This is a genomic window from Klebsiella sp. BDA134-6, assembly GCF_015601345.1.
GTDB lineage: Bacteria > Pseudomonadota > Gammaproteobacteria > Enterobacterales > Enterobacteriaceae > Klebsiella > Klebsiella grimontii.
Map to the genome: position 1 here is coordinate 3,790,482 of NZ_CP064784.1, position 57,671 is coordinate 3,848,152.

General features: G+C 53.9%; 53 protein-coding genes and 1 tRNA gene (1 of these 54 only partly in view). 25 read left to right on the top strand and 29 right to left on the bottom strand.

What is annotated here, in order from left to right; genetic code table 11:
- Positions 1-165: 165 nt before the first annotated feature.
- The 6 genes from IYV58_RS17515 to IYV58_RS17540 form a co-directional block, all read right to left on the bottom strand.
- Positions 166-1,050, bottom strand: coding sequence for an integrase domain-containing protein (locus tag IYV58_RS17515; RefSeq protein WP_195729161.1), 885 nt, complete (start codon positions 1,048-1,050; stop codon positions 166-168).
- A gap of 852 nt (positions 1,051-1,902) precedes the next feature.
- Positions 1,903-2,235 carry a type II toxin-antitoxin system PemK/MazF family toxin gene (locus IYV58_RS17520; RefSeq protein ID WP_071583017.1) on the bottom strand — a complete coding sequence of 111 codons (333 nt, stop codon included), beginning with the start codon at positions 2,233-2,235 and terminating at the stop codon, positions 1,903-1,905.
- A complete protein-coding gene (locus IYV58_RS17525) occupies positions 2,236-2,493 on the bottom strand; it encodes an AbrB/MazE/SpoVT family DNA-binding domain-containing protein (RefSeq protein WP_195729162.1) in 258 nt (85 codons plus the stop codon).
- Between the two features lie 347 nt (positions 2,494-2,840).
- Complete coding sequence (locus IYV58_RS17530) at positions 2,841-3,047, bottom strand: helix-turn-helix domain-containing protein (protein WP_171996115.1); 207 nt, start codon at positions 3,045-3,047, stop codon at positions 2,841-2,843.
- The gene (locus IYV58_RS17535) at positions 3,044-3,517 is read right to left on the bottom strand and encodes a hypothetical protein (protein WP_195729163.1); all 474 of its coding nucleotides are present in this window, start codon (positions 3,515-3,517) and stop codon (positions 3,044-3,046) included. Before IYV58_RS17535 ends, IYV58_RS17530 begins: the two co-directional genes overlap by 4 nt.
- Positions 3,518-3,794: 277 nt before the next feature.
- Positions 3,795-4,805, bottom strand: coding sequence for a DUF4917 family protein (locus tag IYV58_RS17540; protein WP_195729164.1), 1,011 nt, complete (start codon positions 4,803-4,805; stop codon positions 3,795-3,797).
- A gap of 286 nt (positions 4,806-5,091) precedes the next feature.
- On the opposite strand from IYV58_RS17540, the gene IYV58_RS17545 reads away from it, so the two are divergent.
- From IYV58_RS17545 to IYV58_RS17565, 5 genes are all read left to right on the top strand, one after another.
- On the top strand, positions 5,092-6,327 hold the full coding sequence (locus IYV58_RS17545; protein ID WP_195729165.1) for a DNA cytosine methyltransferase: 1,236 nt from the start codon (positions 5,092-5,094) through the stop codon (positions 6,325-6,327).
- Between the two features lie 2 nt (positions 6,328-6,329).
- Positions 6,330-8,888, top strand: coding sequence for a hypothetical protein (locus tag IYV58_RS17550; RefSeq protein ID WP_195729166.1), 2,559 nt, complete (start codon positions 6,330-6,332; stop codon positions 8,886-8,888).
- Positions 8,889-8,911: 23 nt separating this feature from the next.
- Positions 8,912-11,008: a coiled-coil domain-containing protein gene (locus tag IYV58_RS17555; protein WP_195729167.1), complete on the top strand. Its 2,097-nt coding sequence runs from the start codon at positions 8,912-8,914 to the stop codon at positions 11,006-11,008.
- Positions 11,009-11,027: 19 nt separating this feature from the next.
- The gene (locus tag IYV58_RS17560; protein ID WP_195729168.1) at positions 11,028-16,868 is read left to right on the top strand and encodes a DEAD/DEAH box helicase; all 5,841 of its coding nucleotides are present in this window, start codon (positions 11,028-11,030) and stop codon (positions 16,866-16,868) included.
- Between the two features lie 94 nt (positions 16,869-16,962).
- A complete protein-coding gene (locus IYV58_RS17565) occupies positions 16,963-17,376 on the top strand; it encodes a very short patch repair endonuclease (protein ID WP_195729169.1) in 414 nt (137 codons plus the stop codon).
- 273 nt (positions 17,377-17,649) lie between these two features.
- Here the strand turns inward: IYV58_RS17565 and IYV58_RS17570 are convergent, their stop codons facing one another.
- The 4 genes from IYV58_RS17570 to IYV58_RS17585 all read right to left on the bottom strand — a co-directional run bounded on the left by IYV58_RS17570 (position 17,650) and on the right by IYV58_RS17585 (position 20,781).
- The gene (locus IYV58_RS17570; protein WP_087829043.1) at positions 17,650-17,952 is read right to left on the bottom strand and encodes a helix-turn-helix domain-containing protein; all 303 of its coding nucleotides are present in this window, start codon (positions 17,950-17,952) and stop codon (positions 17,650-17,652) included.
- Between the two features lie 4 nt (positions 17,953-17,956).
- Complete coding sequence (locus IYV58_RS17575; RefSeq protein WP_112166274.1) at positions 17,957-18,310, bottom strand: type II toxin-antitoxin system RelE/ParE family toxin; 354 nt, start codon at positions 18,308-18,310, stop codon at positions 17,957-17,959.
- A gap of 384 nt (positions 18,311-18,694) precedes the next feature.
- On the bottom strand, positions 18,695-20,113 hold the full coding sequence (locus tag IYV58_RS17580; RefSeq protein ID WP_004122238.1) for a heavy metal sensor histidine kinase: 1,419 nt from the start codon (positions 20,111-20,113) through the stop codon (positions 18,695-18,697).
- Entirely contained in the window at positions 20,110-20,781 is a 672-nt protein-coding gene (locus tag IYV58_RS17585) for a heavy metal response regulator transcription factor (protein WP_004122240.1), read from the bottom strand. The genes IYV58_RS17580 and IYV58_RS17585 overlap by 4 nt, the downstream gene beginning before the upstream one ends.
- A 139-nt stretch (positions 20,782-20,920) precedes the next feature.
- On the opposite strand from IYV58_RS17585, the gene IYV58_RS17590 reads away from it, so the two are divergent.
- Genes IYV58_RS17590 through IYV58_RS17600 form a run of 3 tightly spaced genes read left to right on the top strand, consistent with a single transcriptional unit; the run spans position 20,921 to position 22,927 of the window.
- Positions 20,921-21,547: a hypothetical protein gene (locus IYV58_RS17590; RefSeq protein WP_112166276.1), complete on the top strand. Its 627-nt coding sequence runs from the start codon at positions 20,921-20,923 to the stop codon at positions 21,545-21,547.
- A gap of 14 nt (positions 21,548-21,561) precedes the next feature.
- A complete protein-coding gene (locus tag IYV58_RS17595; protein WP_004122247.1) occupies positions 21,562-22,170 on the top strand; it encodes a cytochrome b/b6 domain-containing protein in 609 nt (202 codons plus the stop codon).
- On the top strand, positions 22,160-22,927 hold the full coding sequence (locus tag IYV58_RS17600) for a molybdopterin-dependent oxidoreductase (RefSeq protein ID WP_004122251.1): 768 nt from the start codon (positions 22,160-22,162) through the stop codon (positions 22,925-22,927). The genes IYV58_RS17595 and IYV58_RS17600 overlap by 11 nt, the downstream gene beginning before the upstream one ends.
- Before the next feature lie 156 nt (positions 22,928-23,083).
- Here the strand turns inward: IYV58_RS17600 and IYV58_RS17605 are convergent, their stop codons facing one another.
- Positions 23,084-23,998 (bottom strand): LysR family transcriptional regulator, encoded by a 915-nt coding sequence (locus IYV58_RS17605; RefSeq protein ID WP_142469082.1) that lies wholly within the window; start codon positions 23,996-23,998, stop codon positions 23,084-23,086.
- A gap of 100 nt (positions 23,999-24,098) precedes the next feature.
- On the opposite strand from IYV58_RS17605, the gene IYV58_RS17610 reads away from it, so the two are divergent.
- Entirely contained in the window at positions 24,099-25,097 is a 999-nt protein-coding gene (locus IYV58_RS17610) for an aldo/keto reductase (protein WP_195729170.1), read from the top strand.
- 14 nt (positions 25,098-25,111) lie between these two features.
- On the opposite strand, the gene IYV58_RS17615 is transcribed toward IYV58_RS17610, so the two are convergent.
- Entirely contained in the window at positions 25,112-26,059 is a 948-nt protein-coding gene (locus tag IYV58_RS17615; protein WP_195729171.1) for a LysR substrate-binding domain-containing protein, read from the bottom strand.
- Positions 26,060-26,275: 216 nt separating this feature from the next.
- Here IYV58_RS17615 and IYV58_RS17620 point away from each other — a divergent pair, with 216 nt between their 5' ends.
- On the top strand, positions 26,276-26,881 hold the full coding sequence (locus IYV58_RS17620) for a glutathione S-transferase family protein (protein WP_224325809.1): 606 nt from the start codon (positions 26,276-26,278) through the stop codon (positions 26,879-26,881).
- A 120-nt stretch (positions 26,882-27,001) separates the two neighbouring features.
- Here the strand turns inward: IYV58_RS17620 and ldtA are convergent, their stop codons facing one another.
- From ldtA to nac, 3 genes are all read right to left on the bottom strand, one after another.
- Positions 27,002-27,943 (bottom strand): L,D-transpeptidase, encoded by a 942-nt coding sequence (gene ldtA, locus IYV58_RS17625; protein ID WP_087829049.1) that lies wholly within the window; start codon positions 27,941-27,943, stop codon positions 27,002-27,004.
- Between the two features lie 78 nt (positions 27,944-28,021).
- Positions 28,022-28,972 (bottom strand): HTH-type transcriptional regulator Cbl, encoded by a 951-nt coding sequence (gene cbl, locus IYV58_RS17630; protein ID WP_004122262.1) that lies wholly within the window; start codon positions 28,970-28,972, stop codon positions 28,022-28,024.
- A gap of 106 nt (positions 28,973-29,078) precedes the next feature.
- The gene (gene nac, locus IYV58_RS17635) at positions 29,079-29,996 is read right to left on the bottom strand and encodes a nitrogen assimilation transcriptional regulator NAC (RefSeq protein ID WP_004122265.1); all 918 of its coding nucleotides are present in this window, start codon (positions 29,994-29,996) and stop codon (positions 29,079-29,081) included.
- A 330-nt stretch (positions 29,997-30,326) separates the two neighbouring features.
- Here nac and IYV58_RS17640 point away from each other — a divergent pair.
- The 10 genes from IYV58_RS17640 (at position 30,327) to IYV58_RS17685 (ending at position 40,052) form a co-directional block, all read left to right on the top strand.
- Positions 30,327-30,402, top strand: a tRNA-Asn gene (locus IYV58_RS17640).
- 1,056 nt (positions 30,403-31,458) lie between these two features.
- Positions 31,459-31,959, top strand: coding sequence for a helix-turn-helix domain-containing protein (locus tag IYV58_RS17645; protein ID WP_032741891.1), 501 nt, complete (start codon positions 31,459-31,461; stop codon positions 31,957-31,959).
- A 39-nt stretch (positions 31,960-31,998) separates the two neighbouring features.
- Entirely contained in the window at positions 31,999-32,544 is a 546-nt protein-coding gene (gene fimA / locus IYV58_RS17650; RefSeq protein ID WP_004122273.1) for a type 1 fimbrial major subunit FimA, read from the top strand.
- A 72-nt stretch (positions 32,545-32,616) separates the two neighbouring features.
- Entirely contained in the window at positions 32,617-33,153 is a 537-nt protein-coding gene (locus tag IYV58_RS17655; protein WP_004122275.1) for a type 1 fimbrial minor subunit FimI, read from the top strand.
- A 46-nt stretch (positions 33,154-33,199) separates the two neighbouring features.
- Complete coding sequence (locus IYV58_RS17660) at positions 33,200-33,910, top strand: fimbria/pilus periplasmic chaperone (RefSeq protein ID WP_004122277.1); 711 nt, start codon at positions 33,200-33,202, stop codon at positions 33,908-33,910.
- Between the two features lie 75 nt (positions 33,911-33,985).
- Positions 33,986-36,613, top strand: a complete 2,628-nt coding sequence (locus IYV58_RS17665) for a fimbrial biogenesis usher protein (protein WP_195729172.1) — start codon at positions 33,986-33,988, stop codon at positions 36,611-36,613.
- Between the two features lie 10 nt (positions 36,614-36,623).
- Positions 36,624-37,151: a type 1 fimbrial adaptor subunit FimF gene (locus IYV58_RS17670; RefSeq protein ID WP_004122289.1), complete on the top strand. Its 528-nt coding sequence runs from the start codon at positions 36,624-36,626 to the stop codon at positions 37,149-37,151.
- A gap of 12 nt (positions 37,152-37,163) precedes the next feature.
- A complete protein-coding gene (locus IYV58_RS17675) occupies positions 37,164-37,667 on the top strand; it encodes a type 1 fimbrial minor subunit FimG (RefSeq protein WP_004122292.1) in 504 nt (167 codons plus the stop codon).
- Between the two features lie 17 nt (positions 37,668-37,684).
- The gene (locus IYV58_RS17680; protein WP_004122295.1) at positions 37,685-38,590 is read left to right on the top strand and encodes a fimbrial protein; all 906 of its coding nucleotides are present in this window, start codon (positions 37,685-37,687) and stop codon (positions 38,588-38,590) included.
- Positions 38,577-40,052, top strand: a complete 1,476-nt coding sequence (locus IYV58_RS17685) for an EAL domain-containing protein (RefSeq protein ID WP_375339068.1) — start codon at positions 38,577-38,579, stop codon at positions 40,050-40,052. Before IYV58_RS17680 ends, IYV58_RS17685 begins: the two co-directional genes overlap by 14 nt.
- A 38-nt stretch (positions 40,053-40,090) precedes the next feature.
- On the opposite strand, the gene IYV58_RS17690 is transcribed toward IYV58_RS17685, so the two are convergent.
- Positions 40,091-41,419: a 6-phospho-alpha-glucosidase gene (locus tag IYV58_RS17690; RefSeq protein ID WP_004122302.1), complete on the bottom strand. Its 1,329-nt coding sequence runs from the start codon at positions 41,417-41,419 to the stop codon at positions 40,091-40,093.
- 11 nt (positions 41,420-41,430) lie between these two features.
- A complete protein-coding gene (locus IYV58_RS17695; protein WP_195729173.1) occupies positions 41,431-42,966 on the bottom strand; it encodes a PTS transporter subunit EIIC in 1,536 nt (511 codons plus the stop codon).
- 257 nt (positions 42,967-43,223) lie between these two features.
- On the opposite strand from IYV58_RS17695, the gene IYV58_RS17700 reads away from it, so the two are divergent.
- Positions 43,224-43,922 (top strand): GntR family transcriptional regulator, encoded by a 699-nt coding sequence (locus IYV58_RS17700; protein WP_112167196.1) that lies wholly within the window; start codon positions 43,224-43,226, stop codon positions 43,920-43,922.
- Positions 43,923-44,007: 85 nt separating this feature from the next.
- Here the strand turns inward: IYV58_RS17700 and IYV58_RS17705 are convergent, their stop codons facing one another.
- From IYV58_RS17705 to IYV58_RS17720, 4 genes are all read right to left on the bottom strand, one after another.
- Positions 44,008-44,346, bottom strand: coding sequence for a DUF1869 domain-containing protein (locus tag IYV58_RS17705; RefSeq protein ID WP_195729706.1), 339 nt, complete (start codon positions 44,344-44,346; stop codon positions 44,008-44,010).
- Between the two features lie 8 nt (positions 44,347-44,354).
- Entirely contained in the window at positions 44,355-44,687 is a 333-nt protein-coding gene (locus IYV58_RS17710) for a TehB family protein (RefSeq protein WP_004122313.1), read from the bottom strand.
- Between the two features lie 205 nt (positions 44,688-44,892).
- A complete protein-coding gene (locus tag IYV58_RS17715) occupies positions 44,893-46,818 on the bottom strand; it encodes a putative bifunctional diguanylate cyclase/phosphodiesterase (RefSeq protein WP_004122317.1) in 1,926 nt (641 codons plus the stop codon).
- A gap of 10 nt (positions 46,819-46,828) precedes the next feature.
- Positions 46,829-47,326 carry a putative pterin-binding protein gene (locus tag IYV58_RS17720; protein ID WP_195729174.1) on the bottom strand — a complete coding sequence of 166 codons (498 nt, stop codon included), beginning with the start codon at positions 47,324-47,326 and terminating at the stop codon, positions 46,829-46,831.
- Between the two features lie 303 nt (positions 47,327-47,629).
- Here IYV58_RS17720 and shiA point away from each other — a divergent pair, with 303 nt between their 5' ends.
- Both shiA and IYV58_RS17730 read left to right on the top strand, forming a co-directional pair.
- A complete protein-coding gene (gene shiA, locus IYV58_RS17725) occupies positions 47,630-48,964 on the top strand; it encodes a shikimate transporter (protein ID WP_004122334.1) in 1,335 nt (444 codons plus the stop codon).
- 9 nt (positions 48,965-48,973) lie between these two features.
- On the top strand, positions 48,974-49,705 hold the full coding sequence (locus IYV58_RS17730) for a lipoyl protein ligase domain-containing protein (protein ID WP_004122337.1): 732 nt from the start codon (positions 48,974-48,976) through the stop codon (positions 49,703-49,705).
- On the opposite strand, the gene IYV58_RS17735 is transcribed toward IYV58_RS17730, so the two are convergent.
- A complete protein-coding gene (locus IYV58_RS17735; protein ID WP_004122339.1) occupies positions 49,698-50,615 on the bottom strand; it encodes a LysR family transcriptional regulator in 918 nt (305 codons plus the stop codon). The genes IYV58_RS17730 and IYV58_RS17735 overlap by 8 nt on opposite strands.
- A gap of 114 nt (positions 50,616-50,729) precedes the next feature.
- On the opposite strand from IYV58_RS17735, the gene IYV58_RS17740 reads away from it, so the two are divergent.
- Positions 50,730-51,119: a tautomerase family protein gene (locus IYV58_RS17740; protein WP_049115859.1), complete on the top strand. Its 390-nt coding sequence runs from the start codon at positions 50,730-50,732 to the stop codon at positions 51,117-51,119.
- Positions 51,120-51,168: 49 nt separating this feature from the next.
- On the opposite strand, the gene IYV58_RS17745 is transcribed toward IYV58_RS17740, so the two are convergent.
- Positions 51,169-51,900 (bottom strand): HPP family protein, encoded by a 732-nt coding sequence (locus tag IYV58_RS17745; protein WP_049115860.1) that lies wholly within the window; start codon positions 51,898-51,900, stop codon positions 51,169-51,171.
- 185 nt (positions 51,901-52,085) lie between these two features.
- Here IYV58_RS17745 and IYV58_RS17750 point away from each other — a divergent pair, with 185 nt between their 5' ends.
- The gene (locus IYV58_RS17750) at positions 52,086-53,195 is read left to right on the top strand and encodes an adenosylhomocysteinase (RefSeq protein ID WP_087829196.1); all 1,110 of its coding nucleotides are present in this window, start codon (positions 52,086-52,088) and stop codon (positions 53,193-53,195) included.
- A gap of 254 nt (positions 53,196-53,449) precedes the next feature.
- Here the strand turns inward: IYV58_RS17750 and cobS are convergent, their stop codons facing one another.
- The 6 genes from cobS to IYV58_RS17780 all read right to left on the bottom strand — a co-directional run.
- Positions 53,450-54,190: an adenosylcobinamide-GDP ribazoletransferase gene (cobS, locus tag IYV58_RS17755; RefSeq protein ID WP_004122352.1), complete on the bottom strand. Its 741-nt coding sequence runs from the start codon at positions 54,188-54,190 to the stop codon at positions 53,450-53,452.
- Between the two features lie 39 nt (positions 54,191-54,229).
- On the bottom strand, positions 54,230-54,463 hold the full coding sequence (locus tag IYV58_RS17760; RefSeq protein ID WP_004122355.1) for a bifunctional adenosylcobinamide kinase/adenosylcobinamide-phosphate guanylyltransferase: 234 nt from the start codon (positions 54,461-54,463) through the stop codon (positions 54,230-54,232).
- Positions 54,464-54,656: 193 nt separating this feature from the next.
- Positions 54,657-54,992 (bottom strand): DUF496 family protein, encoded by a 336-nt coding sequence (locus tag IYV58_RS17765; RefSeq protein WP_004103624.1) that lies wholly within the window; start codon positions 54,990-54,992, stop codon positions 54,657-54,659.
- Positions 54,993-55,160: 168 nt separating this feature from the next.
- Complete coding sequence (locus tag IYV58_RS17770; protein WP_004122357.1) at positions 55,161-56,219, bottom strand: FUSC family protein; 1,059 nt, start codon at positions 56,217-56,219, stop codon at positions 55,161-55,163.
- Positions 56,220-56,321: 102 nt separating this feature from the next.
- Positions 56,322-56,795 (bottom strand): DNA gyrase inhibitor SbmC, encoded by a 474-nt coding sequence (gene sbmC, locus IYV58_RS17775; RefSeq protein WP_004122359.1) that lies wholly within the window; start codon positions 56,793-56,795, stop codon positions 56,322-56,324.
- Between the two features lie 124 nt (positions 56,796-56,919).
- On the bottom strand, positions 56,920-57,671 hold the 3' portion of the coding sequence (locus tag IYV58_RS17780) for a capsule assembly Wzi family protein (protein WP_142468557.1). It continues 685 nt past the right edge of the window; 752 of the gene's 1,437 nt are visible here — the last part of the coding sequence; the start codon falls outside the window, past its right edge; its stop codon occupies positions 56,920-56,922.

Below are 57,671 nucleotides of genomic sequence, written 5' to 3' on the forward strand. Positions count from 1 at the left end.
ATTGTTATTGAGAGGAAAGCGTACAAAAAATTTTGGGGCCAAAATTTTTTGTACGAAAACCGATTAATACCTCTGAGATCAATAGGAAACCACCCAAAATTATTTGGGGCAAATAATTTTGCCCGAAAACCGATGAATAACTCGATATTTTCAAGACAACGGCTATCAGTCAGTATCCCTTCGCCCGTAAACCTGCGCCACATACCGCCCACGTCCGTCACCGTGCCCCAAATCCATCGCCGTCATTGTCAGCGCTTCCTTCTCACTAAATCCCTGCACCAGATAATGACGGATCGCATCCTGCGCCCACGCATAGCGCAACGAGTGCGGGGAGTATGCGCCCGTTAACCCGAGACGTGATGCCTGACTGTGCCAGTACTTCATCGCACTTTTCAGATCCGGCTTATCTATCAGCCTGCCGTGACGATCTTCTGCCACAACCAGCGCATTATCCAGCGCTTTTCTGACAGCGCCAGCATCAAGAATAATCGTCTCCCGGGGCCGCCCGCCTTTGGTGCCAAACACCACGGTTAAACAGGTGTCACCGCGCTCCAGCGCCTGTCGCCACGTTTTCAGCGACTGTACGCTCTGCACCGCCTCCTGCGACCGCAACCCCATCAGCCTTGAGAGCTCCAGCGCTGCCGCCATCCCCGGATCTTTTGCGCGGGCCGTCTCCAGCACGTCACGATACTGCTCCGGCGTGATAGCCAGCTTCGTACCGTTGCGGGATGCGCCGGACAATCCCAGCGAGCGGTTATTCAGCCGTTCACTCTGCGCTAGCCTGTCACGTCCGGCCTGTTTCAGAATGCAGCGCACTGCCGCCATTTCGTTTTGCAGGGAACGCTTCGTGATGCCCTGCGCCAGTCGTTCACGGACATAGCCTTCAATATGCCGCGCCTTAAGCTGTTCCACCCGGCGGATCTGCACATTCTGCGCCAGAACCAGACGCTCACAAAACCGCTGCGCCAGCTTAATACGGTCGTGAACGGTCTTATGGCTGCCGCCCGCCTGCTGCGCCAGTCGCTTCATTTCCTGCTCCAGAATCCCCATATTTTCCCCTTTTCATGATTGCTGCAAACTCATCTCCAAAAAACCAACACTGCTACAGCTTTCCCCGGCGCACAGGCCGATAGCCCCTGTTTTTTTGTCGGGGCTGCGAACGATACCTGAGCGCCGGGGCGACGGCTGTTGAGGTGTGGTGGGGCTTCGGTTGTGCTCTCTGAGCAGCCGCCCGCCTTAGCGGGTTATCCCCCGGATCGTCCAGATCCGCCTCGGTATCGGTTCATGTTCTCCTTATGGGTAAAATGGCCTGAAAAGGCAGTGTCAGAATCCAGCAATGAGCTGGCGCAGTTGAGTTTTCTGGTGCAGGTCGAAAGGGCTGCGTGCGTCACTTTCCCGCTTTGCGCGGTTAAAGTGACGCACCGGACTGGTGCAGCATCTGAAAATTTATCGTCTGGTGCAGTTTTACGGTCACGCGGCAGCAAAGCCTGTCGGCAATGCAGGCCGCAGCCCGTAAAGGTAAAAGGCGCTGATGGTGTCAGCAGATACAGGTTACCCGGGAGAATTCCGGCGCGGTGCAGATTCAGACCAGCAGGCTGGCGCAGTAAAAGGACATATCGAGTGAAAACTCAGGCCTCCATCACGATGTTCTGCGACCCGGTGTTTGCAGAGGACTGCACCGGTAAACGGACCAACCATCCTGATAACAGGCGCTTCTTTCAGGTTGTGAAGCGTGGCGCTGTCAACGACAGCATGGAGCAAGGGGGAGACTATGCCAGTACCACTGGCGCGGAAAGGAGAAACTGTTTTTAGCTGTAAAAGGATTTTTAATCACTTTGTGTCGATATAAAAAATGAGGGCACTGTGTGTGACAGCGCCCTCGTTCAGGTTACATAAAAAGCATCAGCTCAGAATGGCCTCCAGTCGGGCCAGCACTTCATTCACAACAGCGTCGGGTATGCGTTCCAGTCGCTTACCGCTCCGGGCTCCCATATCAATAGTTCTGGGCTGGTCGCAGCGAATAACACCCGTTGTTTTTGTTCCCGCGCCGTCCAGTGAGACGGTAAAACCTGCTTCGCGAGCAAAGTTTCCGCCGCTGGTGACGGGAACAATAACGGGTAGCTGGGTCAGCTTGTTAAATGATGCCTTCGACACGATGAGTACCGGACGTTTTCCGCTTTGTTCATGGCCGCTGGTGGGATCCAGTGAAACGAGCCAGATTTCCCCTCTGTCCATCTACAGGATCTCCTTGCCCACCGCAGGCGCATCAATCCATTCCCGACTCTCTTCGCTTATTTCAGCATGCGGATCGCACTGCGCCAGCAGTTCTTCGAGCGAATAGCGGGGACGTTTTTGAGGTTCAATAACCAGGCAGCCATTATCAATGGTCATGCCCACTTCGCTGTCCGTCGACAGCCCCAGCGTTTTCAGCACGGCGGGGGGAACTGCCAGCATGACGGATCCGCCGACCTTTTTCAGGCGAGTTGTATACATAGAGCACCTCCGAATATTATATTTTAATATAACATCTACGGCAGGCGATGCACAATTATTCATCAGATTCATTGTGATTTCCTTAACGTAATAAAGCGTGAAGAAAGCCTTAATCCATCAGAGGACAGATCCGGCAGTTTTCAAAGGCGACATTGCCGGTAAAACGGCGACCATCCTGATACATCAGGCGCTTCTTTCAGGTCATGAAGCATTTCGTACAGGCGGGAGCTTAGTTCGTGGTAAGAAGGTCGATAATAGAAAACTGTTTTTGCGGTTCAAAGGATTATGACGGATCAGATAAACGAAATGCGGCGCAGCTTCCGTATCCGGGCTGCGCCGGAGGGATATCAGCGGTAGCGCGAAGGCCAGATTTGCTCAGGCGCGATGCCTAACGCTTCCGCTATCAATCTTTCGCCTTTGGGCCAGCGGCGGTTAAGGGCGTTGGTCAGCGTGGAGGACGCCAGCCCGGAGTTACGGGAAACCTCCGCCAGCGACGTTCCCCGCTTTTTTAACGCAGCAATAATGTCAGCGGGATGCCAGTCCTGTTGCATCATGCCGTCACCTCGTCAATAAATTTCACGCCTTCAGATGTGCGTAGCCAGCGAGGGGCTTTCATTTCCGCGGCGAAATAGCTGATCAGTTCATACAGCAGGCCGCTAAGGTGTTTCTCCATTTCAGAGTAAAAGCCTTGCCCTGCCAGCGTCTGCGTCAAGGCGAGACAGTAGCGGCACAGCTCTGTGCATTCAGGCTCGAAACGGGGGGAATTTGCAGGGAGGGTGTCAACGGTCAGGCTTTCAATAAGATGGGGAGGAACGGGGTCTAACAGCGTGGGCTGCAACAGTGTAAGACAGGCGTTGAGTCTGCCGCAGAGCGCCATTTTCAGCGTGGGATCGTTGTTTTCAATCAGGGTTTCGGCGAAGGTTTCGCAGTGATCGGCCAGTACGGTGAAATCCGTGGTGGCACTGAAGGGCACGGAAAGTAACTCTCCGGGTGCCTTAATGAAATATGGGGTGAAATCTGGCATAAATGCCTCCGTGAAATTTCTTTGAGATGACCACATAAAGTGGTGCCGGGAGGCTCAAAACGGCTTCACGAAACCGCGGACTTATTTCCCCGAAGGGTGTTGTATTAGTCGCCCTCCCGACTTTGATCGGGCAGCATACTCCCTCCGTCCTTACGGACGGAGGGTATAAAAAAGCCAACACTAACGGGGTTGGTTCTAGCCGCGTGAAAGAGGTTTTGAGTCCTCGTTACATAGGGTATTACAACCAAATGCAGGAGGCAAGAATAGCGAAGAAATATTATTGATTTTCTAGAGGTTTATTCCAACAACCGGGACTTTCGCTGTCGAAAAACTCTATGCGGACATCCTGCCCCAGATTCTCTTTGATTAATTGACTTGCCCTGTTGCAATAAGCATGATCTCTTCTAAAAACAGATACCGCAACTCGCTGTATTCCTGTTCCCTCCATGCGTTTTAACAGATGTATATCATGCTCCCCCATTCCCCAACCCAAAATCACCAGACTTTCTCGCGGCTCGACGAGAACTTCCCTATAAACCGTTGAAAGATAGAAACTATTTTGAATGGAGTTTACTTTTTGCTTATGCGTTCCTTCACTTACGAACAGAGGAATAACTTCCTCGCTCTGCCATCGTTCCAGAATGGATTCAAGCAGCCCCGCTCCCCGGATATGAATTTTATGTTCATGTTCAATACGGTTTCGACATAATACGAGACTGCCATGCGGATAAAAAACAAGCGTATTGGATTGTTCATGGCCGTATGGCGCTCTTAACCGCTGCCAGTCTTCTGCAAAAACGCCTCTGGCAAGAAAACAGTCCTTAAACCGGTGATGATCGTTTTTATCCAAGCCGTAGGTCATCGTCCAGTAAACAATAAGGTCATAGTTGAGCGAAATAACCGTATCGAATCTTTTCAAAAAATCATAAATACAAGGCAGTTGCCCGCTAACTTCATGGTGTTCGGGGTGTACATCGCGAACGGCCTGAATAAGGCATTCACGAATACTGAGGTAGGCTTCGTGAGTACGCGCATCCTCAATTCGTAAAGATTTATTGACGTTAGAAGCTTGCCAGACAATGCGGAGGATAAGCTCAAAATCTTCGGTTTCAAAAAAATCAAACAGCCTGCGCGCGTCTTCCGCCAGACTCTCTCGCTGTCTGACGCATTCAAGCAGAGATCTATACGCAAAACGAGAGCTTACGGCGATACTCGCGCCATTGCCTAATAAGATCGTTCCATCATAGCTTTGCTCAAGCTCAGACCAGGGACGAATAACAGACTCCATACTCGGTTTTCCTGTCTATAAATAAATTATTTCTTTAAATATAAATATGTTATGTCAACGACACAACCTCGCGAATAAAATCAGACGATCTATTTCGCTATTCGAATCAGAAACATACCATTAACAGTTAAGGGATAGCTCATCACCAGTACTTAAGTCCAGGTAATAAGCCGAATGTCCATGTAGCTATTATCCTCATGATTTTATAGACTATCTCTCCGACAGCATCGTTTGCGGCAGTTAAGCATCCCCCTCCGATTCATCAATATAAATTTATGGTCAGGCAATGAAAAAAGAAGCCGTTACGAGCAAGAACGGATCAGGATCAGAAGAAACGCGCGAGGCGGAATTTGGCTTCTATGAGTTTTTCGCCGGTGGCGGAATGGCCCGGGCCGGCTTAGGAAAAAAATGGCGATGTCTGTTCGCCAACGATATGGATCCGATAAAAACGGCGAGTTATATCGAAAATTGGGGAGCCGAACATTTTAATGGCCGCGATGTACGTGAAATAAAACCAGACGATTTAACAGGATCCGCAGATTTAGTCTGGGCCTCATTTCCCTGTCAGGACTTGTCTCTGGCTGGTAATGGACTTGGGATCGGCGAAATCGACGCTAGTGAGGATGAAACCACGCGTTCCGGCGCGATATGGCCTTTTCTTGATCTAGTAGACAAACTTGAAGAGGGAAATCGGAAGCCGCCGATACTGATTCTTGAAAATGTCCTTGGGCTGCTGACATTGGATCAGGGACGGCATTTCGCTGCGATATGTCGCCAGTTAAGTAAAATGGGCTATCGCTATGGCGCAATGATCATCGATGCAAAGCTCTTTTTGCCTCAATCCAGACCCCGCGTGTTTATTGTTGCGATTAGTCGTCAGTTCTCCGTTCCTGCATCTTTACTTTCAAAAGAACCTCTAACGCAATGGCATTCTTCTTCGCTTCTTCGCGCCTGCGAAGCGCTTCCAGCGGAGACGCTCGGCGACTGGATCTGGTGGACGCCCGGCGATGCGCCGGGTTCGAGAACAAAGGAACTTACCGACCTTATTGATTGTGAAGATCAAAACACATTATGGCACTCTGCCGATGAAACCCAAAGACTGATCGATATGATGGCTCCGGCGCATCTGACACGTTTGGCGAAGGCGCGGGAATCAGGAGAAACGACAATAGGCAGTCTTTATCTTCGCATGCGCAGAGAAAAAGGCGTTAACCGGCAACGAGCAGAAATCACGTTTTCTCCTGTTATCGGTTGTCTGAGAACGCCGAAAGGCGGCGCATCCCGCGCCCGTATTATTGTCGCCGATAAAGGCGAGGTGAAAACGCGCCTGCTGTCGGTTAAAGAAGCGGCGGCATTGATGGGGCTACCGGAAGATTTTATCCTTCCGACCGCGTATCAATCAGCGTTTAAGATCATTGGCGACGGACTTGCCGTTCCTTCCGTCCGTTTTCTGGCCGAGCGCATACTAGAGCCTCTGGCGGCATCGGTCCGAAACGACAGCCATCAGACGGAGAACAGATAGGCATGAACTGGACGCTGCCCGTAACACCTGATGGTTGGGAAAGTAAGCTAGTCGATTATTTTCTCCGTTTCGGCGCCGACGGCGACGCACAGGATATTCGTTGGTTTGAAGTGACGCCGTCGACGCTCTCGGCGGCATTCGCAGGAAGCGGCGTCGGTGCGGATGAAATAGAAGAAGCATTTCGGACCTGTATGTCGAACATACCGGATCTGCCTCAGCGCCTTGAAAGCGGCATGATGGAAAGATCCAATGACAAATCGCCCGGATATTTCACTTATCTTGTCATGACGCTACTTATCAGCAGTCAATTCGATGCCCAAGAAGGACACAATGACTTTCGCCTGAAGTTACAGAACTGGCTGCGGACCGGACATAGCTATCAGAATCTGGCGGGCGTTAACGCCATGTGGGAAGCGCTGGCCGGTTGGCTTGAACGACGAGTTCAGAAAGGAGAACCTTATCGCCGACTGTGCCTACCGGAGATCCCCCCAAGCTGGAGCCATATCGGATATACCCTGCGTCTGGCTTTTCCCGGGAAAGCGGATGTGCGCTTGATGCGCCGTGTTCTTACGAGTCATCCGCAAACCATTTCCAGTCCACGGCTGTTGATCAGCTATTTTCAGGTCGCTATCCTGAAAGAGAACGCCTCTCACGCTCATGCGCTGAAACAGGCGTTTAGCGAGTTTAAAGACGCTTGGTTTTCAGGACGCAGAGCGCTTGCCGACATGCCTTTCTGGCGTTTGCGACAGCGGGCTATAGCGTTGATCTCCGATGTTGAGACGCGTAAGGCGTTCATCGATATGCGCGTCGATTTCGACGGTTCGCGATGTTACTTCAGCGCCGCAAGCGAGAATGACGAAAGCGTTTTCGCCCCTTCGTTGTCTGACGCGTTATTATCGGCTTCTGCGGGAAATAGCTATAATTTGGGCATCGCCACGCAGAGCGGCCTGCTCTTTTTCCATCAAGTCTGCCATGGATGCTGGAGAGCTATAGCCGCTCCCGATGCGTTTTCTTTCAAATTTCACATCGCGTTATCCTGTAAATACGCTGCGCGCGCGAGCCAATATTTTGACGATGCGGTCACAGAAAACGACTGGATTCTGACGTCGCGTCCGCAGAGTCGTCATGCGGCGATGGAAATATTTCGTGCGCTGAAAACATCATCGACTACGCTGGATGAACAGATCTCTCGCTTACAGCTTTCCGGTGGCATCCGAGTGCCGGGCGGGTGGCTGGGACTACCCGCTTTTCTACCAACCGTACATTCAGACACGCAAAATTACAGAATTTACTCGCCTCAGGGAAACGGCGCGAAAGTTAGCGTCAGGGAAGAAGATGGACGCTTGACGTCATCAATGCCTCTTAACGGCGAGTTTATTATCGAACCTGAGCTGGAAATCGGCGAGAAAACGCCGCCATGGCGACAACGGGCGCGTTTTTTCGAGCGCGCCGTTCCTCGTCCTGCGCAGGAAGATAGCGCCAGATATCGCCTCGAACCTCTTACCGATTGGAAGACGTCTCCCCTGACAACGCCGGCATTCCACATTGAGATCCCTCTGACGACAGAAAATAACGATGAACGTCTCGAACATCTCCTTGAAGCGATTTACGCAAGCGGCGCCAGCGGATGGGAGGAAATCGAATTGGTCGCGCTTCTGGAACGCGCCGCAGACAGCGTCAATGTGTGGCATTTGATTCGCTGTTTGCATGACGCAGGTCTGATAGAACCACGCTTACGCCAAGGCTGGAAAGGTCGGGTATGGACGTTAGTCAAACCTTCGCTGCTTCGTATCCGCGATGGGGATAACAGCATGATCGTCGTGGAAGGCGCTACCTGCGCCAGCCTTATGGATGATTTTCAAAAAGCGGTCTCCGGGCTGGGCGGAAAATGCTTTCGTCGCAGCGGCGTAAGCGTCTGGTCTCCTCCCGTATGCGGCGCGGAGATCGATGATCCTGTCGAGTTGTCCCGAGTTATGGAATGGCCGCTTATTGATACATCGTCAACGCCTGATATGACGCCGCTCGCGTTAACCTCGACCTGTCGTACCGCCGAATTCCACCTTCAAGCAGCAGTGTGGGACTGGCGTTCAGGGCGTTTCTCTCCGCATGCGGCCTCCGATAACGCCTCGACGCTTTTAACGCGCCATGTCCATCCGGGCGGGCGCGATCATGATGTATACAAGGTTATTTCCCGGCGCAAAATGGCGTTTTTCTTATCCCGAACCGCCGCGATTATCGCCGCGAATGTGAGTGCGCGCCGCCCGACATTCAGACGCGTCGGGAATCATCGCTTTATTTGCCTTGCCGACGATTATGGTTTGCCTGACGCGCTGGCGATGGGATTACGACGCAGCATGCTCAGAAACGGCGGCCCGACGGAAGTCGGATACGCTTATCCTATCGACGACGTCGCTTTCCGTTGGCTGAATCGACTGCTTCCCGGATGCTTCGCTCCATTCCCGCCGGATGACGGCGATGATGCAAATCGTTTAGTTGCAGCAGCGCGCCATTCCGGCGGGAAAACGCGCCTGCGGTGGCAAAACGGACGTCTGGCGTTATAGGCTGAAAAATAAGGAAAAGAATAATGAAAGATCTTCCCTGGTATATTGGCCGATACGATCGACGAAACGATCGGTTCTCGTATTTTAAAGTCGTTGCTCAGCAAACGGAAAATGGTTGGCACGCAATCGACAACCCTAAAAAAATGTTTCCTCGTACAGGTGAAGTCGAACTTACCGGATTCGACGCGTCTCAGCTTCGTCCAAACGACTGGATCATCTTTCAGGTAGATACCAATACGCGCAGCAAATTGACGAGAGCGAAACATCCTCGCCGTATTTATCCTTATTATGATTTATCCTCGGCGCAGTCTCTTCAGAAAGCTCGCCATCGTCTGAGCCTGGAAGGCATCGAAACGTGCGGCGAACCGGGGCAATGGACTATTCGCTTCGAGGCGGGCGGAGTCATTCTGGCGAACCTGACAGAGTCGAAACCAGGTTTTTTTATTCTGTCACGGAATCAGTACGTTGCCGAATATGCATTTAATAACAGCGGAATCATCTCCGTATCCGGTCTGTCTGAAAATAACAAAATATTTTATATGCCGGACGCAGATGCCTCGCCCACGCGACGCCATGACTGGACACCTGATAAACATTACATTGAAAATGCCGTTCAGCTTATTGCCGGAGCCAACTCGTCAACGCAGATCGCTTCATGGCTTCGCAAGCATGTCGACGAGCAAAACGGAAAATTGAAATCCGGCGTCGACGATCTGCTGGCTGCCGCTCAGATTCTCCGCTCCGGAGAGTTGGCGAAAAAAATAGAAGAAGAGGACGCGCTGGCCCGAGAACTCGCCCAAGCTGTGTTGAATGACGTGCGTATCGCCGCTCAGCTTGAACGCCAGATACAAAGCATCGCGGAAGAAGAACGGGACAGGTTGCGCGCCGAACAACAAAAAGCGCTCAACGAAGCTTTTTGCGCCGAACGTCTGCGCCGTAGCGAAGCGATTGAAGCGGAAATGACGGCCTTTCAGACGGAGAGAAAAAGCGAGATCGAACAGCAAATCGCGCAATTACGTTTGGACGAAGAAGAAAAATTACAAAAGGAATTCGAAGAAAAGCAGTTAAGCATAGAAAAAACGTTAAAACATGAAAAAGACGCTCTCGAAAGCGAAATCAACCGGCTGAAAAACGCCGCCGCAGATTTATGCCGTCAAAACGAAAGTCAGCGCCGGACGTTGTCTTCTCTGGAGATCAAACGCGAAGCGTCTTCAGGCGCGCTTCGGGAAGTTGAAGAGCGCGTTGCGCTGGCGCGGATCGAACTTGAGAAAATCAATGCCGCTATTGCTGAAAAAGCGCGTCGAATGGCGCATTCGGCGATCCCTGCGATATGTCTTCCCGCCGAAGCTAAAACAGTTTCCCGCGCAGAACTGGGCCGTATCATCAGTGAAAACAAGCTACTGACGCACGAAGGGAAAATACTGATGGAGCAATTCCTGGCGTTGACGCTTGCCGGCGAATGCCCGTTGCTCTACGGCTCTGAAACACAGGACTTTCTGGCTATCGCCGCGTCGCTTATTTCTTCAGGACGCGCTATCCGACAAATTGCCGATCCGACGATTATTTCCTATGAAGATCTGTGGATCCGCGCAGGAAATAATCTGGCGACGCCGCTTTATCAAGGATTGTTATTAAGTGACGCCCATCGTCCCCGAACAATTCTTGCCGTCATCGAACGCGTCGAATGCTCCGCCGCGCGTTTCTGGCTGCCTGCTCTGAAAGAGGGGTTGCGTAGTGGCGATCTGCCCCGACGATTCCTGGTGTGCGGCACAATTACGAATGAAGATAACGAGGAAGCGGAAAAGATAAAGGAGGAACATCTTTTTCTGCCGGTGGAAAACATTGTCGTTCGAAATGCGATTACGCGTGCGCCGCTTTATCTCTCCACCAGACATCATAGCGAACTAACGCCCGAAGCCGCGCCGCCAGAATCGCTTGCGGAAAAACTTGCCATTGCGGATGAAATGTCGGGCGATCGTCTGAACGTGGTAAATACGCTGCGGGCGACGAAAGCGGCGCTGGAAGTCGGGTTGGCCGACGACGAAGACAAAACGGCGCATCAAAAGCGATTAGTCGATTTATTCGCAAATTTGCAAAATAGCGAAATCTGCGCTCCATAAATTACAGGAGAAGGAAATCATGTTAGATCCGATTGGCGGCTTTCGCCGTATTCAGGATTTCTTTATATCATATATTGAAACCAGTTTCCGAATTGCCGACCCGTTCGTCGCGGCGTCAAGGCGCGAATTGCTGAACAGCAGCGGAGAGTTCGCCGCAGAGCCCTATATTGAACCCGTTTTACGGTATGAGTCTTCAGATAAAACTCTTGAAGATTTGGCCGATATGGAAAACGGTCCGTTAAATAGCTTATCGCAGGAAAGCCGAGAAGCGTTCGTCGAACTAGCGTTATCCGGTTTGTTTGATTCAAAATCCGGCGACGCGTCTTGGCCGCGTCGGTCAGTCCATGCGCCTTATATTCATCAGGTGAAAATGCTGGAACGAGGCATTCGTGCCGGTTGCCCTGGCATAGTGACATCCGGGACGGGATCGGGAAAAACAGAAAGCTTTATGTTGCCCATACTGGCCGCATTATCGAATGAGGCGATCGGTTGGCCCGCTCCCCGCGATAGCTACCTGCAAAATCGCTGGTGGCATAATGCGGAAGCGAACTGGGTTTCTCGTCGTAAAGGAGAAAAACGCCCGGCAGCGATCAGAGCGTTAGTGCTTTATCCGATGAACGCTTTAGTTGAAGATCAAATGGCGCGTTTGCGCAAAACGCTGGATTCCGATGAAGCGCGACAGACGATGGAACATCGTTTCGCCGGAAACCGCATCTTCTTCGGACAATATACCAGTGCCACGCCGGTTACCGGTTACGCCAGCCATCCCCGCCTTTCCGGCGAGCGTACGGAGAAAAGTCGCCGCGCCCGTAACCTTGAAAAATTACGTAAGGCGTTGAACCGAATCGATTATAATCAACAGGCCGCGCGCGCATTCGACAAAGAAAAAGCAAAATCGTCGGAGAAGACCCGATATATCTTTCCTTCAACAGACGGTGGCGAGATGGTTACTCGTTGGGATATGCAGGCCGCTCCGCCTGACGTACTCGTCACCAACGCTTCCATGCTGGGAGCGATGCTTTCGCGAGAAGTCGAAGATGCTATTTTCGACATGACGCGCGAATGGCTGATGAGTAATGAAGACGCTTACTTCTATCTGGTATTCGATGAATTACATTTAATGCGCGGCTCCGCAGGAACGGAAACCGCAATGTTGATTAAGTCGCTAATCATTCGACTCGGACTCGACGATCCGAAGCACCGCTATAAGCTGCGTTTGCTGGCGTCTTCCGCGTCTTTGCCGATGGAAGGCGCGGATGGAGAACAATCGAGAAAGTATCTACGCGATCTCTTCGCTCCCTTCGGCACTTGTAGCGATCCCCGGGATGAGGGCAGCGACTCTCCGGAATTCTGGCGTAACTGCGTCGTTGAGGGTACTCCCTTCATACCTGAACCAGAAAGTAAAGTTGACGCGCGGCCTTTTGCCGCCCTGATGAGGATGGCGCTTACAGGGCAAGGCGACGTTGTCCGCCGCGTAAAGATGACAGACGAGTTTGAGCGAGCTTTAGTTAACGCTTTTCAGGCTCTTGGCGTAAAAGAGCGAAATAGCCGTCAAGGCGTTAAGCTGGCGGCGGAAACCGCAGCCGCGTTATTAACCCACGCCTGCATTGAAAAAAAAGGCGACAAGCCGCGTGCCACGTCTCCCAAGCATATCATCGACAAAATTTTTCTGGCGGAAAGCCTGGATGGAGAGAAGGAATCTGAGCTCGCGTTACGCGGATTAATGTTGTTACGCGCGCTTCCGGATTCCGTACTTGACTGCGATAAGCCTGACGCCGCTACGCCGGCTTTTCGCGTGCATACGTTCGTAAGAAATATTGAAGGTTTCTTCGCGTCGGTCTCGCCCGGAGAGCGAAAAGCGAAATTCGCCGATTTTTGCCTAGAACGTGGCCTGTCGCACGCGCCTTCAACCTCACAAGAAAAGCGCGGTCGGCGTTTATTCGAAATGCTTTATTGTGAAGCTTGCGGCGATTTACTGCTTGGTGGTCAGAGGGGACAAAATTGCGGAGGCGCTACGGTAGAACTATTACCCTCGACGACCAATCTTGAAAATCTTCCCGAACGCCCCGGCGCGGAATATTACGATGATATGGCGCTGGATGAATTTGCGGTTTTCTGGCCTGTTGAAAAAACGCCCGCCGCTAGTGAAGCCAGTGAAAAAAGGTGGGATGTTTGGCAGGAGGCGACGCTGAATCCTGTCACAGGTATTGCGACTGTCGGGCAAGAAACATCGCCATTGAACCCCGAGGCGATTCGCGGATATCTCTATTTTCAGAACCCGCCCCCGGCGAAAAAAGGAGAGCCGGTAAAACCGCCTTCCGCACAACCTTTCTGTTGCCCTAACTGCGGTATCGACTATTCCAGTCGACCGGCAACTAACCGCGCCAGAACGCCTATTCGCGCATTCCGTACCGGCGTGACGAAATCATCTCAACTGGTAGCGACAGAGCTATTCGAATTGCTGCATGCGATAGGCGCGGATGCGAAGAGTATTGTCTTTTCGGATAGCCGACAGGATGCGGCTTCGATGGCGCTGGAGATCGAACGCCTGCACTTACGCGATTTGCGCAGGGAAATACTGGTCGCGGCCGCCAGAACGATGATCAGCGAGGCGGAAAAAGAATATATTCCAGAAAAAGAATTTAAAGAAAAAAGAGATAAAGCGATACAAGCTGGGGATGATGATGAACTCGACAGGCTGTATGAGCTCAAAACAAGGCAAAAAGATATTGCGAGCCTTTGTAAATTCCGACGGGTAAAAATAGATAGCTTATTGGAGTCAGAAGGAGACTCCATCGGAAAAATATCCTCAGAATTAGCTGGGTTGGGAATATCACCTTACAAATATCGCCCGAGCGCTGATGGAAACGACAAAGTCGTTTGGTACGAAAACTTTGTAAAAGATAAGAACATTGTTAGGTACCACGAAAAACTTTCTTTATCTGACAGGCTGGCGATCAAACAAAGGATTATAGACGATCAATCTGAATTGATAGACGATGTTATTTTCGCCAATACTTTTTTCGCGTTAGAGGAAACGGGTCTGGCGTATCCCTGCGTCTCGGATAATGAGGATACGCCCGAACTCGACGCTTGGTTAAGAGTGTTCGCCGGCGTTTATCGCGTAAAAGAAAACAAATATGTCGATCCTGAACAATCCGACGGCTGGTACGTTGGAGAAGATATTAAAAAAGCGAAAGTCAAGCGTGTCGCCAGAGCCGTATTCGGCGACGATAAGTATCTGGATAATTTGACGCTAGTCTTAAATCAGTTCGCTGCTCGAGAGCATACGGCAGGGTTATTCAATATTGGCAAATTGTTCCTCAAGGTAGCGAAATCAGGCGATCCCTACTGGCAATGCGGCAACTGTGGGCGGATCCACTTACATCTAGGGTTTAAACATTGTACCCGTTGCGCGGAACCGCTTGATATCACTCCCAAAGATTCTGTTGAAACGCTATGGGAACAGAATTTCCTTGGCAAACGCATTGTGCGCGGCGAACGGGACGGCGTTAAGCGATTTCGATTGAACGTTGAAGAATTGACAGGGCAGACTGATGACTTTTCCGATCGACTTCGTAAATTCAAAGGGATTTTCGTCGATAAGATGAGCGAACTTGAAAAACTGGACGCCGAGATCGATATGCTTGCCGTCACCACGACAATGGAGGTTGGCATCGATATCGGTTCGCTTCAGTCGGTTTATCAGGCCAACATGCCGCCTCAGCGTTTTAATTACCAGCAGCGCGTCGGCCGGGCCGGGCGGCGCGGTCAGGCTTATTCTTTTGTCATTACGTTTTGCCGTGGACGGACTCACGACGCCTATTATTTCGCCCATCCTCACGCGATTACAGGCGATCCGCCGCCCCCACCCTTTTTGGCGGTAGATCACGACGCTATCCCATTAAGGCTTTTGCGTAAAGTCTGGCTCAGAAGCGCCTTTAATCTATTGCGTGAAGAAGATCGCGAGAACGGGATAGATTTTCCTGGCGATAAACTTGTCCCGCCTGACGTTCATGGCGAATATGTTTCTACGCATGATTACTATTATGACGATAACGCGAACTGGGCTGAACGATTGCAGGGCGCGCTGGAAGCGACACAGAATATACGCGAACGTTTTATCGAAGCGTCGACATTCGATCCGGAACAACGTCAGAATCTTCATTCCGCATTGAATGCAAAAAAAATAATCGATGAAATCGCCGAACTGAACTCTTACGCGCCTGACGACAACGTGGGGCTCGCCCGTTTTCTAGCTGAATGCGGAAAATTGCCGATGTATGGAATGCCGACCCGGGTACGCAATTTGTATCTGGGATTACGTGAGAAAAAAGGTCTGAACAACCAGACTGAATACGAATGGTCGACAATGGATCGCGATCTTGACCTTGCGGTATTCGAGTATGCTCCCGGCTCGGTATTAATTAAGGATAAGAAAAAGCACAAGGTGATCGGCTTCACAGGAAATTATCGGGAACCGCATAACCGGAATAATCGCGTGTCGGACCTCTCTACGGTGGGCTCGTGGCTGGAGTCATCCAGTCATGTCGCATTTTGCCCGGCATGCGGTTCCGCAAAGCTGGAATTGCGTCAACCAGACAATGAAATTCAATGTAAGGATTGCGGCGCGCCTATAAATCCTGACGAGTTCAAACTCTACATCACGCCTGCCGCTTTCCGTACGGATTTCGAGCCCAAAGACGATCTGGATAGTTTTACCCGCATGTCTTTAAAGACTACCGCGACAGTATTAAACGAAGAAACTCCGACACACTGTGATCCCTTGATCATACGACGTGGAGAAGTCACTATACTGCGTCTTAACGACGGTCCTATTAATGGAGAAAAAGAAGGAGAACGTTTTACTGTCGACCTCACAAGCGATCAAAAAGCGCCGGTTCCTTTCGTTGCTTACCGCTCGCCGATTAAAGGCGAGCAAGCGATTGATTCTAATTGGTTAAAAGAGCAAGATAATTCACGTTGGCGGCGTAAAGGCGAGAGCAGAAATTTCGGTCTGGTCTCCAGTAAGGAGACTGAGTCGCTTCATCTCGAATTAACAAGGTTCGATCCTCGTCTTAATTTGAATATGGTCGCCAGGTATGGCGAGCATATGCACTTGCCTACGCGAGCGGCGGCCATCAGCGCGATTCAAATATTAACGCATAAGGCCGCCCTCTATCTGGATGTCTCGCCTGATGAGTTCGAAATGCTTGAACCTCGATTGCATTTTGGCAAACCTATACTGCAAATCGCAGACGCGTTAATCAATGGCTCAGGATTATGCAGACGTCTTGCCGAACCGGCGGTTGCCGGCAGTTCTCCCTTAATAATCAAATTGCTGCATGAAATTCTGAAAGATGAACGCGGCTGGCCGATGGTTGATTTTCTAAAGAAAGATCATCCAGATCAATGTCGGACAGCATGTTACAAATGTATACAACGCTACGGAAACCGCCAATATCACGGCTTACTGGACTGGCGTTTAGGAATAGCCTATTTACGCGCCATGGTTATGCCGGAATTCGCATGCGGCCTGAATATTGAAGACTGGAACCATCCAGAAATGAAAGGATGGAAAGAAAGAGCGTTTGAACTTGCGGAGGATGTCGAGGCGTTACGACCGGGGACTATCAAATTGTTAAAGGAACATTCTTTACCAGTTCTTGAAATAAATGATGGAAAAGATCTTTGGCGCGCGGCTGTTACACATCCCTTATGGCAATGCCGGGACACTGAACGTGATGCCCTAATTGGTTCTTTTGGATTAGATAATATAGGAGCGCCATTACGATTTATCGACACCTTTGAACTGGAAAGACGGCCACTGCGCGCTTTGGCGAAACTTAACCGAGGTTAAAATTTAGCTTAGCGCTATTGGACAATGTTCTAATTCAGCCGAAGACGCTTTGCATCTGAAGCGTCTTCAATCGACAGCATAGCGAGGTTTTCTGATGGATACAGTAACACCGGCTAAAAGAAGCTTTGTGATGTCCCGAGTTAAAGGGAAAGATACTAAGCCTGAGCTAATCGTCAGACGCCTCGTCTATCATGCCGGATTTCGTTATCGTTTATGCGACCCTCGACTGCCTGGCAAGCCCGATTTAGTCTTTTGGGGAAAGCGCAAAGCCATCTTCGTACATGGCTGCTTTTGGCATGGTCATAAGGGATGTCGGCGAAATCGCATGCCAAAATCAAATCAGGAATATTGGTTTGCAAAACTGGAAAGAAATAAATCAAGGGACTCCATGAGCTTATCAAAGTTACACGAAATGGGCTGGCAAACGTTGGTAGTTTGGGAATGCGAACTTAAAGAGACGGATATCTTGCTGGAAAAATTGAAAGCGTTTTTAATAGAGGACGCCTAGATAAGAAGCGACATTGTTTTTAACTGCTATATCGCAGGTAGAAAATGGTGGTCATTCTGGTGGTCTTGACAACCTAACTTTTTAGGTTTAGCTTACCAATCAGCCAGTTAATGGCAAAGGCGATCCCAGTCAGAGGAGCCATATTAGAAAAGCCTGCTTTTGAAGCAGGCTTTTTGCTTTTCAGATCATGCTGTTTCCCGCCGGGCTTAATACATTTGCCAGAAGACTTCTCTCCTGACTGGATGACATGGAAATGGGGGCCTGAGCCAGTATTTACAGTACAAACCCGTAATGCGACCCATCCGGCAGCTCAACATTGAGGCTTAGCTTACCGCCCGCCGCTTCAACGTAACGTTTGAGCGTGGAGAGCTTCAGGTCGCGGCCCGGTTTTTCCATTCCCGCGACGGTAGGCTGCTTGATACCTAATTCCTGCGCCATTTCCACCTGCGTTTTCTGCACCCTCTCACGCAACTCAGCAAGATGAATATTGAGCAAAATATCCTTAGCCATAGCCTCGGCTTCGGCCACAACTTCAGGTTTTTCATCCGCAATAAGCTGTTCCAGCGTTCTGCCCATCGCGTTACTCCTTCTCATTTAATGTGTTCAGCCAGTTGGTATATTCCCGGTCAGCCACCGGGAGAATCTCATCGTAAAAACGTTTTTCATTGCTGACCTTATTTCCGGCGCAAAGCACAATACCGGTACGGGCCGGGTCAAAAGCGAAAAATGCCCGTATCGGCTCGCCCCGGCTCTGAATACGCAACTCTTTCATGTTGCTGTAGCGGGAGCCTCTGAGCGTATCGGCATAAGGTCTGGACAAACCCGGCCCCTTTTCTCGCAGGACCAACAGCGCTGCAAGCACGCTGGCCCTATCGGTATCGTTGAGCGAGGTAAACCAGCGCTCAAACGTATCCGTTGTTTTAATCATCCACACGGGACCTCCAAATCAATATAGGTCAAATACTATATAGGTGTAAACCTATAAAACTGATTATGGAGAGAGGGGACACGAGATTCATGCGTCGTTACTGCAAAGCTGAAGACGCATTCAGCTATTTCAGTGAATAACATGCAAGGCATTGACCGTTTTACGACCTGTCCCGAAAAAGCCGTTCAGGTATTGGCACAGTGCATGCTGAGTTGTCGCGCGTCACTGCCGTTCTCTCGGTCTCCCGCCTGCAACTCAGAGAGTCTCGACAACCCTAATTTCGGGATTTAGCTTTTCAATCAGCCCGTTAATGGCAAAGGCGATCCCAGTCAGAGGAGCCATATTAGAAAAGCCCGCTTAAGGAAACTTAAGCGGGCTTTTTGTTTACCGCTACGTTGAGCGTTTCGGGAAAATCAGGCTGAAAACGATTTGCGCGCCCGGCTGCTGCGGCAGGCACTGAGCGCGGGCCTCACCGCCGTGCAGAGTCATAATTGCGCGTACGATCGACAATCCCAGCCCGCTGGCGTGGCTACTGCGCGCGGCGTCTGCACGATAGAAACGCTCAAACAGCTTTTCCAGATGTACCTGCGCAATCGGCGGGCCTTGATTAATCACCTGAATAATCTGTCGGTTTTCTTCCATGCCGGCTCGTAAGATGATTTGGCTCGCTTCATCGGCATAGCGAACCGCGTTGGCCACCAGGTTGCTTAATGCCCTCTGAAACAGCATCGCATCGGCCCGCAGTTGCCCTTCACCTTCGCAAATCAGCTGAATATCGCGCTCCTCCGCCAGCCCCTCGAAATAATCCGCGACACGCTGTAGCTCCTGAGCAATATCCAGTTCCCGGCAGTTCAGCACCGACTGCGCATGGCTGGCGCGCGCCAGAAACAGAATATTTTCCACCATGCGTGAAATGCGTTCCAGCTCCTCCATGTTGCTGGAGAGCAACGTTTCATACTCCTCCACGCTGCGAGGCTGATACAGCGCCACCTGACACTGGCCCATTAGCGCCCCCACCGGCGTGCGGATCTCGTGGGCCAGATCGGCGGAAAACCGCGTCAGGCGCTGATAGCCTTCGTTGAGCCTGTCGAGCATGGCGTTGAAGGAGACAATCAGCTGCTGCAGCTCCTGCGGCGCGTCCTGTTCGCTCAGGCGAGTCGCCAGCGTACTGGGCGTGATGACCGCCGCCTCAGCGGCCATACGCCTTAATGGCCGCAGCTCGCGACGCATCACCCAGTAGCCCAGCAGCGCAATCACCAAAAAAGCCGCCGCCACCGCCGCGATGACGCGCCACAGGTAGCGCGCCAGCATTTTCTGTTCATTTACCATCACATGCGCGACAGAAATTTGCAGTACCCTGCCATCTTCCAGCGTCACCAGCCCCGACGCCACACGCAGCGGAACCCCCTGCCCGGTCATCCCGCCCTGTACCTCATTCAGGCGCTGCGGACGATCCGCCGGCGTCGGCGTCACCGACGGTAATTGAATCCTGGCAGGATTCACCTTAATTAACGGAGCCTGTCCCGGAATACGAAAGATTAAAACGTCCTGCTCGTTGCCCAACATGTTTTCGAACATCCCGGTGTTCGCCACCAGCCGCTCCAGCGGAAAGCGTTTACTCAGGACGTTTCGGTAATATTCTATGCGCCCGGTCACCTGCAGATCGCTACGGTGAATCATCTCCTGACGCATGGCGTGATATAAGTAACCCCCGGCGGCGCTGACCACCAGCGCTGCAACCAGGGCAAACAGAACGGCGCTTCGCAGCGTCAACGATGTCGCCTGCCAGCGCCGGGCCAGCACCTTCATGAGCGGACCTCGCAAACGTAGCCGATGCCGCGTACGGTATGAATAAGTTTGATATCGAACGGCCGGTCGATTTTGGCGCGCAGGCGTTTGATCGCCACATCCACCACGTTGGTGTCGCTGTCGAAATTCATATCCCATACCTGCGAGGCGATCATGGTGCGCGACAGCACCTCTCCTTCACGCCGGACCAGCAGATGCAACAACATAAACTCTTTGTTGGTCAGCGGTATTACGGTGTCCTGACGGGTGGCTCTGCGCCGCAGCACATCAATATGCAGGTCGGCAATGTCATAGCGATCGGATTCCCGTACGGTTCCGCGGCGCAACAGCGTACGTAACCTGAGCACCAGTTCGGTAAAGGAGAAAGGTTTGACCAGGTAATCGTCCGCCCCCAGCTCCAGGCCATGAATACGGTCCTGCACCTCGTCGCGGGCGGTAAGAAACAGTATCGGCACATCGCTTTTCTTGCGTAAAACATCAATAATCTGCCAGCCGTCAAGCCCGGGCAGCATGACGTCGAGCACAATCGCATCGTAACCATACTCCAGCGCCCGAAATAAGCCGTCGGTACCGTCGCGCGCCAAATCAACGCCGTATCCGGCCTCCGTTAACCCCTTCTTCAGGTAATTACCGGTTCCGATATCATCTTCCACCACCAATATGCGCATGCTTAACACCTCTTCACGTCTGCGGACAGATTAACAGTTTCTGCGCCGCGTCTTGATGACATTAATGTCATCAAACGGACATGGTGTTGTCCCGATCGCCTGGCCATGCTTAACCGGCAAACCATTACAGGAGAATGTCATGCATACACGCCATCGTATTGCCGGTTTACTGTTGTCCACCCTGATGCTCTGCAGCGGCATCGCCGCTGCAGAGCAGGCGCCGGCTAAAGCTATCGCGCCGCTGCGCGGCACCATCGCCCAGGTCTCGGATACCGATCTGCAAATCAGCAACCGTCAAGGGGAAAAGGTCGACGTAAAGCTCAACGACAAAACGCAGGTTTTTAGCGTCGCCAAAGGTTCGATCGACGATATCAAGCCGGACAGCTTTATCGGCACCGCAGCGGTCCCCCAGGCCGACGGTAGCCTGAAGGCGCTGGAAGTACACGTGTTTGCCGCCAGCCTTCGCGGCACGGGCGAAGGACACTCTCCGTGGGAGTCCGCCGACGGTAAAATCAACACCATGACCAACGGCACCATCGGCAAGCTGGTAAACGCCAACGGCCGCACGCTAACCGTTAAATACGGCGATCGGCAAAAAAACGTCATCGTCCCTGACGATACGCCGGTGGTGACCATCAATCCCGGCGATCGCGGCCTGCTGAAGCCCGGTACGCATATCGTGCTGTTCTCCGCCACTAACGATAAAGGCGAGCGCGTCGCCACCCGCATTTCCGCCGGAAAAGACGGTACCGTACCGCCGATGTAATCCAGGAGACGTGCATGAAAACCAACGCGTCGCGGCCAGTACATCGCTGGCCGGTCAGGCTCACCCACTGGGTGAATCTGGTCGCCATGATCGGAATGTTCATGAGCGGCTGGGAAATCTACAACGCTTCGCCGCTGTTCGACTTCCGCTTTCCGCCCTCCCTCACCCTGGGCGGCTGGCTGGGCGGCGCGATTGGCTGGCACCTGGCGGTCATGTGGCTGCTGATCGTTAACGCTGTTTGCTACCTGCTGTGGAGTCTGTTCAGCGGCCATCTACGCCGCGACCTGCTGCCGCTACGTCTGGCCGCGCTCCGGCAGGATATCTGGCTGACCTTAACGCTGCGGCTGAACCATCGCCTCGGCCATTACAATGCGATTCAAAAGCTAATGTACCTCGGCGTTATGGCGCTCGGCCTGCTGCTGGTGCTCTCCGGGCTGGCTATCTGGAAACCGGTACAGCTCTACTGGCTGGTGGCGCTGTTCGGCGGTTTTCCTGTCGCGCGCTATGTCCACTTCTGCGCCATGGCAGGTATCGGGCTGTTCGTCGTTATCCATGTGCTGATGGTGTTAATCGTACCTTCCACCCTGTGGGCCATGCTGTCAGGAGGTAAACATGAAGGGTAAAGCGCCAACTCGCCGCGCGCCCGCGCTCGAGCCGGATCAGAAAAAACAGCTGGTAAATGTGCAGCGCCGATTACTTCTGCGATCCGGGCTGACGCTGGGAGGCGTGGCGATGCTGACCGGATGCAACATGCAGGATGGCGATCAAGTCGACAAAGTGCTGTGGGCTATGTCGCGCTGGAACGATCGGGTCCAGTCCTGGCTGTTCAGCGGCCAGCGCCTGGCCCAGACTTACCGTCCGGACCAAATTACCCACCCCTTTCCGTTTAACGCTTTTTATCCGGAATATAACGCGCCGGAAGTCGATCTGTTCGACTATCGTCTGGAAGTCTCCGGTAAAGTGGAGAAAAAAGCGCCGTGGACGCTGGAACAGCTACAGCGTCTGCCGCAACAGAGCCAGATCACCCGGCTGATCTGCATTGAAGGCTGGAGCGCGATTGGTCAATGGGGCGGCGTACCGCTCAAGCTATTCCTGCAACACGTCGGCGCCGACCTCAACGCGCGCTATGTCGGCTTTAAGTGCGCGGATCGCTATTATTCCAGTATTGATATGGCCACCGCGCTGCACCCGCAAACCATTCTGGCGCTGGATTTTGCAGGTCAGCCGCTGCCGGCGGAGTATGGTTTTCCGCTACGACTGCGGGTGCCGACCAAGCTGGGGTTCAAAAACGCCAAGCATATCGCCGCCATTTTCGTCAGCGATACCAACCCTGGAGGCTACTGGGAGGATCAGGGCTATAACTGGTTTAGCGGTATTTAGCGCCCGCGCTGCGCCGGTAAAACGGCATCGGGCAGCGTTAATGGCGCGGGATCGCGACCGGACGACAAACCGAAGAGGCATCCGGAGTACGACAAGACAAAAGAGGGTGATAGGATCGGTTTTAAGCCAGGTTATTTTCACCCGCCTTTTCACATTCTATTGCTGGAGAATATTTTTATTCATCGACATCACCCATGTTATAAATGTTCTCAGCGGCACGGGGATATGTTTGCGGCTCGGATAATAAAGAGTAAAACGATCGGCGGGGTAATAATAATCAGAAAGCAGGCGGATAAGACTGCCTTCTTTAATTTGAACCTTAACCAGATTCTCATACACAAAAGCAATCCCTAATCCGGATTCCGCAGCCTGTATCATTGCCGCATCGGAATCAATAACAAGATCGCCTTTAACAGCAACTTCCGTTTTATCGCCCTCAGCGTTGAGAAACTCCCAACGATAAAGCTGCCCGCCAGGAAAGCAACGATTGATGCATCTGAAATTCACGAGGTCCTTCGGTGAGGAGGGTACCCCTGACTTTTTTATAAAATCTGGACTCGCCACTGCAATAAGAGAGAGCTCTTCTCCAAAGGGTACTGCAATCATATCCTTCGGCACATCTTGCGTGTAGCGAATCCCCGCATCAAACCCTGAATCGATAATATTTATTTTCCTGTCGGTGGTGAATAATTCAAGTTTAATATCTGGATAATCTTTTTTGAACTGCACGAAATAGCGTTGAAAGAAGAGATCCAGCACGACTCGCGGCAAATTTACTCTCACCACCCCTTCCGGCTTTGCCCTGTGCTCATTAAGGTTATCAATCACCCGCCTGTAGTCATTGAGCACAGGAGTAACGTCATTCAGAAATTCCTGGCCGATAGCGGTCAGAGAAAGACTGCGCGTAGAACGATTTAGAAGCCTCGCGCCCAGTTTCTCTTCCAGATTATTTATGGCGATGGTTAACGTTGGTGGAGAAATATTCAACTCTTTTGCTGCCTGACGAAAACTTCCATGTTTCACAATAAGAATAAGCATTTCTACATGTTGCAATTCGGGAATATTTTTCATTGTTAACATCCGTAAAATACTGCATTAGAGAGAGATTAATTGTTGTGAATGTAAATTGGAAGTATATATCTAAGCACACTTGGTAAATGAGGAAAATAAGGTGAAAACACGTTATCTGGGAAAGAACAAACTTCAGGTGTCAGCATTAGGTCTGGGCTGTATGGGGATGAGTTTTGCCTATGGTGGCGCCGAAGAGTCGCAGGCAATTAACACCATTCACGCTGCGGTTGATTTGGGGATTACTTTCCTTGATACGGCGGAAGTTTATGGACCATTTGATAATGAAGTGCTGGTCGGGAAAGCCATCAAAGGAATTCGTGACAAGGTACAAATCGCGACCAAATTTGGTTTCCACATTCTTCCTGGCGGCCACGGGCTTGAGCGTATGGCCGGCGTTGACAGCCGCCCTGAACATATCCGCGAAGCGGTAGAAGGCTCGCTTAAACGTCTCAACGTCGACACGATTGATCTCCTTTATCAGCACCGCGTTGATCCCACCGTTCCCGTTGAAGACGTGGTGGGCACAATGGAAGAACTTGTCAAGGAAGGGAAAGTTCTCCACATCGGACTTTCCGAGGTCTCTGCCGATACTTTACGCCGGGCCTGTGAAGTTCATCCGATCGCCGCCGTTCAGACTGAATATTCTCTCTGGACTCGCGAACCGGAAGAAAACATTCTCAAAGCCTGCCGCGAATTAGGGGTAGGATTTGTGCCCTATAGCCCACTGGGGCGCGGATTTTTAACGGGAAAAATCACCGACCGGTCCGGCTTCGCCGATGATGATTTTCGTCGCAATCTCCCTCGCTTCCAGAACGATGCCCTACAAAAAAACCAGCAGCTGCTCAGTCAACTGCGGGAGATAACCGATAAATATGGCTGTACCCTGGCCCAACTCGCACTCGCATGGGTGATGAGTAAAGGCGATGATATCGTCCCTATTCCCGGCGCGCGGAAAATAGCGCATATGCGGGATAATGCCGGCGCAGTCAGCCTGGATATTTCCGATGCTGATATTAAAGCCATTGATCTTATCTTTACTCCTGACCATGTTCACGGATTAAGATATAACCAGGATGATTTTAATTTAATCGATAAGTAACATCCTACTCTAAATTATCCCGCCTCCGGGCGGGTGCTACGGTTTCCGTCTCGCGCATGTTTCTCTTCCAGCGCGCCAGTTTGTTGACCCCATGCAGCAACCTCCTCATCAAGCCAGGCCTTAAACAGAACGGCTTCGGTTTTCTGTTCAGCGGCCTGCGGCGACACCAGCCAGTAAGGCCAGGGATAAGGGGCGGTGAAAGGCGTAAGCTGTACCAGTTCGCCTCTGGAGAGCGCATCCTGAACTAAAGAGCGGCGTTCCAGCGCGATACCTTTTCCCAGCCGGACGGCCTCCAGAACCAGGTTCGAGTCGTTGATGCACAAACCGCCGGGCACAATCTCTCTTTCAAGCCCCGCATTAATGCACCATGTTTTCCACGACTCCATCGAGAAGATAATTTTACTCTTCGCTATCTCTGACGGTGTTTGGGGAAGCACGCCGTCGTTATAGGATGGCGCGGCCACGACGATAAGCTCATCGGCGAAAAGATAATGGCTTTCCATTCCTTCCCAGTCGCCTTTGCCCATACGGATCGCCATATCAATCCCTTCCTGCTGCATACTGGCGATCGCCAGGCTTGCCTGTATGCGCAGCGAGATATGGGGATATGTCGCCCGAAACCGCTCCAGTCGCGGCACTAACCAGTGGCTACCAAAGGAGGGTACCATCGCCAGCGTCAGCTCCTGCCTTCGCGGTTTGACCTGCACCAGCCGGGTGGCATCAGCGATATGATGCAATGCCTCGCGGACCTGTAAGGCATAGAGCCGCCCGTCTTCATTAATCTGCACGCCGCGACCGTGACGGATAAACAGCTTTAAACCGACCATCTCCTCCAACACTTTAATCTGCTGGCTGATGGCTGAATGCGTAACGTGAAGTTCTTTCGCCGCCAACGTCACGCTGCCAAGCCGGGCCACAGCTTCAAAACTACGCAAACTGGCAATAGGTGGAAAATCCGACATGCTTCACTCCCGCAGCTTAACTCAATATACGTGACCAACAACCTGTCAGTAATACTAACCCGATCCGTTAGATACCGATGATATTCGCTATGCACATTTTATTGTAATGTCTGTTCACTACCGGTGATGAAGCGTTAACCAGCCGCTATTGAGTCGCCATTCGTAGCAATGAATTGAGATGCGTCATTTCACAGAGACAGGAAAACAGGAATCATGATTAAACTTATCGGCATGATGGATTCGCCTTATGTCAGGCGTGTGGCGATTTCTCTTGAACTCTACGGGGTCGAGTTTGAAAGTCACCCGCTGTCGGTATTCAGCAGCTTTGACGCGTTTTCCCGCATCAATCCCGCGGTAAAAGCGCCGACGCTGGTGCTGGATAACGGAATTCGTCTGATGGACTCGTCGCTGATACTGGCCTATTTTGAAGGCCTTGCCTCCCCGGCGCGCAAGCTGCTGCCGGCCGATCCACTGGCGCAGGCAAGCGATCTGCAAACGCTGGGTTTTATTCTCGCCGCGGGTGAAAAGGCGGTGCAGAACGTGTATGAACACAAACTGCGCCCGGCGGAAAAGCAGCATAATCCGTGGATAGAGCGCATCACGATTCAGCTGCTGGCGGCCTGCAGGGAGTGGAATACCCTGCTGGAAAACCGTCCGGCGGCCGCGGTCCCCGATCAGGTGGCAGTAACGAGTACGGTTATCTGGACCTTTATTCAGTCGATGATCCCCCACGTGGTTCATGCGGGAGACTTTACTCATATTCAATCCGCTGCTGAATTATATGAAGCCCATGCAGCATTTAAAAAACATCCCTTTGGTTAAGGCATCACTCAATGAGATGAAGCTAAATACCCAAAATGACTCTTCACGAAGACCAATAGCGCCCGGCAACCGCGGGCGCCTTATCGCGATGGCAGAAACCCTTCAGCGTGGCGGAAAAGATTAAAATCCGCTACCTGCCGGCATAGCTGAATGCCCAATGTCCACCGGCATACCGGAGCGGCGCTCAAGCGCCTGCTCGGCGCGATTCACATCAACGCCCTCCCCCTTCACAAAGGCCTGAAGCGCTGGCGTGACCGGGAGCGGCACCTTACGGTCCGATTCATACTCCGCGCGGTTGCGCGATAACGGTTCGTGGACTTCAACCCAGCGGCTGCCGTCCGGCTCGACGGTATATTTCACCGGCTGATCGATGATTTGCACGCGCGTCCCGACCGGAACGGTATCAAACAGGTATTTGATATCGTCGTTACGCAGACGGATGCAGCCCTGGCTCACGCGCAGGCCAATACCGAAATTGGCGTTGGTGCCATGAATCGCGTAGAGCCGGCCGATGTAAATCGCGTACAACCCCATTGGGTTATCCGGCCCGGCTGGCACAAACGCGGGCAGGCTTTCGCCCCGGCTGGCGTATTCACGACGGGTATTGGCGGTTGGCGTCCAGGTTGGCGCCTCCTGCTTACGCTCCACGGCGGTGACCCAGTTACGCGGAGTTTCGCGTCCTGCCTGACCAATTCCAATTGGCAGAACGTCAACGGTTGTGCCTTCAGGTGGATAATAGTAGAGACGCATTTCAGCCACGTTAATCACAATGCCCTGGCGTAGCGTAGCGGGCAGAATAAGCTGCTGCGGCACCACCAGCGTGGAACCCGACTTCGGCAGGTACACATCGACGCCGGGGTTGGCCTCAAGCATGTTGCTCAGACCCTGGCCGTACTGAGCGGCGAAGGCCTCCAGCGGCTGGGTATTGTGTTGCGGAATAGTGATGGTCAGCGGACTGCCCACCAGGCGGCTTCCTTCCGGCGGCAACGGGTAGCTCACCGCCAGAGCGCTCTGGCTGGTGAGGATCATAATAAGAGAACAAAGCAGTTTCACACGCCGCACAATTTCCCTTCCTTTGTGGCGATAATCGTGGATAAATTATAGCTTCGTTTGCTATCTCATATCTGATTTATCATCCTGCTAAATCTGATAATCAATCGCCGCCTCTTCCGGCTCCATCGCCTGGCGTTTAATTTCCTCCAGCGACAGCCCCGCGTTGCACAGTTCAATAAAGCGCCAGACGTAGTTTCGCTGCAGCTGCCCACGCTTCAGGCCCAGCCAGACGGTATTGGCGTCAAACAGATGGCGGGTATCGAGACGCGTAAAGGTATCAGACTCGCGCGCGTCTCCTGACTGTTCCGCTACCAGCCCAACTCCCAGCCCCAGTTCGACATACGTTTTGATGACATCGGAGTCCTGAGCGCTTAAGACGATATCCGGCATCAGTCCTTTACGGTTAAAAGCTTCGTCAATACGCGAGCGGCCGGTAATTCCCTGACGATAGGTAATGAGCGGCCAGCGGGCGATGGCATCGAGGGTTAACGGCGTCACCTGGGTCAGCGGATGATCTTTGGGGACCAGCAGGCTGTGGTGCCAACGGAACCAGGGAAAAGCCACCAGCGTCGGATCGTTGCTCAGGCGCTCGCTGGCGATACCGATATCCGCGCCGCCGTTGTGCAGCAGCGCTTCAATTTCCTGCGGCGTTCCCTGAACTAACTCAAGACGCACGTCGGAAAAGAGTTCACGGAAGGCTTTAATCACCGGCGGCAGGCTATAGCGCGCCTGGGTATGGGTAGTGGCGATGGTTAAGACGCCGGAGGCATCGTTGGTAAACAGGTCAGCCAGGCGGCGAACATTGCTGGCTTCATTAAGAATACGCTCGGCAATCAGCAGTAACGCTTTGCCCGGCTCCGTCATCCCCAGCAGACGTTTGCCACGGCGGATAAAGATTTCGATCCCCAGTTCTTCTTCCAGTTCACGAATATGACGGCTGACGCCCGATTGCGATGTATAGAGCATATTGGCGACTTCCGTCAGGTTGTAATCCTGACGGGCCGCTTCACGAATAATTTTGAGTTGCTGGAAGTTCACCCTTTCCTCCGGGCTATCAGACATAACATAGGCGCTATTGTTAAAGTCTGTTGTCCCTGCTAACAAATAATAAAAACCAGCAACTTATTCCATCTAGGAATATAGCCTAACTGACTAACAATAATTCACGGTTTTCCAGCGACGGGCGACTCACCAGCGACATCAAAATTTCCTTCACCGCCTGCGCCTGCGGTGACAGGCTGCCGCGAGCCGACATATTGAGCGACAGCGACAGGCTCATTGACGGCGTGCTGATGCGCGCCATCCAGCCATTAGCCGCGCTGCATAGCGAACGGGCGGCGGATTCAGGGAGCACGGTGACGCCCATGCCGCTGGCAATGGCCGCCGTCAGGGTGGTGATGGATTCAATTTCACCGATAATTTTTGCCGACAGGCGACGCAGGGTGAAGGCTTCGGTGACCCGCGCGCGGACGGCGCTATAATCGCGCGGCAGGAACAAATTCATCTCCGCAACCGCCGTCAAATCCACACTCTGCCCCGGACAATCCCGGGTGCCGACCAGGTAGAGATCTTCTTTCAGCAGCGGCTGGCTGACGATCCCGGCGACCGGCGAGCGTTCGTAAAGCACGGCCATATCCAGCTGACCGTCGATAAGCTTGTCGTTGAGGATCGTTCCGCTGCTTTCCTGCAAATAGACCATCACTTCCGGCAGCTCATTACGCACCGTTTGCAGCAGCGGCATGGTAATGGCTGAAGCCGCCGTTCCCGGCGCCAGGCCGATTGACACCTGGCCGCTTAGCGTCTGACCGACGTTGTTGACCGCCAGCTGCGCCTGCTCGCATTGGCGCAGGATAGTGCGGGCGTGGGTGTAAAGGATCTTGCCCGCTTCGGTCGGCGTGACGCCGCGCTTGGTGCGGATCAACAGCTGCTGGTCCAGCTCGCCTTCCAGGGTCGCAACCTGCTGGCTTAACGCCGGTTGTGCGATGTGCAAGACTTCAGCGGCCTGGGTCAGACTGCCGATATCGACGATTTTCACAAAATACTTCAGTCGTCTTAAGTTCATTTTGCCTCCTGTAAGGAACACCAGTACCAACACTGGCCGTTTAGATGCAGAAGGTTTTGCAATTTGCTTGCCAGCTTTTTTTTAGAGACGCAAATGCCGCTGCAGGCCGCGTAATAAGGGATACTGATAGCAAACTGCGATTTTGTTGCCCGGTAAGCGGATTGCGGTATGCCCCATTAGAGGTATAAATGCACTGCAACGGTGCACCAGGCCGGTCAATGCCGGAAAAACAGGCACACTGTTGAAATTGTCAGCAAACGAACAAGCGCAGGTGATTCAGGCTTTGACAAGGGGAATGGTCATCGTTAATATGCGCCCCGTTCACACGATTCCTCTGTAGTTCAGTCGGTAGAACGGCGGACTGTTAATCCGTATGTCACTGGTTCGAGTCCAGTCAGAGGAGCCAAATTTAAGAAGCCTGCTTTCGAGCAGGCTTTTTGCTTTTTACTCTCTCCGGGCAGCTATACCGCCTTCTTTGATAACCCCGCAAGCGTTTTGCAACGGCGTCCCCCCGGGCTATCGTAGACAAAAAACGCCATAGCACATTAATATCAATTCATTACCCAGACAAACGAGGGTGAGCACAGGCTGCGACAGACCCCCCATGCTTTTCAGCCCTTGTATCTTAATATCACGCTCCGAATCCGTAGCCAGGTTAAGAAAGACTTTTTGCATCATTTCCTCAATTATACTGCCTCCCTTCTCTTCAGGGCGGTAGTTTGCGTTCCGAGGTAAATGTTATTAGCTTCCTTTGCACAGATGAAATGATACGATCTTTTGCCGTTGTACTTGACGTTATCAACCATCATCTCCCGGAGATGGCAAAATAGCCGCGGTTATGTCCTCCGCCTCAGTAACAATATTTTAAGGTGCGCATCAAGACCAAAAGAGCTAATACAATGCTCAAATTTGCGGAGCAACCGCAATCGCGTTGAAGGTACTGACCACACAAACAGTAATGCTCCCGGGCGAGTCGCCATCTAGCCATAGCCCTCCGTCATCGCTTCTGAATAAATACGATGCTATTTTCCCCCGCAGAATTAGCGTTCTGATGCGAGCGGAAAAGGTATACTCGGGCCACCTCTGTAGGGCTCTTCAGAAGCCCTTAAAAATTTTTTCTGCGCTGAAGATAGAAAATCCCACGCCTTTAACAAGGAATATTCCCTAAGAAAATTCCAATACAAAGAGCAGGGCTATTGTTCAAGCTTTAATGATAACCCTCCCCTATCAATTTTGTTTTATAAAAAACCAAGAATAAATTTAATCACAAAATTTCACACCAATAAAAAATAAAAATACAAATTAAAAAACTACGAATAAACAACTTAGCGGCTGTTATATCTTTTAGAGCGTTAGCGACATGTCTCATTGAGGTGGGCAATGTTAGATTACCCTCAATTCGCTGAATGGTTTTATTAACGCTGAGTTAAAGGTCAACCCAAGGATGAGATCGCGTTCAGATATGAATCAATCAACTAATATTTTATCTAAGGATAAATATTTTACTCTGGGCCTGATTGAATTGCTTGGAGAAGAGTTTATTGACAATTTCTTTTTGATTATAGATTTGGACTCTAACGACCTTCCCGGTTCGGAGTGGATTTATTTTTCGAATAAGAACATTGTCGCCTTTGCATCCAGCGACTTAGCGTTCTATAAGTCCGAGCTATTTGGCAAAGTAACGGTACTTGACAAAAAGAGCAACACCAGAAGTATTCTGAATTTCTTTTTAAAGAAAGAAACCGCAGGAAATTATCATACCAAGTTCCAGCTGAGTCTGCGTGAAAAGCAGATGTTAAGCATGTTGAGCAGAGGGGAAAGCAACCAGGAGATCGCAGAAGAGTTTGGCGTGAAACTTAAGACTATTTATACCCACCGTCGCAACCTGATGAATAAATTAGGCTGTAAAAATAGGATTACGTTTCAAAAATTATTTTTCAACAATAAATGTCTTTTTAAGTGAAGCATCGCTTCAGGATTATTCATAAACAGGAGTTTTACCATGAACAAATTAGCCGTTATCGTTTTTTCAGCACTGTCCCTGAGCGCTACTGCAGCCCTGGCAGCCGATCCCGTTACGGTGAACGGCGGCACGGTACATTTTAAAGGTGAAGTGGTGAATGCGGCCTGCGCAGTGGATGCCGGTTCTCTCGACCAGACCGTTCAGTTAGGCCAGGTTCGTTCAGCGAAACTCGCCGCCGCAGGCAACACCAGTGCTCCCGTGGGCTTCAACATCCAGCTGAATGATTGCGATATCACCGTTTCCGAGAAGGCCGCGATTGCATTTGCTGGCACGGCGATTAACAGCACTAACCCAACCGTTCTGGCCCTGCAGGGTTCTGCCGCGGGCGGCGCGACTAACGTCGGCGTACAGATCCTTGACCGTACCGGTACCCCGCTGGCGCTGGATGGCGCGACTTTCGGCGCGCAAACCACCCTCAGCAATGGTACCAACGTTATTCCGTTCCAGGCTCGCTACTTTGCGACCGGTGTCGCGACGGCCGGTACGGCCAACGCGGACGCGACCTTTAAAGTGCAGTACGAGTAATTTCTTCATCAGGCAAGGAGGCGCATCGGGCCAGGATGGCCCGTTATCCGAATAAGACTGAGGGTGATAACGATGCAAAAGATGAAGTCGGGTCTGTTGATATTTTTGCTACCACCGCTGGCGCTGGCCGGTAACTGGGAGGTGATGTTGCCCGGCGGGAACATGCGCTTCCAGGGGATAGTGATTGCTGAGTCCTGCCGCGTTGAAGCGGGAGACCAGCAAATGACGGTCAAGATGGGGCAAATCAGCAGCAATCGGTTTCATTCGGCCGGGGAAGACACCAATCCCGTCCCTTTCGATATTCATCTGCAGGAGTGCAGTACCGCCGTGAGCCAGCGCGTTGGCGTGGCCTTTCACGGCGTCGCCGATGGTAAAAACCCGGATGTCCTCTCGGTTGGCGAGGGACCGGGGATCGCTACCGGCATTGGCGTTGCCCTGTTTGATAAAACCGGCAGCCAGATCCCACTCAACGCGCCAGCAGGGGCATGGGCGCAGCTGCACACCGGGCCAACCACGCTGCATTTTGTCGCTAAATATCGTTCCACCGGGAGTCAGGTCACCGGAGGAGCCGCGAATGCGCAGGCCTGGTTCTCCCTGACCTACCAGTAATCAGCGCCGGTAACAGGAAATCACCGTGAGAAAGAAAGAGATAAAGATGAAAAATAGACTGGCTACCACGCGCGGGATGCGCGGTTTACTGGCGGGACTTTTACTGATCGCCACCGCCGGTTTTTCGACTCAGTCGCAGGCCGGCGTGGCGCTGGGCGCCACCCGCGTAATTTATCCGGCGGGGCAGAAACAGGCGCAGCTGGCGGTAACGAATAACGATGACAACACCTATCTGATCCAGTCATGGGTAGAGAATGCCGACGGCGCGAAGGACGGAAGCTTTGTTATCACCCCGCCGCTGTTCGCTATGCAGGGGAAGAAAGAGAATACCCTGCGCATCCTCGATGCCACCAATAACCAGCTGCCGCAGGATCGGGAAACGCTGTTCTGGATGAACGTCAAGGCGATCCCGTCGATGGATAAATCAAAGCTCAGCGATAACACTCTCCAACTGGCGATTATCAGCCGCATTAAGCTCTATTACCGCCCGGCTAAACTGGCGCTACCGCCGGATCAGGCCGCGGAAAAGCTGAAGTTTCGCCGCAGCGGAAATGCGCTCACGCTGATTAACCCAACCCCTTATTACCTGACGGTCACCGAACTCAACGCCGGCACCCGGGTGCTGAAAAATGCGCTGGTCCCGCCGATGGGCGAAACCAGCGTCAGTTTACCGTCCGATGCAGGTCGCGAGATTACATACCGGACGATTAACGACTACGGCGCACTCACCCCGCGAATGAAAGGCGTCATGCAGTAATGAATCGGGGAGCCGCGCTCTCCCCCCTGAACTAAAAAAATAACGATGGCCGGGCGACTTTGGACCGGAGGGACTATGTCACATCTGAAATATGGACTCGACCACGTGAGCTCCCGGCGTATGACTCCAGGATCTGCGCGCGCATTCGCGCAGATCCCCTTAGCTCTTTTACTCGCCTCGCCGGCTTTTTACGCCCAGGCGGAGCTCTATTTCAACCCACGCTTTCTGGCGGACGATCCCGCCGCAGTGGCGGATCTGTCCGGCTTTGAAAAGGGCCAGGAGCTGCCGCCGGGCACCTACCGCGCCGATATCTATCTGAATGACGGATATATGACCACCCGCGATGTCACGTTTAATGCCGGTGAAAAAGGCCACGGTCTGGCCCCCTGCCTGACGCGCGGACAGCTGGCCGGGATGGGCGTGAATACCTCAGCGATCGCCGGAATCGACGTCCTGGCGGCGGATGCCTGCGTACCGTTAACCGAGATGATTAAAGACGCGACAACCCGCTTTGATGCCGGGCAGCAGCGGCTGTATCTGACCGTACCCCAGGCGTTTATGGGCAACCGCGCCCGCGGCTATATTCCCCCCGAACTCTGGGACCACGGGATTAACGCCGGCCTGCTGAACTACAACTTCACCGGCAACAACGTGCACAACGACGTTGGCGGCAGCAGCAATTACGCGTACCTGAACCTGCAGAGCGGGCTCAACCTCGGCGCCTGGCGCCTGCGCGACAACACCACCTGGAGCTACAGCAGCGGCGGCACCTCGTCGACCAATGAAAACAAGTGGCAGCACATCAATACCTGGCTTGAACGTGATATTACGCTGCTGCGCTCGCGCCTGACCCTCGGCGACAGCTACACCAACGGCGACGTCTTCGACGGCATCAACTTCCGCGGCGCGCAGCTTGCCTCCGATGACAATATGCTGCCGGACAGCCAGAAAGGGTTTGCCCCGGTCATTCACGGCATTGCCCGCGGCACCGCTCAGGTATCGGTGAAACAGAACGGCTATGAGATTTACCAGAGCACGGTACCGCCCGGCCCGTTCACCATCAACGATCTCTACTCCGCCGGCAATGGCGGCGATCTGCAGGTGACCATCAAAGAGGCCGACGGCAGCAGCCAGGTCTTCACCGTCCCTTACTCGTCCGTTCCGGTGCTCCAGCGCGAGGGCCATACCCGCTATGCCGTCACCGCCGGAGAGTACCGCAGCGGCAGCAATCAGCAGGAAAAACCGAAGTTCTTCCAGGGGACTCTGCTGCGCGGTCTCCCGGCGGGCTGGACGCTGTACGGCGGCACCCAGCTGGCGGACCGCTACCGCGCCTTTAACCTCGGCGTCGGCAAAAATATGGGGGAGCTGGGGGCGCTGTCGCTGGATATCACCCAGGCCAACGCCACCCTGCCCGATGACAGCGATCGTCAGGGCCAGTCGGTACGTTTCCTCTATAACAAGTCGCTGACGGATACCGGCACCAACATCCAGCTGGTGGGCTACCGCTACTCGACGCGCGGCTATTTCAGCTTCGCCGACACCACCTACAGCCGGATGAGCGGCTACAACGTCGAGACCCAGGACGGGGTGATTGAGGTAAAGCCGAAGTTCACCGATTACTACAACCTCGCGTACAACAAGCGCGGCAAAGTGCAGCTCAGCGTCACCCAGCAGCTGGGACGCACCGCCACGCTTTACCTGAGCGGCAGCCACCAGACCTATTGGGAGACCAGCAAGTCCGACCGGCAGCTCCAGGCCGGGCTTAACGCCGCCGTGGACGATATCAACTGGACCCTGAGCTACAGCCTGACCAAAAACGCCTGGCAGCAGGGTCGTGACCAGATGCTGGCCGTCAACGTCAATATTCCGTTCAGCCACTGGATGCGCTCCGACAGCAAGTCGGCCTGGCGACACGCCAGCGCCAGCTACAGCATGTCCAACGATCTGAACGGCAGGACCACCAGCCTGGCGGGGCTGTACGGCACGCTGCTGGAGGACAACAACCTGAGCTACAGCATGCAGACCGGCTACGCCGGCGGCGGTGAGGGCAACAGCGGCGGTACCGGCTACGCGGCGCTGAACTACCGCGGCGGCTACGGCAACGCCAACGTCGGCTACAGCCGCAGCGACGGCATCAAACAGCTGTACTACGGCCTGAGCGGCGGCGTACTGGCCCACGCCGACGGCATCACCCTGAGCCAGCCGATGAACGACACGGTGGTACTGATCAAAGCCCCCGGCGCAGACAATGTAAAAGTAGAAAACCAGACCGGGGTCCAGACCGACTGGCGCGGCTACGCCGTTCTGCCCTACGCCACCGAATACCGGGAAAACCGGGTGGCGCTGAACACCAACAGCCTGGCCGATAACGTCGATCTGGACGACGCGGTGGCCAGCGTAGTGCCGACCCACGGCGCGATAGTTCGCGCGGAGTTTAAGGCCCACGTCGGGCTCAAGCTGCTGATGTCGCTCATCTATAACGGTAAGCCGGTTCCCTTCGGCGCGCTGGTCACCTCTGTCGGTAGCCAGGGCAGCAGCATCGTCGCCGATAACGGCCAGGTTTATCTGAGCGGGATGCCGCTGGTCGGCAAAGTACAGGCGAAATGGGGTGAAGGCCCGAATGCCAGCTGCGAGGCGAACTACAGCCTGCCGCCGGAAAAACAGAGCCAGATGCTGATCTCACTGTCCGCCGAGTGCCGCTAAGGAAACCATGATGAGAAAAAAACGCTACCTGCTGAGCGCCCTCGTGTCACTGGCGGTCAACAACGCCAGCGCGGCGGACAGCACCATCACCATCAGCGGCTACGTCCGCGATAACGCCTGCGCCGTGGCCGGTGAATCGAAAGATTTTACCGTCGACTTGATGAATAACGCCGCCAGGCAACTCCATGCGGTTGGGGCGACCACGCCGCTGGTGCCGTTTCGCATTGTGCTATCGCCCTGCGGCAGCTCGGTCACCGCCGTCAAGGTCGGCTTTGTTGGCGTTGCAGATAGCAGCAATACCGAACTGTTAAAGCTCGACGGCGGGGCTTCAGCGGCGGCAGGCATGGGCGTGCAGATCCTTGACGCGCGGCAAACGGCGCTGCCGCTCAACGCCGCGTCGTCAGCGATCGCCTGGACCACGCTGACCCCCAGCCAGACCAACACGCTGAACTTTTACGCCCGACTGATGGCCACCCAGGTGCCGGTGACCGCCGGACACGTTAATGCAACCGCAACCTTCACGCTTGAATTTCAGTAACCGGAGGCGCTGATGAACCCGACCTATTTCGGATGGCTGCTGGCCGCGATGCTGGCGGCGTCCTCCCCGACGCTACAGGCCGCCGACGTCACCATTACCGTTAACGGCAAAGTGGTGGCCAAACCCTGTACGGTTTCCACCGTTAACGCCACCGTCGATCTCGGCGATCTCTATACCTTTAGCCTGGTGTCCGCCGGCTCTTCGTCGCCCTGGCACAGCGTGGCGCTCAACCTGAGCAACTGCCCGGTCGGCACGTCGCGGGTTACCGCCAGCTTCAGCGGCACGGCGGATGCCACCGGCTATTACAAAAACCAGGGTACCGCCGGGAATATCCAGCTCGAGCTCCAGGATGCCGAGGGTACCAGGCTGAATACCGGTGCGAGAAAGGAGGTGCAGGTGGATGACGCAAGCCAGTCAGCCAGCTTCCCGCTCCAGGTCAGGGCGCTAACAGTCAACGGCGGCGCGACGCAAGGAACGATCCAGGCGGTGATTAACGTCACCTATACCTACGCCTGAGCCAGGAGAAAAGAGGAATGAAAAAAATAGTCACCCTGTTGTTAACACTGCTGCTGGCGGGCTGGTCGCTCAACGCCTGGTCGTTCGCCTGTAAAACCGCCGCCGGGGTGACAATCCCCATCGGCGGCGGCTCGGCGAACGTTTACGTGAACCTCGCGCCGGCGGTCAGCGTCGGGCAGAACCTGGTGGTGGATCTCTCGACGCAGATTTTTTGCCATAACGATTACCCGGAAACTATGATCGACTATGTGACGCTACAGCGCGGTTCAGCCTACGGCGGCTTACTGTCGAGTTTTTCCGGCACCGTCAGGTATAACGGCGTCAGCTACCCGTTCCCGACCACCAGCGAAACGGCGCGCATGACCTACAATTCCATTGTTGATAGACCCTGGCCCACCGTCCTCTATTTGACCCCCATGAGCAGCGCGGGCGGCGTCGCGATTTCCGCCGGTTCGTTAATCGCGGTCCTGATCCTGCGCCAGACCAACAACAAGGATAACGACGACTTCCAGTTCATATGGAACATTTACGCCAACAACAGCGTCGTGGTGCCAACCGGCGGCTGTGACGTTTCCGCTCGCGATGTGACGGTGACGCTGCCGGAATATCCCGCGTCCGCCGCCATACCGCTGACGGTTTACTGCGCGCAAAACCAGAATCTGGGCTACTACCTCTCCGGCACCACCGAGAACGCCGCCAATTCGATATTTACCAATACCGCCTCGGCCTCCCCTGCCCGGGGGGTGGGCATTCAGCTGACCCGTAACGGCAGCGTCGTTCCCGCCAACACCACGGTGTCGTTAGGCAACGTCGGAACCTCGGCTGTCAGCCTCGGATTAACCGCTAACTACGCGCGCACCAGCGGCCAGGTGACCGCCGGTAACGTGCAGTCAATTATCGGAGTAACCTTTGTTTACGAATAACCCCCCTCCCCCTGGCGGCAAGCGACAGGTCGACTGCATCCTGTCGCCCTGTTCGCTAGCCGCCGAGGGGCTGATGCGGATAATAGAGGAAGGGGGAACCCGGCCCGTCGTGCTACCGTCAGAGTCGTCGGCCCTACCGGCTGGCGTTCGCCGCGTAGTGGTTTTTCTCCCTGAAGCTCCCGCCCGGCTTCTCGCCACCCTGAAGCGGGCCGCCGCGCTGCTGGATCGGTCCGCCACGCCGCTTCCCATGCTGTTTCTCAGCCGCAGCCCGGCGAGCTGGCTGTGGCCCACCCTACTGCATCAGGTCGCCGACCGTCGCCTGCTTTCAGCCGTGCGGGCCGCCGCATCCGATCTGCCGGTCCCCAGCCTGGCGGCGCTACTGCGCGACGCCATACTCGACGGGTATCCTTCCCTTGAACAGCTGGCAGAGGAAGAGATGCGAGCTTTCGGTAAGCGCCCTGCCGGGCTCACCAGGCCGGAGCTGGACGCCATCCTCGGTTTACTCTGCGGCTACAGCGCCAGCGCTCAGGCGAAACGCCGCGGCATCAGCCACAAAACGCTCTACAATCAAAGAACCGCAGGATTGAAAAAAATGGTGGAACACCATCCAGAAATGGCCCCTGGCTTTCCCGGCAGCCAGATACGAGAACAGAAAAGCGGGCCCATCGCCGCCCTTTCCGCATTCGAGCGCGAACTCGTCCATGCGATCCACACCCGACATATCTTCCCGGTTTTCCAGGCCATTGCCGATGAACGCCGGCAAATAAAGGGGATAGAGATCCTCTCCCGCTGGAACCGAAACGGCAGCGTGCTGCTTGCCGATGAGTTTTTACCGCAAATAGGCGCGGAATATGCCTGGCTGGCGCTCACCGCTTTTGTGCTTCAGGAAGCGGTACAGAATATCAACCGGCATTCTGGCGAATGCTATTTCGCCGTGAATATTCCCGCCGCCGTCGCCAGTAATGATAACCTGCTTCGCATGATGGAGACCGCGCGCCAGCAGCTGCGTCAGCCTCAGCTGTCGCAGAGGCTGGTGCTCGAGTTCGCTGAAAACAGCGACCTCAACCGCCACGGCAAAATAGCCGACAATATCGCCCGCCTGCAAAAGCGCGGCTTTCGTATCATGCTCGATGGCTGCTTCTCGCAAAGCAGCGTGATGTTTCCGGTACGTACGGTGAGATTCAACGCCTATAAGCTGGATATGAGCATCGTCAATGATATGCAGCGCGATCCGCACGCGATCGCCCTGATTAAAAGCCTCATCCACTACTGCCAGTTGACCGACTGCCGCTGTCTGGCGGAAGGCGTGGACAGCCGGGATAAATTTAACAAACTAAAAGCGCTTGGCGTCGACTCTTTTCAGGGGGACGCCATCGCTGCGCCGGTAGGCAGGGAAAACGTGGCGGAGATGATAGCGGAGCTCTCAGGCGAAACGGAGCCGCAGTCCGGCGTCGCAGTATAGACAGCGCCCGACGGGAGACATCGGGCGCTGACGGCGCTTTAGCGCAGTTCCGGCCAGTAGCCGCGGTTGGCCACAATCAGTTCATCAAGGATCGCTTTTGCCACCGAAGCGCTCGGTACGGTTTTGGACAGGGTCATCGCCTGCCAAAGCTTCTGATAGCTTCCTTCAACCCAGGCATCAACCACCAGTTTTTCAACCGCCACCTGCTGCTCCATCATCCCCTTTTGAAACAGCGGGATCTTACCCATCGCCAGCGGCTCGGGGCCATTAACGCCCACCAGGCAAGGCACTTCGACCATCGCGGTATCGTCAAAATTCGCGATAGCGCCGTTGTTTTCCACAATCAGCAGCATTCTCTCCTGGGTGTTAAAGGCGATGGCGCAGGCGAGGTCGACGATAAAGGTCGCATGCGCCCCGGCATGGAAATGTGCCGCTTTGCCGCTCTGCTGGGCGACGATTTCTCTGGCCATATCAAACACCTCCTTCTCTCTCCCCGCCATAACCTCGTTGGCGCGAGTAAAGTCAGGGTCCGAATGGGCCACCTCATAATCGGCATAAAAATAGTATTTCAGATAGGTGTTGGGCAACGTGTCGGTATCCAGCGCAAAGACGTCCTTCACCTTTTTGAAAGTCTCAATCCAGCTCGGCGCTTTATGCTGAAAATCCTCTTTCGGACTGCAATAGCCCAGTTCGGCAACGTGGTTTTTTAAGGCCGGCATGAGATCGTTACCGGCCTTGTCGGTAATGCTGGTCCACCAGCCGAAATGGTTCAGGCCGAAATAACGCACGTTCATCTCTTTACGCGATTTAAGTCCGAGAATATCGGCAAATAACCCTTCGATGGCCACCGGCATATCGCAAATATTGATAATTTTGGCCGTTGGGCGTAGTCGACGCGTGGCCTCGGCAACGATAGCCGCCGGATTAGAATAATTAAGCATCCACGCGCCGGGTGAGTACGTTTCCATATAGTCAACCAGTTCAAGGACGCCGGCGATAGAGCGCATACCATAAGCGATACCGCCCGGTCCGCAGGTTTCCTGGCCAATCACGCCATGCTTAAGCGGGATTTTCTCGTCTTTTTCGCGCATCTCATAAAGGCCTACGCGAATATGGGCCATCACAAAATCGACGCCGGTAAAGGCTTCCTGCGGATCGGTGGTGAAGCTAAATGCGACTTGCGGATAGCGTTCAGCTACCAGAATCGCACAGGCTTCACCGATAACGCTTTGCCGATCGCGATGATTATCATAGAGACGAATTTCGCTCAGTGGAAACCTGTCCATATTTTCCAGCAGCATCATCACAATTCCCGGCGTATAGGTACTGCCGCCGCCTGCAATAGTCACAACAAATTTATTTTTCATCTTCCACCTCATTATTCATGCACATCTAAATAGCGATTCACGGCGTTACGGATTTTATTAACCCCTAAACCATAAATAACCTGAACGTGATGACCTTTAATAATGACGCTGGTACCGCCGCTGGTCTTCAGAATATGTTCCTGAATCAATGCAGGGTCCCGCACGTCAACCCGAAGTCGCGTAAAACAATTATCGACAGAACAGACATTTTCTTTGCCGCCAAGACCGAGGATGACCTGCTCCCCTGAGGCCGCGTCAGGCGAACCTGCGCTTGCCGGTTGATTAACCACGGCAGTCTCTTGTTCCTGGCCGGGCGTGCGCATTTTGAAATGGATAATCATAAACATACCGACATAGTACATCGCCGCTGTTTCCATTAGCCCCAGCGCGACAAACACAGGCCAGCGCGTGAGATGCGCTCCCGCCGGAATGTTGTAAACAATAAAGTCGATAATGCCGTTGGTGGCGCAGACCCGTACATCAAGCAGCCACGCCAGCATCTGGAAAAAACCGTCCAACAGCGAATAAACCAGCCACAGCAGCGGTGCGGTAAAGATAAATAAAAACTCAAAAGGTTCGGTTATGCCCACCAGGAACGAGGTCACAATCAAAGGAATAAGCGTGATTTTCAACTTTTGCTTATTTTCGGGCCGGGCGGTTTTATAAAAGGCCAGCGCCATTCCGGCGGTACCGAATATTTTCACCATACCGTAGGTGAGAAATCGCGCCGAGTCGCTTAACGCCTCCCCGGTGTTATTGGCGATTTCCGCGAGGAAAATGGGTTTTGCCCCCACCACCGTCTGGCCATCAATCAACAGCTGTCCGCCAATGGAGGTAAACACAAACGGCGACCAAATCAGGTGGTGTAATCCGGTCGGAATAAGAAAACGATTGAGAAAACCATATAGAAAAACGCCCGCGGCCCCGAAGGTTTTCATCACCCCGGTCAGCGCCGAAATGCCGTGTTCCACGATCGGCCAGAGATACACCGTGGCGATGGCAAATACGCCGACCAGCGGGATCATGATAATCAGGACCAGCTTGCTGTTGCCATAAATAGAGAATGCGCCGCGGAACTCAATCTCGACAAACCGGTTATGAACAAAAGCGACCGCACAGCCAAGAATGATGCCAAGAAAGACACCCATATCAATGACCTGGAAACCAAAAATATAGGTTTGTCCGCTGCCGTAAAGCTGCGCATTACTGGCGCCGGCGGCGAGGCGCTGGGTCAAAGTTAGCCAACTATTATTCGCCGCCAGGTACATAAACCAGGTCATTGCGGCAACAAAAGCCGCTTCCGCTTTGCGGGTTTTAGCCAGCCCCCCCGCCAGCCCGAGGCAAAAAAAGAAGCCAAGGTTGTTCATGACTGCCCACAGCATGCTGGAAACGTATTTCCCCAGCAGATAAAGCGAGCTGTCTTCCGCTAGCCAAATTTTATTGGTTGTCATACTGAGCAACGCAATCAACAGTCCAATCACCGGCAAATACAACACAGGCCCAATCATGGCCTTCGAAAAATCCTGTAATTTTTTTACCCCGATCATTCTCCCCCCGTACTGCTTATCGACCATCAGCGCTCGAAACATGCGATTCAGCCTATGCGTCGACGGAAATAAATGAGAGGAGTTAAATCGTCATCTGTGATGAAAGTCATATATCTCTTGAGGTAATAGATATATAAATAAAATCAAATAAATAGATGACAGATATAATGAGAAAGCCAATAAAAATAAATACACTTTTAAAATCAATAATATATAAACAAAATTCACTAAAAAGCACCGCCAGGAGACATCTATAAGTGATATATAAATTAATTGCTGACAGGCTAAAAAGTCGCGTCAATAGCGATGAGTTTGAGGTCGGAGATGCGCTCCCGAGTGAAAAAGCGCTGGCCGGGGAGCTGCAGGTCTCAGTGATGACCATCCGTAAGGCGCTCACGCTGCTGGAGAGTGAGAAACTGATCGTCAAGCGTCACGGCAGCGGTTCATACGTGGCGCGTAAGAGCAATTATCACGGTGGGGAACTTGACGGGTTCAACTACCAGATGCACATCGGCGGCGTCACCAACTATCGTAACAAGGTCATTGAGTTCACGATGATCGATGCGCCTCTGGCGATAGCACAACAGTTAAAAATTGAGCCGGGTGAAAAGGTCTATTACGTCAGACGCATCCGGATGATTGACGACGCGCCTATTCTGATTGAGAACAGCTATATACCGGTGGCGATTTTTCCCTGGTTAAGCATCGGAAATTTGGAAAGATCGAAATTTAACTATTTCAAGAAAGAGTGCAATATCACCATTCTGGAGAGCCACCGCAGCTATACCCCGGTTCTCGCCACCCGCGAACAGGCGGAACTTTTGCAGGTTCCGCAAAACAGCCTTTTGCTACGGGTGCAGTCGATTAGCTATGCGCATAACAATACCATTGTCGATTTATCCGATATTTACCAAAATACTAATAAATACAATGTCAAACACATCACTCGCCGCTAAAACCGCTCACTACCGCTGACGCCAACGGCGCGCGGGTCAACGCGAGGCGCCCAGCGTCAGCTAACGGTTTTCCTTCGGCATACGGCTACCAGCCGCAGACGTTAGTCTCTTCGTCGGACTCGTAGCCGCGGACAATATTAATCAGGTCTTTTACCGCGTCGGCAGCCGTCTGCGGATCCTGCAGCCCGGCCAGGGTAGCAAATTCGCTATCGACCGACACGCCGTTATTATTATTGGTCACCGTTAATATAAATCCTTTTTCTCCGGCGTTATCCGTCGACAGCGTAGAAATAAGTTCAGACACGGCCTGGGCGGCGATATCAGGTACATAAAGAGCTATCGGCTTAAGATAGACTTTTTCTTTTTTCTCTTTATTGTTGCCGTTGATAACAGCTAACGCATAACCTTTATTTTCACTGTTCATCATAATGTCTATCCTTCGATCAGAATTTTGGGGTCAACGTAAAAATCGACATTAAAAACGGTATCCTCCGTTAACGCCTCGATGCGGTGCCATTTCTCAGGGGGAAAGACGCCAAATTCGCCTTCGGCAATGGTCAGAGTTTCCAGCGGATCCGCACTGGTCTCATCAGCATATCCAAAATAGCGGATCGCCCCCCGCATTACCGACAGACGCGGATAGACGCCCTGGCGGGTACCGGCATCCAGGTGCCGCTTCCAGATTGAGGCCGGCGCCGTCTGTTTGGTCCACAGCGGCGTGCTCCGGGTATGCACATAGTGGGTAGGAATAATGATTCGCTGCATGATTTTGCCTCTCTTAACGCACCGCATATACGGTCGGAACCAGGAAAATATGTTGCATATGATATACCCCTTTCGTTCGCTAAGGGTATTATTTTTTAACGACACGAATCTCTACCCCTATTTATACCTATTAGGGATTACAGCAATTTAAAAATAAATACGGGCGATATCCGGTAAATTAATATCGCCCGTATTAAGAGATGAATTACCTGTTCTCGGGTGAATTAAGCGGCCCCGGCTTACCGATCAAATAACCCTGTACCAGGTCACAGCCTAATTTTCGTAACGACTGCAACTGCGCTTCTGTTTCGACCCCTTCGGCCACGATACGCATATGCAGGCTTTTACCCATGCTGATAATCAGCCTGACGATATCGAGGTCATCTTTCTGGTCAGGAATATTAATGACAAAAGAGCGGTCGATTTTTATCTTATCAAAGGGGAAGTAGCTTAAGCGTGATAACGAAGAATAGCCGGTACCAAAATCATCAATGGAGATCTGTACCCCGAGCTCGCGCAGTTGGCTGAGGATCTCCAAAGAGCGGGTATTTTCGTTAAAGACGTCAGATTCGGTGATCTCCAGATCCAGACGATGCGGGTCAAGCCCGGTGCTTCTTAATATGGCCACCACGGTATCGGTCAGCGAGCTATTAATCAGCTGAATGGGCGATACGTTAACCGACACTTTTAGCGGCGACGACCAGCTGGCGGCCGCTTCGCAGGCGGTTCTCAACACCCATTCGCCCAATTGATTAATCAGCCCAATCTTCTCCGCGACCGGGATAAATTCGGTCGGCGGAACGCTGCCGCGCAGCGGATGGAACCAGCGCACCAGCGCTTCGTAGCCGTAGATTTCACCGTTCATGGTGTCGGCTATCGGCTGGTAGTAAACCCTGAACTCACCTTTGTTCAGCGCCTGGATGAGATCATCTTCGAAGGATTTATTCTCCTGCTGGCGCTGAAGCAACCCAGGGCGGTATACCTGGACTTTACCGGACCCCTCTTTTTTCGCTTCATACAGCGCCAGGTCGGCGCATTTATATAAATAGTCGGTGCGACTTTCCCCGTCAGAGATCACAATCCCGATACAGGCGCCAATCTGGATCAGCGTATCGTAAATCTGATATGGCTGACTGATCTTTTCCCGGATCGCCTCCGCCCGCTCCAGCGCCATTTCCTCGTTGAGATCGTGCGAAACCAGGGCAAACTCGTCCCCTCCCAACCGGTAGAGCGTTTCTGACGATTTGCGAAAAAAGGAGAGACGGCTGGCCAAATCCTGCAGTAGCTTATCCCCGGCATCGTGCCCCTGGGTATCGTTGACGTCCTTAAAATTATCCAGATCAAACAGCATGACGACCGCCGAGCCGTTATAGGGCCGAACCTGATTGACGACCTCCTGCAGACGTTGCCAGAAAGAGAGCCGGTTGGGCATACCCGTCAGCGAATCATGATAGGCATCGTACTGCAGCCGACGGTTCTGCACCTGAAGCTTCTCTTTTGAAGCCTGCAGATCGGTTGCCAGTAATTTCATCCGCACGTGGGCGCGACGCAGGGTGTTATTCTGCTTCAGCATCAACAGCCCAAGAGTGATACACAGGATAATCAGCAGAATAGAAATAGCCGAATAGATGTAATACAGGTTCTGTATTTTATCGTGGGTCAGATTAACAAGATTAAAATCCTGGGCGAGCGAAGTTGACGCAAGTGAGGTCAACGGCCCGTCGAGGGTGCTCATCTCCTGCAGCATCAGCTTCAGCTGCGCTGTCGACATGGTATCCAACTGCTTATCCAGCCGGTCCAAAATATCGATCAGGCGGTCTACTATCGCCTTACGGTGAGGATCTTTGCCGATAAACTTTCCCAAATCACCCTGCTGCAGCAGCGCGATCTGGCTCATCATAATTTCCAGGCGCAGGCGCACCTCGTCGTGATCGCTTCCCTTCACCTCCAGCCCCATCGCGCTTAGCCGCGCCTCGAGGCGCATGTACTCGGAGACTATCTGGGAAACTGACCACGAATCGGTATAACGCGTTAATTTTTGCAGCTCAATTTGCCTCTCATGCACCAGATAAGTAATGTAACCGGTCACAAGGAAGAGCAACAAAATAATGGCAGTGAGTATTCGATTCAAGATCAAACCCTTACTCAATTATAATCTTCGAAACCTGCCATGCCGAACGGGAATAATAAATCTGATTCTGCAATTCCGGGCTACTGTCGTAGGGATAAACAATAAATAAAGGCCCTTTATCGCGAATGCGCATATATTCGCCGTTCATTTTTAAAGCCAAAATTACCGGAAATTTATGAAAATCATCGATGGGGACGAGGGTAGTGTAATCGTTCAGCGCCAGCACCCGCGCCGACTTACCTTTGGCGCCAACTAAATCCATGAGTTTACTGAGGGAAATGCCGTCAAAGCGCACCTTTCCCGAGTACCACGGCGTGGTTGTGATCACCGTTTCCATCCCCAGTTTTTCTAATGCCGCGACATCAAAAACGGCGGTATCACCCTCATTCGTATTACTAATCAGGCCGGAAATAGTTAAAACGGGTTTGCCCACCGGCGCTGGCAGTTTTTCTGCAAAAGCGAAAGGGGAAACCATAACACAAAATAAAGCTGCAAAAATTAAAGGCATTTAACTCACCCTTCCGAAATTGGAGACTTGTTAATTGTAAACCATTTAAGTCATTTCTTAAAAGGTGTCCCCATTGAGTTCAAAAATTAAAATTTAAAACAATAAGCGGACTCCGAAGCTCACATTCTGAACGCGTCGCAAGGACGTCCCGCGCCTGGTTAAGCAAACCCTTTATGCCTTTAAACGCGCAGAGAAGGTAAAAATCTTTTCTCTTAACCGTCCGCGCGGTAGTCTCAAGTCTGGCGCGGCTCCGAAAAGCGTCTCATTCCAATAATTAGAAACTCAGCAACAGACAGGACAGGTATGGACTCAACGTTAATTTCTCAACGCCCCGGCAAGGAGGCATGCTCACTCAACCGCGCCCGCAGAGCGGCCTGGGGCAGCTTCGCCGGGGCCGTGGTCGACTGGTACGACTTTCTTCTCTACGGTATCACCGCCGCGCTGGTATTTAACCGGGAATTTTTCCCGCAAATCAGCCCGGCAATGGGGACCCTCGCCGCGTTTGCCACCTTCGGCGTCGGCTTCCTGTTCCGCCCTCTCGGCGGCATTATCTTTGGCCATTTTGGCGATCGCCTCGGCCGCAAACGCATGCTGATGCTGACGGTGTGGATGATGGGGATCGCCACCGCCTGTATCGGTCTGCTTCCCTCCTTCAGCCAGATTGGCTGGTGGGCGCCGGTTCTGCTGGTCCTGCTGCGCGCCGTCCAGGGGTTTGCGGTGGGCGGTGAATGGGGCGGCGCGGCGCTGCTGGCGGTAGAGAGTGCGCCGAAAAATAAGAAAGCATTTTACAGCAGCGGCGTGCAGGTGGGCTACGGCGTCGGGCTGCTGCTCTCTACCGGGCTGGTATCGCTGATAAGCTCCTGCACCACCGATGAACAGTTCCTCAGTTGGGGCTGGCGTCTGCCGTTCCTGTTTAGCGTCGTGCTGGTGCTGGCGGCGCTCTGGATCCGTAACGGTATGGCGGAATCCGCCGAATTTGAACAGCAGCAGCGCGAACAGCAGCAGCAGCCAAAGAAAAAGCGTCTGCCGGTCGTGGAAGCGCTACTCCGCCATCCGGGCGCGTTCTTAATGATTATCGGTCTGCGCCTGTGCGAACTGCTAACCATGTATATCGTGACCGCCTTTGCGCTCAACTATTCGACGCAAAACCTCGGTCTGCCGCGCGAGCTGTTCCTGAATATTGGCTTGCTCGTCGGCGCCATCAGCTGCCTGACGATCCCCTGCTTCGCCTGGCTGGCGGACCGCTTCGGCCGACGCCGCGTCTATATCACCGGCGCCCTGATCGGTACCCTCAGCGGCTTCCCATTCTTTATGGCGCTCGAAAGCCAGTCTTACTTCTGGATCCTGTTTTTCGCGCTCATGCTGGCGAATATCGCGCACGACATGGTGGTTTGTGTACAGCAGCCGATGTTTACCGAAATGTTCGGCGCCAGCTATCGCTACAGCGGTGCCGGAGTGGGATATCAGGTCGCCAGCGTCGTCGGCGGCGGTTTTACGCCGTTTATCGCCGCCGCCCTGGTCACCTTATCCGGCGGCGCCTGGCACAGCGTCGCTATCTACTTGACCGCGGGCTGCCTGCTCTCCGCCCTCACGGCGATGCTGATGAAACCCAGCCGCCATGACGAAGAACATCTGTAAGGAGAAATGATGACTCAGGATCCCTGTTGGCCGCTGCGTTTTAACCACCAGCAGCTGCCGGTTCGTTACTGCGCAGACCCAACGCTGGCCGAGCAACCGCTGTTTGATCAGGCTCGCGACGGGGAAGCGGTGGCTCAGCTCTGGCAGGCCCCGCAGGGGTTTGTGGTGCCGGGAAGCTATCGGAAATTTGCTGAACTCCCGGCGACGAGCGAGCAGTTCGCCAGACGGGGATGGCCGGTCTGGCTGCGCCGCTCCGGCGGCGGGCTGGTGCCGCAGGGGCCGGGAATTGTTAATCTCAGCCTGGCCTGGCCGGTTTATCAGTCGCTGGGCGAAGCCGCAGAGCCGATTTATCTTTCCCTCTGCGCGCTGCTGCAGCGCACGCTGGCGGCTTTCGGGGTGACCAGCCACTTTCAGGCGGTCAAGGGTTCATTTTGCGATGGTCGCTATAATCTGGCCTGCGGCGAGGGCGGGGATGCGCGAAAAATAGCCGGCACGGCACAGTACTGGCGACCGATGGCCGAAGGTCAAGGCCATGTGGTTCTCGCGCACGCGGTGGTGTTGTTGGATGCCGACCTGGCAGCGGCTCACCGGGCAGCCAATGATTTTGAAGCCCGGCTCGGCAGCGGGCGGGTTTACCGCGCCGATAAAACCGTGACCCTGGCGGAGCTGATTTCAGACGGGGCCGATTTGCTGCCGCGCTTTCGCGAGGCGCTGGCGCAGCAGCTGGATAATATCAGCTGAAGGTCGCCTTCAGATAGCGGCTAAAGGTCTCTACCGCCCGCGATACGCGCGGCGTGTAGGGGCGAATGACGTAGAGACTTTCCGCAAACACATCCACCGACCGCCATCCCGGCAGCAGTTCCTGTACCAGCCCGCGTCCAATCGCCTCCCTGGCGCTAAAATCCGGCAGTAAGGCAATGCCCAGCCCTGCCAGCACCGCGTCGCGCAGGGATTCGCTGTTATTGGTGGCAAACGGCCCCTGCACCTTAACGCTCACCCGCTCATCGTTGCGCTCAAAGGTCCAGTGCGGGCTTTGCGGCCCGCGCGGGTAGGTCAGGCATTGATGCTGACGCAACGCGTCAGGCGAATCGGGACGGCCAAAGCGGCGAATATAGTCCGCCGAGGCGACCACCAGAGTGGTCGTACGGCACAGCGGCCAGGCCACGTGGGTCTCCGGCAGCAGCTCGCGACGACAGTGGCGAATGGCGAGGTCGAACCCCTCGCTGGCGAGTGACACCAGCCGATCGGTCACCTCCAGCTGGAGATGAAGTTGCGGATGCTGATGCAGAAAAGGGGTAATGGCCGGGACCAGCTGCTGACGTGAGAATGCCACCGGCGCGGTCAGGCGTAGGGTGCCGCGTAGCGGGCCGCCTTCTTCGTCGCAGGTGCCGGTAAAGATCTCACGGATCTGCCCAAACGGCTCGTTCAGTTCCGCCACCAGCCGCAGGCCATCTTCGCTTAGGGTCACGTTGCGGGTGGTGCGGTGCACCAGCGTTTTCCCGGTGACCCGCTCCAGTTCACTAATTTTCTGGCTGATGGCGGATTTGCTGACCGCCAGCTTTTCCGCAGCGCGGGTGTAGCTTTTTTGCTCCTCCAGCACCGTAAGCCAGTACAGATGGGTCCAGTAAATTTCCGGGCGTAACTCGCGCATATCGATTGTTCACAGAGAAAAACAATGCGTTCAAATATAGCGGTTTTTGCCGTCATCAGCATTGGTTAGCATCACATTCACAGACCGCTAACCCGACAATAAGGATCATCTGCTATGCCATTACTGACGTTTGATATCATTGAAGGACGCAGCGAGAGCGAGATCAAAACCCTGCTGGATGTGGCACATCGTGCCGTGGTGCGGGCGTTCAAGGTGCCAGAGCGCGACCGCTACCAGATTGTTCACGAAAACAAAGCTCACCATATGATTATTGAAGATACCGGGCTGGGGCTGACGCGAAGCCGGGACGTAGTGGTGGTGAGGGTTTATACCAGCCCGCGCAGCGAAGCGCAGAAGCAGCTTTTTTATGCCACCCTGCAGGCTGAGCTTGAGGAGCAGTGCGGGCTGAGCGGCGACGACCTGATGATCTCGCTCATCAGCAACCACAAAGGGGACTGGAGTTTTGGCCGCGGCGTGGCGCAGTACGTTACCGGCGAACTTTAGCCCTGGCGGCGATGCGGCTCGCCGCATCGCCCTGCGGGTGGTGGGAAAATCAGGATCGGCGGGCGCCGGCAATCCGCAGTCTGGCCTGTTGTTCTATATTTTCCAGCAGCTCCTGCACATCGTCTTCATCGATGTCGAGAAACTGGCCGTCCAGCAGGGCCGCGTGAATATCATCGCGGGTCACCGACAGGCCCAGCGGTACCGCTTTATCCTTCACCTCTTCCGCGGCCAGCGGGTGCGGGTAGCGTCGTCCGACCAGGTTGTTGAAGACGATAGCCAGCAGCGCCAGCATCAGGGAATTGAGTAATACCGGGGTCAGAACAAAGTGGTAGCCCTCGCTCTGTACCCCCGCCCCGCCGAGGATCGCCGTTAACGCCACCGCTCCGCCCGGCGGATGCAGGCAGCGCAGGAAGTACATACCGGCGATCGCCAGCCCTGCCGCCACGCCGCAGGCCAGCGCCAGGTTCGGGATCGCTATGCCCACGGTCACGCCGATCAGCGCCGAGAGCACGTTGCCGCCGACTATCGACCACGGCTGGGCCAGCGGGCTACTTGGGACGCCAAACAGCAGTACCGCCGAGGCGCCCATGGGGGCGATAAACCAGATATTAACCTCGTCTAACAGCCAGTGGCTGAACAAACTGGTCACCGCCAGGCCGGTCCCGGCGCCGATCGAGGCCAGAACAATATGTTTTCTGGCGACCGGTAAAGCGTGTGGCTTCAGGCGACCGAGAAAAATGCGGATCCGCGAAAAGAGCGATCCGGGTAATACGCTTAACATCCTGCTGCTCGCTTACGTCATCGTAAAAACTTATGCTTCATTTTCTTTTTTTAACCTTATTTTAACAACCATGTCTTTTTCGTGGCTTTTGGCCATTCATTTTGTGAATGTAAAAACGGCGCGCGCTACGTTAAAATCCCCTCACCTCTGGGTATCAGCATTCTATGGATTGAAGGTCAAACACGTTGAATAACAAAATAAAATTAGAGAAAGAAATCGCATGGGCCAGTCAGAATATGCCGCGCACCCTGCGTCAGGTCGCCGCCCTGCCCGATCTCAGCGAGGTGCGTCTGGCCTGCTGTATGCATCTCGATATGAAAATGATCCCGCTGGTGCAGGGGATCCTGGAGAAAGGCGCGAAGGTTTTTCTCACCACCTGTAACCCAACCACGGTACAGGATGAGGTTGTCGCCTGGCTGGTAGAACGCGGCGCGGAGGCCTGCGCATGGCGCGATATGAGCGACGCCGACTGGCAGCAGTCGTGGGAAAAAGCGATTGCCTGGCAGCCGACGCATCTGTGCGAAATGGGCGCGGATATTACTACCCTACTGCATCAGCGCGGGGAGTTTGGCAACGTTGTCGCCGGGCTTGAAGCGACGGGTTCGGGCGTGAGCCGTCTGGGCGATATTCGTCCTGGCTATCCGATTTTTAACTGGGATGATTTGCCGGTTAAGGAAGGCCTGCACAACCGTCATATGGTCGGCCTGACCGCGTGGCATACCTTTTTCCAGACGACCCACCTGACCCTGCATGAGAAAAAAGTGCTGGTCATCGGCTATGGTCTGGTCGGTCAGGGCGTCGCGGCGGCGGCGAAGGCCTTCGGCGGCCAGGTGATGGTAGCGGAAATCGACCCAGCACGGAGATTACAGGCGGCCTATGACGGCTGGCACGTCGTTGAATTACAGGAGGCTATCGCCTCGGCGGACGTGGTGGCCACGGCGACCGGCGGCAAAAAAGTCGTTAACCGCCAGGCGCTGGATAAGTCCAAAGATGGGGTGTTTATTCTCAACGTGGGTCACGTGGCGGAAGAGATTGATTGCGAGTACCTGCGCCAGTTCAGTCATGAAGAGGTCATGCCCTATATCAACGCTTACCGGATGGGCGATAAAACCGTTTATCTGATGGCGAACGGTTCGATGCTCAACCTGACCGCGGGCTTTGGCGATAGCCTGAACGCCTTTGACGTCACCCTGGCGGTGATGGCCAGCGGCATTCAGCATATTGTGACCGACGGCATGACGGCACCGGCGGACGTTTATCTCCTGCCGCAGAGCGTATGGCAAAAAGCGCTATAGGCATAAGTGCCGGATAATATCCCGGCACATTTCCCGCAGGCGGCGCGATGCGCCTGTCCGGGCTACCGGCACGCAGGCTGCTGTTAACCCGTAGCCCGGCTAAGCGCAGCGCGAGCCCGGAGAAGCCACGCCGATCCGTTACCCCGCCATATTCCCCGGAGGCGGCGCGATGCGCCTGTCCGGGCTACCGGCCCGCAGACTGCTATTAACCCGTAGCCCGGCTAAGCGCAGCGCCACCGGGATGAAAACCAATCCTACAGCAGAGCCAGCAGAAATATGACTTCACCCAGCTCAATCGCCGCGCCTAGTGTGTCGCCGGTTTGCCCGCCCAGGGTACGCTTCAGCGCCTGACCTAACGCCCAGACCAGTACCAGCGTGATAAGCGCCGCCCGCAGACCGTTGACCCCGAGCAGAAGCGTCGCCAGCGCCAGGGCGATCCCCATGGTAATCAGCGACTGACGCAGCGTGATTTTGCCGATAAACAGATTACCCAGCCCCTCTTCGCGGGCGTAGCGCTGGCGATACATCAGCAGCACCGCCATACCTCGACCGATGGCGCAGGCGGCCGCCAGCGCGGCAAGCGCCGACGTACCGCGCAGCGCCACCTCGCTGACCACCAGCACTTTAGCCATCAGCACGAAAATCAGCGCCAGCCCGCCGTGAGTGCCCAGCCGACTGTCGCGCATAATTTCCAGCATCCGTTCGCGGCGGCGGGCGGAGAAGATGCCATCACAGGTATCCGCCAGCCCATCAAGATGGAAACCGCCGGTCAACAGCGCCAGCGCCAGCACGCCGAGCAGCGCGGCAAGCGGGCCGCCGCACCACGGCTGGAGCAGCATCACGACGGCGCCGGCAATCGCCCCCAGCAGCAGGCCGACAAAGGGGAAAGTAACAATACTGCGTTGATATTGTTCAATTTCCAGCCCCTGGGATAAACGCGCCGGGACCGGCAGGCGGCTGATAAACGATAATGCGGCAAAAAAAGACTTAATCATTGAGAGAGGACTCCTGTCGATAAACCCTGCGGCCAGCGGTTATGCACCTCCGCCGCCGGCCGTAACCTGACTTGTACGCGCGGCTTTAGCGCGGCCGCGTTCTTCCAGCCGCCAGTGGGCAAGCCGGGTATCACGGTGGTGTTGAATGCGCGCAGCAATTTGATTGTCGGATATCCGGGAGGTAGCGATGTAGATCGCCGAAACGAAAGAGTTGAGTAAAGATTCGGCGTCGCGGCGTTGGCCGCTAAGCGCGTCGCCGGTCATCAGTATCATCGCGGCGGCACCTGTTGCAGGGACAGCATGAGATAAACCCTTCCGATATCAATATGTTTACCGCGGAAGTATACCAAATTCCTGGGGAAAGATTCAGCGTTGCAGAGGCTGTTTTGCGAAGGATTTGCGAGATGGCGCAAGAGAAAGAAGAGGAGCTCCGGCAGCGAGCGCCGCCGGAGCGCTTAAACGGGCATTACTCGGCAGATTTATCTTCTACTTTCGCTTCGCCCATTGCTTTCAGCTTTTTAGAGATGTCGCGACGTTCTTTGGAGATCTCGGCGTTTTTGATGATGTAATCGTCAACGCGATCTTCGTAATCGCTCTTCATGCTGGCAATGATGCCCTGAATAGCTTCAACGCTCATGCCCGGCTTAATGTAGTCGCTCAGGTTGTCCAGCAGCAGGACGCGCTTCTGGTTATCACGGATCTTTTTCTCAACGTCCTGAATTTCACGCTGCAGTTTGTTCTTACGACGGTACAGGCGAACAAACTCCAGTACGTCCTGGAAAGAAGGCTTAGTTGTTTCCATTTTTATACCCCTAATATTTGAGATTCGGATTCGCTAAAGCGACTGCTACATAGGGCTAACATAACTGTTAGCAGCCGCTGATGACAATGTTTTTTCCTTTGCCGTTATCATAACCCTAAACGCTGCTGAATCGAAGCAAGCGATGGAAAAACCACGCGAGTCTGGTCTTTATTTACGCAATGCCCGGCAGATTAAATGCGACAGCAGTTCAAGCTGGCGCGCCAGCTCGATAGTTAACCACACATAACCATGAATAGGCGTTTCGGAGAAATTGTCGTCCTGCTGCTCTTTGATGAGCTGGCGCAGTTCGGCAACGATTTCGTTGAGCTTTTCATTGTTGGCCAGGATCGGCTGCGGGTTGCCCTCATACAGGGCGTGGGCGATAGTCAGCAGCGTTTGCTGAGTCATCTGCTGGGTTTCGCGCAGCGTATGGGCATTAAGCATCACGAAGTGGCCGGGACGCGACGCCCAGTAAGCGTTGATTTGCAGCTCCAGCATGCACACCAGGTTACGGCTAACGGTCTGGATCGCCTCAAAGATGGCTTTCTGGATATGCGTCTCTTTGCTGGCGGGCGTAATCAATCCGCGCATTTTCACCACGTCGTTGAGGACCTTTTGCAGGTGCTTTTCCAGACGCGGACGCTCGACCAGGTTCGGCGAGAAGCCGGCCTGATAAAGCCGATTGAAGGCGGTGACGTAGTTGGCCATCTGGATGCGCCAGTGCAGAAAGGCTCGCTGCGGCCAGATACCGGTGAACAGCATCGCCAGCAGGGAACCGAAGATAACGTCGCCGCTTCGCCACAGCGCGGTCGTCATATCGCCCGGCGGCGCGCCGACAACCACCGCCAGGGTGATACCAATCAGCAGCGCCTGGTAAGGCTTTTTGCCCAGCGCCAGCCAGCCGCACAGGAACATCGCCACCGCGCACCACAGCAGCATGATAGGCAGCGAGATGAGCTCCAGCTTAAGCGCCACCAGCCCGAGCGCCGAGCCGAGGATCGTGCCGCCGATGCGTTCAAACGCGCGCGGTACGACGTTTCCCCAGAAGGAGATTGGCCCCATCACCACCACCAGGGTGATAAGAGGCCAGGTGCCTTCAGGAACGTTAAGCAGGCGCACCAGCACAAAGGTGAGCACAAAGGCCAATGCTATTCGCACGCCATGGACGATGCGGTAATGGCGATACAGCCGAATTTCAAATGGCTTAAGTGATTTATCCGCGCGCACAACCTACTCCGACACAACGAAAAGGCCAATTGTAACTGCTTTTTCGCCGCAAGCATCACGCGAATGTAATAAACCTTGTCCAGCGAAGGGACAATGTTCGATTTACTTCACCGCAGGCTCAACCGCGATATACATATCAATATCCCAGTAGCCGTCCTGGTTACCATCGTTAAGATAGACTTCAAAGCAGGGTTTCATCGCCATCTGGTGCGTTTTGCTTTGCATCAGGCTCTCGAAGAACTGATACCACGGCGTTGCAAAGTCATAATTCTCGACTCTGGCACGAGCAACCGCGTACTCTCCGCCGGCGATATCGGTCATCATCACGCCTTCGCTGTTGGCGGGGATTGAGTAGTCTTCCGCCACCGTGACGGCGGTCGCGCAGCGCAGCTTTTCCGCCGGGACCTCATCAGGATTGTCGTAGTAAACGGCCACCCACTCCTGCGCCGGAACCTGGCAGTTATCAACCCACATCATTAGCTGTTCAAACCCCTGTTTAACCGTCTGCTCCCAGGGCCCGACCAGATGAAACCCGGCAATTTTCCTCTTGCCCACGGACTTAACGTTATATTCCATGCTGCCTCCACCGTTGATAAAATACTGTATATATATACATAAATTAGCAGTACTATCAGCCATAGTATGTGCGGCAATTCACAAATCCGCGCGGCAAGAAGAGTAAAAAACCACCGCCATCCGGTTATAAACTGAACGGCAGCTCAACGCCGATGCTGGCCCCGACATCGTCGCTGGCGCTGTGGTTAGCGTCGGTGTACCACACGGAGGTATTCAGGCGTACCGTCGGCATGACATCGCCGCTCCAGCCCAGCTGTACGCCCTTCAGCGTATCGGCGCGCGGGAAGGCTTTATTGATTCGCTGGTTCTTCGGATTGACCTCAGCGTAGACCAGACGCGCACTCCAGCGCTGATTCTCTTCGGTTACCAGCTCCACCTTACCGGCATACAGACGCCCATCGCCGCCCATCGCGTCGCCCAGCGGATAGCCCTGCTGGTAGTAGCCGTCTTTATAGATGAAGTGGTTATAGATGTAGTTGGTGCGCCCCATGTTCGAACGGGTATCGTGGGCTTCCAGATACCAGTTAACCGCATTGCTGTTCCACTGGTGATGCCCTTCCACGCCGCCAAGATAGAGATGCGCCGAGGGTAAATATCCGGCTTCGTCCTCGCCGATCATCTGGCCGTAAATGCTCACCGGCCAGCCGAGTGTGGGCGCCAGCTTCAGCTTAAAATCAAAACCGGCCAGCTGGTTGCCGGGATCGTCGGCCGATTCGCCGGTGTTGTCATTGCCTGTCAGACCATCCCAGAAGCTGCTGAATGATGAAGGTCGCCCTTCGCCGCCCCACTGCATGATGCGCGAAGCCCCCAGTTCCAGCGAGGAGATTGGTGAAAAAGTCAGGCGACCACCGAAGATTTTGGTATGCGGTACGGCGG

Bases quoted from the DNA above. Each gene is read 5' to 3' on its own strand.
- IYV58_RS17730 (WP_004122337.1), top strand. From the start codon at position 48,974: ATGACTCAGGATCCCTGTTGGCCGCTGCGTTTTAACCACCAGCAGCTG.
- IYV58_RS17705 (WP_195729706.1), bottom strand. From the start codon at position 44,346: ATGAACAGTGAAAATAAAGGTTATGCGTTAGCTGTTATCAACGGCAAC.
- IYV58_RS17585 (WP_004122240.1), bottom strand. From the start codon at position 20,781: ATGCGCATATTGGTGGTGGAAGATGATATCGGAACCGGTAATTACCTG.
- IYV58_RS17675 (WP_004122292.1), top strand. From the start codon at position 37,164: ATGAACCCGACCTATTTCGGATGGCTGCTGGCCGCGATGCTGGCGGCG.
- IYV58_RS17555 (WP_195729167.1), top strand. From the start codon at position 8,912: ATGAAAGATCTTCCCTGGTATATTGGCCGATACGATCGACGAAACGAT.
- IYV58_RS17655 (WP_004122275.1), top strand. From the start codon at position 32,617: ATGCAAAAGATGAAGTCGGGTCTGTTGATATTTTTGCTACCACCGCTG.
- sbmC (WP_004122359.1), bottom strand. From the start codon at position 56,795: ATGGAATATAACGTTAAGTCCGTGGGCAAGAGGAAAATTGCCGGGTTT.
- shiA (WP_004122334.1), top strand. From the start codon at position 47,630: ATGGACTCAACGTTAATTTCTCAACGCCCCGGCAAGGAGGCATGCTCA.
- IYV58_RS17765 (WP_004103624.1), bottom strand. From the start codon at position 54,992: ATGGAAACAACTAAGCCTTCTTTCCAGGACGTACTGGAGTTTGTTCGC.
- IYV58_RS17690 (WP_004122302.1), bottom strand. From the start codon at position 41,419: ATGAAAAATAAATTTGTTGTGACTATTGCAGGCGGCGGCAGTACCTAT.
- IYV58_RS17515 (WP_195729161.1), bottom strand. From the start codon at position 1,050: ATGGGGATTCTGGAGCAGGAAATGAAGCGACTGGCGCAGCAGGCGGGC.
- IYV58_RS17590 (WP_112166276.1), top strand. From the start codon at position 20,921: ATGCATACACGCCATCGTATTGCCGGTTTACTGTTGTCCACCCTGATG.
- IYV58_RS17670 (WP_004122289.1), top strand. From the start codon at position 36,624: ATGAGAAAAAAACGCTACCTGCTGAGCGCCCTCGTGTCACTGGCGGTC.
- IYV58_RS17660 (WP_004122277.1), top strand. From the start codon at position 33,200: ATGAAAAATAGACTGGCTACCACGCGCGGGATGCGCGGTTTACTGGCG.
- IYV58_RS17740 (WP_049115859.1), top strand. From the start codon at position 50,730: ATGCCATTACTGACGTTTGATATCATTGAAGGACGCAGCGAGAGCGAG.
- IYV58_RS17665 (WP_195729172.1), top strand. From the start codon at position 33,986: ATGTCACATCTGAAATATGGACTCGACCACGTGAGCTCCCGGCGTATG.
- nac (WP_004122265.1), bottom strand. From the start codon at position 29,996: ATGAACTTAAGACGACTGAAGTATTTTGTGAAAATCGTCGATATCGGC.
- IYV58_RS17695 (WP_195729173.1), bottom strand. From the start codon at position 42,966: ATGATCGGGGTAAAAAAATTACAGGATTTTTCGAAGGCCATGATTGGG.
- IYV58_RS17540 (WP_195729164.1), bottom strand. From the start codon at position 4,805: ATGGAGTCTGTTATTCGTCCCTGGTCTGAGCTTGAGCAAAGCTATGAT.
- IYV58_RS17720 (WP_195729174.1), bottom strand. From the start codon at position 47,326: ATGCCTTTAATTTTTGCAGCTTTATTTTGTGTTATGGTTTCCCCTTTC.
- IYV58_RS17760 (WP_004122355.1), bottom strand. From the start codon at position 54,463: ATGATACTGATGACCGGCGACGCGCTTAGCGGCCAACGCCGCGACGCC.
- IYV58_RS17735 (WP_004122339.1), bottom strand. From the start codon at position 50,615: ATGCGCGAGTTACGCCCGGAAATTTACTGGACCCATCTGTACTGGCTT.
- IYV58_RS17595 (WP_004122247.1), top strand. From the start codon at position 21,562: ATGAAAACCAACGCGTCGCGGCCAGTACATCGCTGGCCGGTCAGGCTC.
- IYV58_RS17570 (WP_087829043.1), bottom strand. From the start codon at position 17,952: ATGGGCAGAACGCTGGAACAGCTTATTGCGGATGAAAAACCTGAAGTT.
- IYV58_RS17680 (WP_004122295.1), top strand. From the start codon at position 37,685: ATGAAAAAAATAGTCACCCTGTTGTTAACACTGCTGCTGGCGGGCTGG.
- IYV58_RS17525 (WP_195729162.1), bottom strand. From the start codon at position 2,493: ATGTATACAACTCGCCTGAAAAAGGTCGGCGGATCCGTCATGCTGGCA.
- fimA (WP_004122273.1), top strand. From the start codon at position 31,999: ATGAACAAATTAGCCGTTATCGTTTTTTCAGCACTGTCCCTGAGCGCT.
- IYV58_RS17580 (WP_004122238.1), bottom strand. From the start codon at position 20,113: ATGAAGGTGCTGGCCCGGCGCTGGCAGGCGACATCGTTGACGCTGCGA.
- IYV58_RS17550 (WP_195729166.1), top strand. From the start codon at position 6,330: ATGAACTGGACGCTGCCCGTAACACCTGATGGTTGGGAAAGTAAGCTA.
- IYV58_RS17745 (WP_049115860.1), bottom strand. From the start codon at position 51,900: ATGTTAAGCGTATTACCCGGATCGCTCTTTTCGCGGATCCGCATTTTT.
- IYV58_RS17710 (WP_004122313.1), bottom strand. From the start codon at position 44,687: ATGCAGCGAATCATTATTCCTACCCACTATGTGCATACCCGGAGCACG.
- IYV58_RS17645 (WP_032741891.1), top strand. From the start codon at position 31,459: ATGAATCAATCAACTAATATTTTATCTAAGGATAAATATTTTACTCTG.
- IYV58_RS17535 (WP_195729163.1), bottom strand. From the start codon at position 3,517: ATGCCAGATTTCACCCCATATTTCATTAAGGCACCCGGAGAGTTACTT.
- IYV58_RS17530 (WP_171996115.1), bottom strand. From the start codon at position 3,047: ATGATGCAACAGGACTGGCATCCCGCTGACATTATTGCTGCGTTAAAA.
- IYV58_RS17605 (WP_142469082.1), bottom strand. From the start codon at position 23,998: ATGAAAAATATTCCCGAATTGCAACATGTAGAAATGCTTATTCTTATT.
- cobS (WP_004122352.1), bottom strand. From the start codon at position 54,190: ATGATTAAGTCTTTTTTTGCCGCATTATCGTTTATCAGCCGCCTGCCG.
- IYV58_RS17565 (WP_195729169.1), top strand. From the start codon at position 16,963: ATGGATACAGTAACACCGGCTAAAAGAAGCTTTGTGATGTCCCGAGTT.
- IYV58_RS17560 (WP_195729168.1), top strand. From the start codon at position 11,028: ATGTTAGATCCGATTGGCGGCTTTCGCCGTATTCAGGATTTCTTTATA.
- IYV58_RS17600 (WP_004122251.1), top strand. From the start codon at position 22,160: ATGAAGGGTAAAGCGCCAACTCGCCGCGCGCCCGCGCTCGAGCCGGAT.
- IYV58_RS17520 (WP_071583017.1), bottom strand. From the start codon at position 2,235: ATGGACAGAGGGGAAATCTGGCTCGTTTCACTGGATCCCACCAGCGGC.
- IYV58_RS17545 (WP_195729165.1), top strand. From the start codon at position 5,092: ATGAAAAAAGAAGCCGTTACGAGCAAGAACGGATCAGGATCAGAAGAA.
- IYV58_RS17615 (WP_195729171.1), bottom strand. From the start codon at position 26,059: ATGTCGGATTTTCCACCTATTGCCAGTTTGCGTAGTTTTGAAGCTGTG.